This is a genomic window from Microbacterium sp. ZW T2_14, assembly GCF_044987405.1.
Classification (GTDB): Bacteria; Actinomycetota; Actinomycetes; order Actinomycetales; family Microbacteriaceae; genus Microbacterium.
Map to the genome: position 1 here is coordinate 1 of NZ_JBJDRK010000016.1, position 55,102 is coordinate 55,102.

The 55,102-nt window shown below is 70.5% G+C and carries 57 protein-coding genes and 1 riboswitch (1 of these 58 cut by a window edge); of the genes, 26 read left to right on the forward strand and 31 right to left on the reverse strand.

What is annotated here, in order from left to right:
• The 3 genes from ACI3KY_RS07495 to ACI3KY_RS07505 form a co-directional block, all read right to left on the reverse strand.
• A partial coding sequence (locus ACI3KY_RS07495) for a sigma-70 family RNA polymerase sigma factor (protein ID WP_404929555.1) occupies positions 1–912 on the reverse strand: 912 nt, incomplete at its 3' end.
• Between the two features lie 514 nt (positions 913–1,426).
• Complete coding sequence (gene nagA / locus ACI3KY_RS07500; RefSeq protein WP_404929556.1) at positions 1,427–2,563, reverse strand: N-acetylglucosamine-6-phosphate deacetylase; 1,137 nt, start codon at positions 2,561–2,563, stop codon at positions 1,427–1,429.
• Between the two features lie 43 nt (positions 2,564–2,606).
• Complete coding sequence (locus ACI3KY_RS07505; RefSeq protein ID WP_404929616.1) at positions 2,607–4,160, reverse strand: beta-N-acetylhexosaminidase; 1,554 nt, start codon at positions 4,158–4,160, stop codon at positions 2,607–2,609.
• 149 nt (positions 4,161–4,309) lie between these two features.
• Positions 4,310–4,394: riboswitch (ZMP/ZTP riboswitch) on the forward strand.
• A 51-nt stretch (positions 4,395–4,445) separates the two neighbouring features.
• Here ACI3KY_RS07505 and glyA point away from each other — a divergent pair.
• Positions 4,446–5,720: a serine hydroxymethyltransferase gene (glyA, locus tag ACI3KY_RS07510; RefSeq protein ID WP_404929557.1), complete on the forward strand. Its 1,275-nt coding sequence runs from the start codon at positions 4,446–4,448 to the stop codon at positions 5,718–5,720.
• Positions 5,717–6,598 (forward strand): bifunctional methylenetetrahydrofolate dehydrogenase/methenyltetrahydrofolate cyclohydrolase, encoded by an 882-nt coding sequence (locus ACI3KY_RS07515; protein WP_404929558.1) that lies wholly within the window; start codon positions 5,717–5,719, stop codon positions 6,596–6,598. The genes glyA and ACI3KY_RS07515 overlap by 4 nt, the downstream gene beginning before the upstream one ends.
• A gap of 91 nt (positions 6,599–6,689) precedes the next feature.
• On the opposite strand, the gene ACI3KY_RS07520 is transcribed toward ACI3KY_RS07515, so the two are convergent.
• From ACI3KY_RS07520 to ACI3KY_RS07570, 11 genes are all read right to left on the reverse strand, one after another.
• Positions 6,690–7,337: an NAD(P)H-dependent oxidoreductase gene (locus ACI3KY_RS07520; protein WP_404929559.1), complete on the reverse strand. Its 648-nt coding sequence runs from the start codon at positions 7,335–7,337 to the stop codon at positions 6,690–6,692.
• Positions 7,334–7,813, reverse strand: a complete 480-nt coding sequence (locus ACI3KY_RS07525) for a MarR family winged helix-turn-helix transcriptional regulator (RefSeq protein ID WP_404929560.1) — start codon at positions 7,811–7,813, stop codon at positions 7,334–7,336. The genes ACI3KY_RS07520 and ACI3KY_RS07525 overlap by 4 nt, the downstream gene beginning before the upstream one ends.
• A gap of 54 nt (positions 7,814–7,867) precedes the next feature.
• A complete protein-coding gene (locus tag ACI3KY_RS07530) occupies positions 7,868–8,932 on the reverse strand; it encodes an RNA polymerase sigma factor (protein ID WP_404929561.1) in 1,065 nt (354 codons plus the stop codon).
• Entirely contained in the window at positions 8,932–9,312 is a 381-nt protein-coding gene (locus tag ACI3KY_RS07535; RefSeq protein ID WP_404929562.1) for a YciI family protein, read from the reverse strand. Before ACI3KY_RS07535 ends, ACI3KY_RS07530 begins: the two co-directional genes overlap by 1 nt.
• Positions 9,313–9,388: 76 nt before the next feature.
• Entirely contained in the window at positions 9,389–9,979 is a 591-nt protein-coding gene (locus ACI3KY_RS07540) for a hypothetical protein (RefSeq protein WP_404929563.1), read from the reverse strand.
• 148 nt (positions 9,980–10,127) lie between these two features.
• Positions 10,128–10,928, reverse strand: coding sequence for an aldolase/citrate lyase family protein (locus ACI3KY_RS07545; protein WP_404929564.1), 801 nt, complete (start codon positions 10,926–10,928; stop codon positions 10,128–10,130).
• A complete protein-coding gene (locus tag ACI3KY_RS07550; RefSeq protein ID WP_404929565.1) occupies positions 10,913–11,698 on the reverse strand; it encodes a 2-keto-4-pentenoate hydratase in 786 nt (261 codons plus the stop codon). The genes ACI3KY_RS07545 and ACI3KY_RS07550 overlap by 16 nt, the downstream gene beginning before the upstream one ends.
• 112 nt (positions 11,699–11,810) lie before the next feature.
• Entirely contained in the window at positions 11,811–12,977 is a 1,167-nt protein-coding gene (hpaD, locus tag ACI3KY_RS07555; protein ID WP_404929566.1) for a 3,4-dihydroxyphenylacetate 2,3-dioxygenase, read from the reverse strand.
• Between the two features lie 116 nt (positions 12,978–13,093).
• Positions 13,094–14,653 carry a 5-carboxymethyl-2-hydroxymuconate semialdehyde dehydrogenase gene (gene hpaE / locus ACI3KY_RS07560; protein WP_404929567.1) on the reverse strand — a complete coding sequence of 520 codons (1,560 nt, stop codon included), beginning with the start codon at positions 14,651–14,653 and terminating at the stop codon, positions 13,094–13,096.
• Positions 14,654–14,726: 73 nt separating this feature from the next.
• The gene (locus ACI3KY_RS07565; RefSeq protein WP_404929568.1) at positions 14,727–15,416 is read right to left on the reverse strand and encodes a GntR family transcriptional regulator; all 690 of its coding nucleotides are present in this window, start codon (positions 15,414–15,416) and stop codon (positions 14,727–14,729) included.
• Positions 15,413–17,113 (reverse strand): fumarylacetoacetate hydrolase family protein, encoded by a 1,701-nt coding sequence (locus ACI3KY_RS07570; RefSeq protein ID WP_404929617.1) that lies wholly within the window; start codon positions 17,111–17,113, stop codon positions 15,413–15,415. Before ACI3KY_RS07570 ends, ACI3KY_RS07565 begins: the two co-directional genes overlap by 4 nt.
• A 122-nt stretch (positions 17,114–17,235) precedes the next feature.
• On the opposite strand from ACI3KY_RS07570, the gene ACI3KY_RS07575 reads away from it, so the two are divergent.
• Positions 17,236–18,618 carry an MFS transporter gene (locus tag ACI3KY_RS07575; protein ID WP_404929569.1) on the forward strand — a complete coding sequence of 461 codons (1,383 nt, stop codon included), beginning with the start codon at positions 17,236–17,238 and terminating at the stop codon, positions 18,616–18,618.
• A gap of 176 nt (positions 18,619–18,794) precedes the next feature.
• Here ACI3KY_RS07575 and ACI3KY_RS07580 read toward each other — a convergent pair whose 3' ends face one another.
• Positions 18,795–19,403, reverse strand: coding sequence for a TetR/AcrR family transcriptional regulator (locus ACI3KY_RS07580; protein WP_404929570.1), 609 nt, complete (start codon positions 19,401–19,403; stop codon positions 18,795–18,797).
• 111 nt (positions 19,404–19,514) lie between these two features.
• On the opposite strand from ACI3KY_RS07580, the gene ACI3KY_RS07585 reads away from it, so the two are divergent.
• From ACI3KY_RS07585 to ACI3KY_RS07625, 9 genes are all read left to right on the forward strand, one after another.
• Complete coding sequence (locus ACI3KY_RS07585) at positions 19,515–20,258, forward strand: enoyl-CoA hydratase/isomerase family protein (RefSeq protein ID WP_404929571.1); 744 nt, start codon at positions 19,515–19,517, stop codon at positions 20,256–20,258.
• Positions 20,259–20,292: 34 nt separating this feature from the next.
• The gene (paaZ, locus tag ACI3KY_RS07590; RefSeq protein ID WP_404929572.1) at positions 20,293–22,467 is read left to right on the forward strand and encodes a phenylacetic acid degradation bifunctional protein PaaZ; all 2,175 of its coding nucleotides are present in this window, start codon (positions 20,293–20,295) and stop codon (positions 22,465–22,467) included.
• 35 nt (positions 22,468–22,502) lie between these two features.
• Positions 22,503–22,919 (forward strand): hotdog fold thioesterase, encoded by a 417-nt coding sequence (locus ACI3KY_RS07595; protein WP_404929618.1) that lies wholly within the window; start codon positions 22,503–22,505, stop codon positions 22,917–22,919.
• 79 nt (positions 22,920–22,998) lie between these two features.
• Positions 22,999–24,090 (forward strand): 1,2-phenylacetyl-CoA epoxidase subunit PaaA, encoded by a 1,092-nt coding sequence (paaA, locus tag ACI3KY_RS07600; protein ID WP_404929573.1) that lies wholly within the window; start codon positions 22,999–23,001, stop codon positions 24,088–24,090.
• The gene (paaB, locus tag ACI3KY_RS07605) at positions 24,087–24,392 is read left to right on the forward strand and encodes a 1,2-phenylacetyl-CoA epoxidase subunit PaaB (RefSeq protein ID WP_194414233.1); all 306 of its coding nucleotides are present in this window, start codon (positions 24,087–24,089) and stop codon (positions 24,390–24,392) included. Before paaA ends, paaB begins: the two co-directional genes overlap by 4 nt.
• Before the next feature lie 161 nt (positions 24,393–24,553).
• On the forward strand, positions 24,554–25,330 hold the full coding sequence (gene paaC / locus ACI3KY_RS07610; RefSeq protein WP_404929619.1) for a 1,2-phenylacetyl-CoA epoxidase subunit PaaC: 777 nt from the start codon (positions 24,554–24,556) through the stop codon (positions 25,328–25,330).
• Between the two features lie 128 nt (positions 25,331–25,458).
• Positions 25,459–25,989 (forward strand): 1,2-phenylacetyl-CoA epoxidase subunit PaaD, encoded by a 531-nt coding sequence (paaD, locus tag ACI3KY_RS07615; RefSeq protein WP_404929574.1) that lies wholly within the window; start codon positions 25,459–25,461, stop codon positions 25,987–25,989.
• Positions 25,990–26,048: 59 nt separating this feature from the next.
• On the forward strand, positions 26,049–27,230 hold the full coding sequence (gene paaE, locus ACI3KY_RS07620; RefSeq protein WP_404929575.1) for a 1,2-phenylacetyl-CoA epoxidase subunit PaaE: 1,182 nt from the start codon (positions 26,049–26,051) through the stop codon (positions 27,228–27,230).
• 24 nt (positions 27,231–27,254) lie between these two features.
• The gene (locus tag ACI3KY_RS07625) at positions 27,255–28,016 is read left to right on the forward strand and encodes an enoyl-CoA hydratase/isomerase family protein (RefSeq protein ID WP_404929576.1); all 762 of its coding nucleotides are present in this window, start codon (positions 27,255–27,257) and stop codon (positions 28,014–28,016) included.
• 164 nt (positions 28,017–28,180) lie between these two features.
• Here ACI3KY_RS07625 and ACI3KY_RS07630 read toward each other — a convergent pair whose 3' ends face one another.
• Complete coding sequence (locus ACI3KY_RS07630; RefSeq protein ID WP_404929577.1) at positions 28,181–28,903, reverse strand: TetR/AcrR family transcriptional regulator; 723 nt, start codon at positions 28,901–28,903, stop codon at positions 28,181–28,183.
• 86 nt (positions 28,904–28,989) lie between these two features.
• Between ACI3KY_RS07630 and ACI3KY_RS07635 the strand changes: the two genes are divergently transcribed.
• Positions 28,990–30,171 carry an FAD-dependent monooxygenase gene (locus tag ACI3KY_RS07635; RefSeq protein ID WP_404929578.1) on the forward strand — a complete coding sequence of 394 codons (1,182 nt, stop codon included), beginning with the start codon at positions 28,990–28,992 and terminating at the stop codon, positions 30,169–30,171.
• 61 nt (positions 30,172–30,232) lie between these two features.
• On the opposite strand, the gene ACI3KY_RS07640 is transcribed toward ACI3KY_RS07635, so the two are convergent.
• Together ACI3KY_RS07640 and ACI3KY_RS07645 are read right to left on the reverse strand one after the other, a co-directional pair.
• Positions 30,233–31,048, reverse strand: coding sequence for an LLM class flavin-dependent oxidoreductase (locus ACI3KY_RS07640; protein ID WP_404929579.1), 816 nt, complete (start codon positions 31,046–31,048; stop codon positions 30,233–30,235).
• 78 nt (positions 31,049–31,126) lie between these two features.
• Entirely contained in the window at positions 31,127–32,779 is a 1,653-nt protein-coding gene (locus ACI3KY_RS07645) for a thiamine pyrophosphate-binding protein (protein WP_404929620.1), read from the reverse strand.
• Between the two features lie 158 nt (positions 32,780–32,937).
• Here ACI3KY_RS07645 and ACI3KY_RS07650 point away from each other — a divergent pair, with 158 nt between their 5' ends.
• A complete protein-coding gene (locus ACI3KY_RS07650; protein ID WP_404929580.1) occupies positions 32,938–33,237 on the forward strand; it encodes a hypothetical protein in 300 nt (99 codons plus the stop codon).
• A gap of 336 nt (positions 33,238–33,573) precedes the next feature.
• Here ACI3KY_RS07650 and ACI3KY_RS07655 read toward each other — a convergent pair whose 3' ends face one another.
• Complete coding sequence (locus ACI3KY_RS07655) at positions 33,574–34,284, reverse strand: IclR family transcriptional regulator (protein WP_404929581.1); 711 nt, start codon at positions 34,282–34,284, stop codon at positions 33,574–33,576.
• Positions 34,285–34,460: 176 nt separating this feature from the next.
• Here ACI3KY_RS07655 and ACI3KY_RS07660 point away from each other — a divergent pair, with 176 nt between their 5' ends.
• From ACI3KY_RS07660 to ACI3KY_RS07670, 3 genes are all read left to right on the forward strand, one after another.
• A complete protein-coding gene (locus ACI3KY_RS07660) occupies positions 34,461–36,461 on the forward strand; it encodes an FAD-dependent monooxygenase (protein WP_404929582.1) in 2,001 nt (666 codons plus the stop codon).
• A gap of 158 nt (positions 36,462–36,619) precedes the next feature.
• Positions 36,620–38,089 (forward strand): NAD-dependent succinate-semialdehyde dehydrogenase, encoded by a 1,470-nt coding sequence (locus ACI3KY_RS07665; protein WP_404929621.1) that lies wholly within the window; start codon positions 36,620–36,622, stop codon positions 38,087–38,089.
• A gap of 152 nt (positions 38,090–38,241) precedes the next feature.
• Complete coding sequence (locus tag ACI3KY_RS07670; RefSeq protein WP_404929583.1) at positions 38,242–38,415, forward strand: hypothetical protein; 174 nt, start codon at positions 38,242–38,244, stop codon at positions 38,413–38,415.
• 50 nt (positions 38,416–38,465) lie between these two features.
• Here the strand turns inward: ACI3KY_RS07670 and ACI3KY_RS07675 are convergent, their stop codons facing one another.
• Both ACI3KY_RS07675 and ACI3KY_RS07680 read right to left on the reverse strand, forming a co-directional pair.
• On the reverse strand, positions 38,466–38,696 hold the full coding sequence (locus ACI3KY_RS07675) for a hypothetical protein (RefSeq protein WP_404929584.1): 231 nt from the start codon (positions 38,694–38,696) through the stop codon (positions 38,466–38,468).
• A gap of 84 nt (positions 38,697–38,780) precedes the next feature.
• Entirely contained in the window at positions 38,781–38,927 is a 147-nt protein-coding gene (locus ACI3KY_RS07680) for a hypothetical protein (RefSeq protein ID WP_404929585.1), read from the reverse strand.
• An 80-nt stretch (positions 38,928–39,007) separates the two neighbouring features.
• Between ACI3KY_RS07680 and ACI3KY_RS07685 the strand changes: the two genes are divergently transcribed.
• The 4 genes from ACI3KY_RS07685 (at position 39,008) to ACI3KY_RS07700 (ending at position 42,688) form a co-directional block, all read left to right on the forward strand.
• Positions 39,008–41,014, forward strand: a complete 2,007-nt coding sequence (locus ACI3KY_RS07685; protein ID WP_404929586.1) for an ATP-dependent helicase — start codon at positions 39,008–39,010, stop codon at positions 41,012–41,014.
• A gap of 87 nt (positions 41,015–41,101) precedes the next feature.
• Positions 41,102–41,644 (forward strand): dihydrofolate reductase family protein, encoded by a 543-nt coding sequence (locus ACI3KY_RS07690; protein WP_404929587.1) that lies wholly within the window; start codon positions 41,102–41,104, stop codon positions 41,642–41,644.
• Between the two features lie 166 nt (positions 41,645–41,810).
• Positions 41,811–42,236, forward strand: coding sequence for a hypothetical protein (locus ACI3KY_RS07695; RefSeq protein ID WP_404929588.1), 426 nt, complete (start codon positions 41,811–41,813; stop codon positions 42,234–42,236).
• Positions 42,237–42,262: 26 nt separating this feature from the next.
• Entirely contained in the window at positions 42,263–42,688 is a 426-nt protein-coding gene (locus tag ACI3KY_RS07700; RefSeq protein WP_404929589.1) for a VOC family protein, read from the forward strand.
• A gap of 164 nt (positions 42,689–42,852) precedes the next feature.
• Here ACI3KY_RS07700 and ACI3KY_RS07705 read toward each other — a convergent pair whose 3' ends face one another.
• Together ACI3KY_RS07705 and ACI3KY_RS07710 are read right to left on the reverse strand one after the other, a co-directional pair.
• The gene (locus ACI3KY_RS07705; RefSeq protein ID WP_404929590.1) at positions 42,853–43,773 is read right to left on the reverse strand and encodes an NADP-dependent oxidoreductase; all 921 of its coding nucleotides are present in this window, start codon (positions 43,771–43,773) and stop codon (positions 42,853–42,855) included.
• 130 nt (positions 43,774–43,903) lie between these two features.
• Positions 43,904–45,196, reverse strand: a complete 1,293-nt coding sequence (locus tag ACI3KY_RS07710) for a DUF1254 domain-containing protein (protein ID WP_404929591.1) — start codon at positions 45,194–45,196, stop codon at positions 43,904–43,906.
• A 141-nt stretch (positions 45,197–45,337) separates the two neighbouring features.
• Here ACI3KY_RS07710 and ACI3KY_RS07715 point away from each other — a divergent pair, with 141 nt between their 5' ends.
• On the forward strand, positions 45,338–45,940 hold the full coding sequence (locus tag ACI3KY_RS07715) for a DUF998 domain-containing protein (RefSeq protein ID WP_404929592.1): 603 nt from the start codon (positions 45,338–45,340) through the stop codon (positions 45,938–45,940).
• 166 nt (positions 45,941–46,106) lie between these two features.
• The gene (locus ACI3KY_RS07720) at positions 46,107–46,721 is read left to right on the forward strand and encodes a lysophospholipid acyltransferase family protein (RefSeq protein ID WP_404929622.1); all 615 of its coding nucleotides are present in this window, start codon (positions 46,107–46,109) and stop codon (positions 46,719–46,721) included.
• A 95-nt stretch (positions 46,722–46,816) separates the two neighbouring features.
• Here ACI3KY_RS07720 and ACI3KY_RS07725 read toward each other — a convergent pair whose 3' ends face one another.
• From ACI3KY_RS07725 to ACI3KY_RS07750, 6 genes are all read right to left on the reverse strand, one after another.
• Positions 46,817–47,356 carry a putative immunity protein gene (locus ACI3KY_RS07725; RefSeq protein WP_404929593.1) on the reverse strand — a complete coding sequence of 180 codons (540 nt, stop codon included), beginning with the start codon at positions 47,354–47,356 and terminating at the stop codon, positions 46,817–46,819.
• 72 nt (positions 47,357–47,428) lie between these two features.
• A complete protein-coding gene (locus ACI3KY_RS07730) occupies positions 47,429–47,881 on the reverse strand; it encodes a pyridoxamine 5'-phosphate oxidase family protein (RefSeq protein ID WP_404929594.1) in 453 nt (150 codons plus the stop codon).
• 75 nt (positions 47,882–47,956) lie between these two features.
• Positions 47,957–49,570 carry a hypothetical protein gene (locus tag ACI3KY_RS07735; RefSeq protein WP_404929595.1) on the reverse strand — a complete coding sequence of 538 codons (1,614 nt, stop codon included), beginning with the start codon at positions 49,568–49,570 and terminating at the stop codon, positions 47,957–47,959.
• A 257-nt stretch (positions 49,571–49,827) separates the two neighbouring features.
• Positions 49,828–50,304 (reverse strand): SRPBCC domain-containing protein, encoded by a 477-nt coding sequence (locus tag ACI3KY_RS07740; protein ID WP_404929596.1) that lies wholly within the window; start codon positions 50,302–50,304, stop codon positions 49,828–49,830.
• A gap of 8 nt (positions 50,305–50,312) precedes the next feature.
• Positions 50,313–50,960: a dihydrofolate reductase family protein gene (locus tag ACI3KY_RS07745; RefSeq protein WP_404929597.1), complete on the reverse strand. Its 648-nt coding sequence runs from the start codon at positions 50,958–50,960 to the stop codon at positions 50,313–50,315.
• Complete coding sequence (locus ACI3KY_RS07750) at positions 50,957–51,301, reverse strand: ArsR/SmtB family transcription factor (protein ID WP_404929598.1); 345 nt, start codon at positions 51,299–51,301, stop codon at positions 50,957–50,959. The genes ACI3KY_RS07745 and ACI3KY_RS07750 overlap by 4 nt, the downstream gene beginning before the upstream one ends.
• A 98-nt stretch (positions 51,302–51,399) precedes the next feature.
• Here ACI3KY_RS07750 and ACI3KY_RS07755 point away from each other — a divergent pair, with 98 nt between their 5' ends.
• Positions 51,400–52,017, forward strand: a complete 618-nt coding sequence (locus ACI3KY_RS07755) for a GNAT family N-acetyltransferase (RefSeq protein ID WP_404929599.1) — start codon at positions 51,400–51,402, stop codon at positions 52,015–52,017.
• A 39-nt stretch (positions 52,018–52,056) separates the two neighbouring features.
• Here ACI3KY_RS07755 and ACI3KY_RS07760 read toward each other — a convergent pair whose 3' ends face one another.
• Positions 52,057–53,385: an RNA polymerase sigma factor gene (locus tag ACI3KY_RS07760; RefSeq protein ID WP_404929600.1), complete on the reverse strand. Its 1,329-nt coding sequence runs from the start codon at positions 53,383–53,385 to the stop codon at positions 52,057–52,059.
• The gene (locus tag ACI3KY_RS07765) at positions 53,382–53,720 is read right to left on the reverse strand and encodes a YciI family protein (RefSeq protein WP_404929601.1); all 339 of its coding nucleotides are present in this window, start codon (positions 53,718–53,720) and stop codon (positions 53,382–53,384) included. Before ACI3KY_RS07765 ends, ACI3KY_RS07760 begins: the two co-directional genes overlap by 4 nt.
• A 112-nt stretch (positions 53,721–53,832) precedes the next feature.
• On the opposite strand from ACI3KY_RS07765, the gene ACI3KY_RS07770 reads away from it, so the two are divergent.
• Both ACI3KY_RS07770 and ACI3KY_RS07775 read left to right on the forward strand, forming a co-directional pair.
• Complete coding sequence (locus ACI3KY_RS07770) at positions 53,833–54,381, forward strand: dihydrofolate reductase family protein (protein WP_404929602.1); 549 nt, start codon at positions 53,833–53,835, stop codon at positions 54,379–54,381.
• Positions 54,382–54,576: 195 nt separating this feature from the next.
• Positions 54,577–55,102, forward strand: partial view of a winged helix DNA-binding domain-containing protein gene (locus ACI3KY_RS07775; RefSeq protein WP_404929603.1) — the start only. Its footprint extends 584 nt past the window's final position; 526 of the gene's 1,110 nt are visible here — the first part of the coding sequence; it begins with the start codon at positions 54,577–54,579; the stop codon falls past the right edge of the window.

Genomic DNA, 55,102 nt, shown 5'->3' on the forward strand with positions numbered 1-55,102 from the left:
GGCGACGGTTGCCGACCCGGCTGCCCCTGTCGTCGCCACCGGGCTTCCCGTCGCTGCACCCTGCACGACGGCGGACGGCATCGACGCCAGCGCGACCAGCGGCGCGCCGCCGCCCTGCACGCTCGCCAGGTAGCCGGCCGTGCCGGCTGCGCCGAGGGCGAGGGGCAGCAGCACCAGCGCCAGCCGGCTCGACACCTCCTTGGCCTCGCTCGCCACGATGGAACAGCGCACGCAGCCCGCGAGATGGCGTTCGAGCTTCGCGTGGTCACGGCGGCCGAGGTTATGGCGAGCGTAGGCGCCGAGACGCTCGATCGTCCACTGGCACTCCGACCCGTCCGCCACCGACCGAAGGTGCGCCTGGATCCAGGCTTCGCGCAATCCCTCGCGCGCCCGGAAAGTGAGCTGTGCGACAGCCGTGGGCTTCATCCCCAGGAGCGGTGCGATCTCTGCCGGCTTCATCCGCTCGATCTCGGAGTACCAGAGCACCTCCTGCCAGCGGGTGGGCAGGCTTCGGAACGCCTGATGCGTGAGGCTGCGGTCCAGCGCCGCCTCGCTCTCGTGCGCGGCGGCCGACGGGTCCTCGACGCCGTCGAGCTCGTCGTACGGTGTCTCCCGTCGAGCGCGTCCCCAGGCTGCGGCGGTGTTGCGGATGCTGGTGAACAGGTACGCCCGGAACGAGCCGGTCGGGCCGCCGCCGTTGACGATGGAGTGGTAGATGCGCGTGTACGCCTCTTGTACGAGGTCGTCGGCATCCAGGCTCGAGGTGATGTTGCGGGCCACGGTCATGCCGGCGCGGTAGTGGCGTCGCCACAGCTCGCCGAACGCGGCGGTGTCACCCGACCGCGTCCGCACCACCAAGTCGGTGTCTGCGGCGACGTCGGGGTCGTGCTCGCGCACTTCCTCGTGATCCATGCCACCCCCAGCTCCGAGGGCGCGCGCGATCGACGCGCATTCCCGGGTTCGCGGCGCGATTCGCGGCGCGATTCGTTCCATTGTCGTCTTCGCTGCGCGATTTGACCAGTGGTCGGCGATCGCCGGCTGCCGGTGCGCCGAACGCGCCGCGGCAGCGCGGCGGCCTGCCGCGCCCCGTGCTCGGCACCCGGCGCTCGTGCCCGCGAGAGCGCTCACGGAATCCGTCTGAGAAATTCTCGCCGACTCGCGTAATAGACCGGGGTCCCCGCGGTCTCTCTGGTCAGAGTGGCTGGCCGCCCATGTGTGGGGCACACGGCGGCCGCCCGACCGTGAGGCGCTTGGCGCAGTAGCGGGTTTGGCGGGGCTCGAAGGTATCTCGGGGGAGGGACCTTCGGCCCCGCCTTCACTGTGCGCGCACCATGGGCGTTCTGGGAAGGCACGACGAAGGCGGCGCTGTCGCCGCCTCCCTCGTGTGGCGTGGGATCACGCGGACTCCCACGGAGGCGCGAGGCCGTCAGGCGTCGCGTCCTCCGACCCAGACCCGGCGCACCGCGAGGGCGTCGTCGAGGAGCACGGCGTCGGCGAGCGCGCCGACGTCCAGGCTTCCGAGGTCGGGGCGGCCGATCGCACGGGCGGGCTGCGCGCCGAGCGCGTGGACGACGACTCCGAGCGGCACTCCGGCCTCGGCCACGAGCCGCAGCGCGACGTCCTGAGTCAGCGTCGAGCCCGCGATCGCGCCGCCGTCCACGAGCCGTGCGACACCGTCGGTGACGCGCACGGCGAGACCGCCGAGCTCGTAGCGGCCGTCGTCCGCTCCCGCGGCGGCCATCGCATCCGTGATGAGGGCGATGCGGTCGCCGGCGATCGCGAACAGGGTCGCGATCAGCTCGAGGTCGACATGCACGCCGTCGGCGATGACCTCGAGCGTGACCCGGTCGTCGCGCAGAGCCGAGACCACCGGCCCCGGCGCGCGGTGGTGGATGCCGGGCATCGCGTTGAACGCGTGCGTCAGCAGGGTCGCACCGGCGTCGAAGGCCCGGCGCGTCGTCGCGGCGTCCGCGTCGGTGTGACCGACGGCGACGGCGACGCCCGCGTCGGTGAAGCGCCGGATCGCCTCGAACGCGCCCGGTCGTTCCGGCGCCAGGGTGACCTGGCGGATGGTGCCGCGCCCCGCTTCGATCAGGCGATCGACGGATGCCGCATCCGGCGCGCGCAGCAGCGACTCGGTGTGTGCGCCCTTGTGCCCGGGGTCGAGGAACGGGCCCTCGAGGTGCGAGCCCAGGACGGTGGGATCGGCGTCGCAGAGGTCGGCCACCATGGCCACGCGCGCCGCGAGCTCGTCGATCGGCGCGGTGATGAGCGACAGGACGGCGCGCGTGGTCCCGTGCGCCCGGTGAATGGCACGGGCCGCCGCGATGGCGTCCGGACCGTCGTCGAAGCTCGCCCCTCCGCCGCCGTGCCCGTGGATGTCGACGAAGCCCGGGACGAGGCATCCGCCCTCTCCGTCCACCGTCTCGTCAGCCCGGGGGTGGTCGTCGCCGACGCCGGCCGCCACGACCCGATCCCCGTCGAAGAGCGCCCAGGCGTCGTGGCGATCGCCGTCGACCGAGGCGCAGCCGAGCAGACGGACGGCGTGGACGAGCGTGCTCATGCGGTTGCTCCCGGTCAGTGGGCGGCGTGCGTGCGGCTGCGGGTCATTCGGTGGCCCACGGGATCTCCTCGGACGGGTGGAACCCGATGCCCATGCTCCCCCACAGCGGTCCCAGCGCGCCGACGCGCTCGCGGAACGATGCCCACGTGCGCAGGTCGCTCGCGCCGGTCGCCGGCGACCAGGCGGCCTCGGCCGCGGCTGCCGCGCGAGGGAAGGCCATCGCGTCGATATCGGCCGTCGTGCGGATCGTCTCCGTCCACAGCGGCGCCTCGACGCCGAGGATCCCGGAGTCGTCGATGCCCCCGACGATGTCGGAGGGCTCCCACGAGTAGGCGCGCTCGACACTCGTGGGACCGTTGGCCCACGTCAGTCCCAGCTCGGGAACGGCGACGTCGGTGCTCGCCGGCGGATACTTCATGTCGAGGTAGACCGCGTCGGCGGGGGAGAGGATCAGCTGGCCGCCGATGTCGACGAACGCGCGCGCCTTCTCGCCCGCGCCGTCCTGCGGAGTGCGGAAGCCCCAGTACTGTCCGACCGTGGTGTCGGCCAGGCCGCCCGCGGCGGCGCCCGCCTCATGCCACGCGACCGGCGTCTTGCCGAGGTCGGCGATGATGTCGCTCGCCCGCGTGACGAAGGCGGCGAAGTCCTCGCTCGCGGTCGAGAGCGACTCGTCGCCGCCGAAGTGCAGGTACGGCCCGGGTGTCATGGCGGCGAGTTCGCCGAACACGTCGGCGACGAAGTCGTACGTCGCCTCGTCGCGCGTCTTCAGCGACGAGAAGCCGACCGCCGTGCCCTCGTACGGCATGCCGGACCGCGGCTCCTCGGCGCCGTGGTCGCGGATGTTCTCGCGCATCTCGTCACTGATGGTCGGGTCCTCCGCGAGCTCCGGGTAGGCGAGCCCGACCGCGTGGGTGTGGCCCGGCATGTCGAGCTCGGGCACCACGATCATGTGACGGGATGCCGCGTAATCGACGATCTCGCGATAGTCCGCCTTCGAGTAGAAGCCGCCGGGATCACCGCCGACAGCGGTGGCCGAGGCGCGAGCGGTCAGCTCCGGGCGGGAGTCGAGCTGGATGCGCCAGCCCTGGTCGTCGGTGAGGTGGAGGTGCAGGGCGTTGAACTTCAGCGCGGCCGCGCGGTCGATGTACCCCTTGACGGTCTCGACCGGGTGGAAGTGGCGGGCGACGTCGAGCATGACGCCGCGGTACGCGAAGCGCGGAGCGTCTTCGATCGTCACTGCGGGCACGGTCCACTCGCTGCCGTCGCGGGCGATGAGCTGTCCGAGGGTCTGCACGCCGTAGAACAGGCCGGCGGCATCAGCGCCGGTGACGACGACGGATGCCTCGTCCACGCTGATGCGGTACGACTCCGCCGCTCCGCGGCTGCCCGAGCCGGCCGAAGGGTCGATGCGCAGCTCGATGCCGGCCGAGTCGTCGCCCGCTGCCGGCGACAGCCCCGTGCGGGCCGCCACGATCTCTGCCAGGGCGGCGGCGGCATCCCTCTCGCCTGTCACCGTGGTGGCGGCGGAGAGCCGGAACGGCGCGCCGGAGCCGGCCTCGATCGAGGCGGGCGCGGGGACGACGGCAGGAAGCGACACAGTGTCTCCATTCTGTGCGACCGGAGTGCAGCCGGCCAGCAGCGCGGCGGCGAGGATCGCCGTGGTGGCGATGCGTCCTCGTCGACGGTCCATGTAAAGAGTCCTAACAAAAGATCGGACCCAGCCTAGCCGGTCGCGTTCGGTTATGCTCGGGATGTCGCGACTGGCGTTGAGGTGGGACACCACCGGGGAGCGACCGACTACGGCATTCGACCGCACGCCTGGGCCGATGTGATTCCCGGCACCCCGTGCCGCACCCTCGAAAGCCGCAGTCAAGGAGATCGCATGACCGATCAGTTCTTCAACGCCCCTCTGTCCGAGGTCGATCCCGAGATCGCCCAGGTGCTCGAGCGCGAACTCGAGCGCCAGCGCGGCTACCTCGAGATGATCGCCTCCGAGAACTTCGTGCCGGTCTCGGTGCTGCAGTCGCAGGGCTCGGTGCTCACCAACAAGTACGCCGAGGGCTACCCCGGCCGCCGCTACTACGGCGGCTGCGAAGAGGTGGACGTCGCCGAAGAGCTCGCGATCCAGCGTGCCAAGGCGCTGTTCGGCGCCGAGTTCGCCAACGTGCAGCCCCACTCCGGCGCCACCGCCAACGCCGCCGTGCTGCACGCCATCGCGCGCCCCGGCGACACGCTGCTCGGGCTCTCGCTCGACCAGGGCGGTCACCTCACCCACGGCATGAAGATCAACTTCTCGGGGCGCCTGTACAACATCGTCGCCTACGGCGTCGACCCCGAGACCTCGACCATCGACATGGACGAGGTGCGCCGTCTCGCCATCGAGCACCAGCCGAAGGTGATCATCGCGGGGTGGTCGGCCTACCCGCGTCAGCTCGACTTCGCCGCCTTCCGCGCCATCGCCGACGAGGTGGGTGCGCTCCTCTGGGTCGACATGGCGCACTTCGCCGGCCTGGTCGCCGCAGGCCTCCACCCGAGCCCGGTGCCGCACGCCCACGTCGTCTCGTCGACCGTGCACAAGACCATCGGCGGTCCCCGCTCGGGCTTCATCCTGACCAACGACGCCGACCTCGCCAAGAAACTCAACACCGCGGTGTTCCCCGGCCAGCAGGGCGGCCCGCTCATGCACGTGATCGCCGCCAAGGCGACCGCGTTCAAGCTCGCCGCGACGCCCGAGTTCAAGGAGCGCCAGGAGCGCGTGCTGCGCGGCGCTCACATCATCGCCGAGCGGCTGTCGCAGCAGGACGTGAAGGATGCCGGCATCTCCGTGCGCTCGGGCGGCACCGACGTGCACCTGGTGCTGGTCGACCTCCGCAACGCCGTGATCGACGGCAAGCAGGCGGAGGACCTGCTCCACGAGATCCACATCACCGTCAACCGCAACGCGGTGCCGAACGACCCGCGGCCGCCCATGGTCACCTCGGGCCTGCGCATCGGCACGCCGGCTCTCGCCACCCGTGGCTTCGGCGACGCCGAGTTCACCGAGGTGGCCGACGTGATCGCCCTGGCCCTCCTTCCGGGCGCTGACGTCGAGGCGCTGCGCACCCGCGTGGCCGCGCTGACCGCCGCCTTCCCGCTCTACCCGGGGCTCCAGCAGTGACCGCGCAGAAGCTCGACGGCCGCGCGGCCGCGGCCGCCATCAAGGAGGAGCTGCGGGAACGCGTCGCAGCTCTCGCGGAGCGGGGCGTGGTGCCCGGCATCGCGACGGTGCTGGTGGGCGCCGACCCGGCCTCGCAGCTGTATGTCGGCATGAAGCACCGCGAGTCCGAGGCCATCGGCATGAACTCCATCCAGCGCGAGCTGCCGGCCGACGCCACGCAGGCCGAGGTCGAGGCCCTGATCGACGAGCTCAACGCCGACCCCGAGTGCCACGGCTACATCGTGCAGCTGCCGCTGCCGAAGCACATCGACACCGACGCCATCCTCGAGCGCATCGACCCGGCGAAGGACGCCGACGGACTGCATCCGACCAATCTCGGCCGGCTCGTGCTCAACGTCAACGGACCGATCACAACGCCGCTGCCCTGCACGCCGCGCGGCGTGATCGAGCTGCTGCTGCGCAACGACTACGACCTCAAGGGCAAGGATGTCGTGGTCGTGGGCCGCGGCGTCACGATCGGCCGTTCCATCGGGCTGCTGCTGACCCGCCGCGAGATCAACGCGACGGTGACGCTGACCCACACCGGCACGACCGACCTCTCGCATCACCTGCGCCAGGCGGACGTCATCGTGGCGGCCGCGGGCGTCAAGCACATCGTGCGCGCCGAGGACGTCAAGCCGGGCGCCGCCGTGCTCGACGTCGGCGTCACGCGCGAGGAGGACCCCGAGACGGGCAAGTCCAAGGTGTTCGGCGACGTGCATCCCGAGGTGGCCGAGGTCGCCGGCTACCTGTCGCCCAACCCCGGCGGGGTGGGCCCGATGACGGTGGCCCTGCTCATGACGAACGTCGTCGAAGCCGCCGAGCGCGCCGCCGGCTGACGCATCCATCCCTGTCGAGGCGGCAGGTGGCGGGACGCTCCCGAGGGGGATGCCGCGCCACCTGCCGCCTCCGTGCGGGAGGCAGCGAGGATCAGGCCGGGACGAGCTCGTCCCGGGGGCGGGCCACGACGGCTCCGGCATCCGTCGCTCCGAGAGATGCCATGCCGCTGGTCCAGCGCTCGCGGTCGGCGTCGCTGCGGTGGCGCACCTCTGCGAGCCGCGTGACGCCGCGCACGCGGATGCCGCAGAACTCCAGCGTCGCGTTGCGCAGCGAACGGATGGCGGCGTTGCGGTAGGCCCAGGCGTTCCAGATCTTCGGGGAGTCCATCGTCATCACGATGCGCGCGCTGCGGCCGGTGAGCAGCTTGTCCCACAGCCGGCCCGCGGGGCGGTAGCGGTAGGCGAAGCCCGACAGGAAGACCCGGTCGATCCAGGTCTTGAGCGCTGCCGGGTAGGAGCCCCACCACTGCGGGAAGAAGAAGACCAGGTGATCGGCCCAGTCGACGTCGTCGACGTAGGCGGCGACCTCGGGGGCGAGGGGGACGTCCGAGTCGGTGCGGGGGAGGCGGACGTCGTTGCGCTCCGCAGGGTGGCCCGGCACCGCGTCGCGAGCGAGGTCGACGAGGCGCACCTCGGCACCGGCGGCGCGCGCCGCGTCGGCGTACGAGTGGGCGAGCGCGTGATTGAGGCTGCCGGCGAGCGGCGTGCCGATCACCACGAGGATGCGGGGGGCGTTCATGCGACGGTCTCCTCTGAGTGGGCCGGGCGCCCGTGGGGCGACGGCTGATTCTTGATGAAGTCGGTGAGGGTGACGAGCTGGGCGTTCAGCCGGGGCACGTCGATCGGATCGTCGCCGAGTGCCGGGTGGGTGAGCATCGCGGCGAACTCCCGCTCGAGCACAGCGCCGGCGTCGCGCACGAGCTCGGTTCCCCGGGGCGTCAGCGACAGCAGGACGCTGCGGCCCGCCCCCGGCGGCGACTGCGCGGTGATCCACCCGTCGTCGACGAGGGCGGGGACGCGCTTGCTGACGGCGGCCTTGGTGACCCCGAGGCAGTGTGCGAGCGTGGTCATGTCGGCGGGTTCTGCGTCGTACAGCACGGCGAGGAACTGGAAGTGGTTGAAGGTGACGCCGTAGCCGGACCGCAGAGCGGCGTCAGCGAAGGCGTCGAGCTCCGCGAGGAGCTCGTGAAGGGTGAAGGTCAGCCGGTCGGACACGCTCTGAGTTAACCAGTTGACTCAGGCTGAGTCAACTGGTTTACTCATGCGGCGCTACCCCGTCTCCGTTCCACCCCCGGCGCGCGCCTCGGCGGCGGCCAGGGCAGCCCGTGCGCCGTCGGTCGGCGCGATCGCGACGAGGCCGCGGTAGAGCTTCACGAGCGCCTCGACGTCGAGCTCGCCGGTGCGGGCGCGGTCGCAGTGCACCGCCTGGATCGCCGCCTCGAGCTGGAAGCGGCCGAGCGGGCGACCCAGGGCGGAGGCGCGGCGCAGCAGCGCGGCGGCCTCGGCGATGAGCGCGCGGTCCCAGAGCGTCGGGTCCTGCAGATCGAGCGGCGGCCAGGGCGCCTCGGCTCGCGCGGGCGCCCGTGACTGGGCGTACGTGAGAAGCGCCGCCAGTCCCCATGCCTCCGGCTCGTCGTCGAGGAGCGTCGCCGTGAGCACGGCGAGCCAGCGCGCCTCGTCGGCGAGCGACTCCCGTGGCTCGTCACCCTGGTCCAGCCAGCCGATGGCGTACGCGCCGTAGATCGCCTCGAGCACCGCGGGCAGCCGGGCCGGCATGTCGGCGCGGTTCGGGATGCGGAACGGGATGCCGGCATCGCGGATCCTCCGCTTCGCCCGCACCAGCCGCTGCGCCATGGTCGCGGGCTCGACACCGAACGCCTCAGCGATCTCGGCCGCATCGAAGCCGAGCACGGACTGCAGCATCAGCGGCGTGCGTATGGCCGGGTCGATCGCCGGGTGCGCGCAGGCGAACAGCAGCTCCAGCCGCTTGTCGGGGATCGCCTCGCTCTGCACGAGGGCGCTCAGCGCATCGACGGCACGGTCGTCGGCACGCACGGCGGCGATCCCCTCGTCGAGGGGCACACCGCTGCGATGCACGGCGGAGCCCCACGCATCGCGCAGACGGTTGCGTGCCACGGTGACGAACCACCCTTCGGGATTGGCGGGGATGCCGGCATCCGGCCACGTGCGCAGCGCGCGCTCGAACGCGTCGGCGAGCGCGTCCTCGGCGAGGGCGACGTCGCTCGTCTGAGCGGCGACGATCGACAGGAGGCGGCCGTACGACGCCCGCGCGGCGCGTTCTGCCACCGCGCGGGCGTCCTCGGCGGTGGGCATCAGCGGGCGAAGGTCGTCCAGGCCCCGTCGGCGAAGTGCGTCGCGCTCGGACGCACTTCGACGGCGCCCCAGCCGGCCGACGGTGCCTTACCGGCCCATTCGATCGCGGCGTCGAGGTCGGGGACCTCGATGACGAAGGTGCCGCCGAGCTGTTCCTTGGTGTCGGCGAAGGGTCCGTCCTGCACGCGGAGCGAGCCGTCGGCGGCGGTCACGGTGGTGGTGACCGCGGAGGGCTGGAGCACCTCGGCCGAGATCAGCACGCCGGCCTCGTCAAGCGCTTTGGCGTACTCGTCGAACTCGCGCATGCCTTCGGCCAGCGCTTCGGGACCGAGGTCCTCAGGGGTCATCTCGGGGTAGTGCAGGAGCAGTGCGTACCGCATGGCGTCGTCCTTTCTGGTGGGATCACGACACCCCTATGACGATCTCCGCCGTCGCCGATCGACAGCTTCTGCCGAATCAGCCGTTTCCGAGCTCATCGAGCATGCGGCGCTGCTCGTCGGTGAGGCCGTCGTCGCGCTGGCGGCGGCCGGCTGCGGGCGCCGCGGCGCCGGGAGAGGTGTCGCGAGCGCTCGTGGATGCGGGTGCCGAGGTCGCGGCATCCGTCACCGTCTTCGTCCCCGTCGCCCTGTCGTAGAGCGTGCCGGCGTGGCCTTCGACCTTGTCGTCGATCGCGCCGTAGATCGCCCAGCCGATGAGGAGGAAGACCGGGGGCAGCACCCAGCCCCAGAACGCGCCGAAGATGCCGCCGCCGATCGAGACGCCGGTGAACAGCACGGTGGCGATCCACACCAGCAGGGCGACGGCGAAGGCGAGGAAGAACTCCACGAGCTTCTCGCCGGCCCTCGTGCGCTGCCCGGCGGACTTGGCCGCCATCGAGCGGAACCACTTCTCGACGAGCGGCTTGATCCAGATCACGAGCGCCGTCAGCACGATGCCGGCCCAGAGTGCCGCCCAGCCCACGCGCGCGGGCGTGAGCCAGCCGACGACGAGCAGCACCAGGACGTTGAACACGAGCAGCGACGCGAAGCGCACGACCCACTTCTTCATGCGTTCACTGTGCCATGTTCCGTCGACACGAGAGAAACGACCGGATGCCGCGGCCGGCGCCCACCGCAGCCTCGAGCGCTGCTGGTCCCTGCGACCGCGCCCGCCCAGACAGCAGCGCTCGCAGGAATCTGCAGCGGTCGTGCCAGGGTCAGTACGAGGGGCGGTCGTCGTCGGATGCCGCGACCCAGCGCGCCGCGAGGGCTTCGGATCCGCGGGCCAGCAGCGCGACGTCGGCGCCGACGAGGACGAAGGCGGCGCCGGCGTGGAGGTACTGGTCGGCCGTGGCCGGATCGAACGCGTTCACGCCGACCGGCTTGCCCGCGGCGCGCACGGCGTCGAAAGTCTGCAGGACGGCGGCCACGACATCCGGGTGCGTCTGCTGACCGAGGACCCCCATGGATGCCGCCAGGTCCGACGGCCCGACGAAAACGCCGTCCACCCCGTCGACCGCGGCGATGTCCGCCGCCGCGTCGACGCCCGCCGCCGTCTCGATCTGCACGAACAGCGACACGTGCGCGTCGGCGTCGGTGAGGTACCCGTCGACGCGGTTCCACCGCGCCGACCTCGCGAGGGCCGAACCCACGCCCCTCGTGCCCCGCGGCGGATAGCGGACAGCGGCGACGGCGGCCTCGGCATCCGCTCTCGACGACACCATCGGCACGAGCAGGTTCTGGGCTCCGAGATCCAGCACCTGCTTGATCGTCACGACGTCGCCGATCGGCACGCGCACCACCGGCGTCACCGGTAAGGCGGCGACCGCCTGCAGCTGCGCGAGCACCGACTCCAGGCCGTTGGGGGAGTGCTCCATGTCGATGAGCACCCAGTCCAGCCCCGAGCCCGCGCAGATCTCGGCGACAAGTGGCGAGCCGGTGCAGATCCACATTCCCGCGAGGGGACGGGATGCCTCGGACAGCGCGGTGCGGAACGTCGGGGTCAGACGAAGCGGCATTCGATCACTCCCATGGGTCCGTAGTCGCACCTGACGCTATCGCCCCGGGTCATCCACACGGGGCGGGTGAACGAGCCGGCGAGGATGATCTCGCCCGCCTCGAGCCGGGCGCCGTGCTGGTGGAACTTGTTCGCGAGCCACGCGACACCCGTGGCCGGGTGGCCGAGCACCCCCGCCGCGACGCCCGTCTCTTCGATCTCGCCGTTACGGCTCAGCACGCCGGGCACCCAGCGCAGGTCGATCTCGTCCGGACGCCTGTGCACGTCGCCGAGCACCATCGCACCGTACGCCGCGTTGTCGGCGATCGTGTCGACGATGGTGCGGCCCTCGAGCTCGATATGCGAATTGAGCACCTCGAGAGCGGGGACCGCGTAGTCGATCGCCGCGAGGGCGTCTTCGAGTGTGCAGTCGGGGCCCTCCAGCGGCGTCTTGAGTACGAACGCGAGCTCCACCTCGATCCGCACGTTGGAGAACTTCTCGACGGGGATCTCGGCGCCCGACCGATAGACGGTGTCGTCGAACATCACGCCGTAGTCCGGCTCGCTGATGCCGGTCGCCTGCTGCATCGCCTTGGACGTCAGCCCGATCTTGCGCCCGACGAGCCGGCGGCCCGAGGCGAGCATGGTGTCGCGCCACACCCCCTGGATCGCGTACGAGTCCTCGACCGTCGCGTCGGGGTACCGCGCCGTGATGCGCGGGATCACGCCGTGCGTGCGGTCGGCCTCGGCCAGCTCGGCCGCGAGCTGCTCGATGTCGCTGGGTGACAGCATCCCATCTCTCCTGTCGTGTCTTGTGGGCTCGGGGCGTTTCGTCTCGCTCGTTCCTCGCTCGCTCGACGACCGGGTTCTCGGTCGCTGGGTGAGCGAAGAGAGACGAAACGCGTCACAGCTGGTGCCCGAGCTTGTACTCGCCCTGCTTCCAGCTGGGGAGCTCCTCGGCCTTGTCGTCGGGGCGGGTGTACGAGAAGCCGTCGGCGCCGATCGTCACCGCCATCTCGGACGCGTCGGTGCGCGCCACGACGGGCTGCGGGTTGCCGTCGAGATCGAGCACGAGGGATGCCTCGGTGTACCACGACGGCACCACCGGGTTTCCCCACCAGTCGCGGCGCTGGTTGTCGTGGACGTCCCACGTGACGACGGGGTTGTCGGGGTCGCCGGTGTAGTAGTCCTGCGTGTAGATCTCGACGCGGTGGCCGTCGGGGTCGCGCAGGTACAGGTAGAACGCGTTCGAGACGCCGTGGCGCCCGGGACCGCGCTCGATGGCGTCGGAGCGCCGGAGAGCGCCGAGCTTGTCGCAGATCGCGAGGATGTTGTGCTTCTCGTGGGTGGCGAACGCGACGTGGTGCATCCGCGGGCCGTCCCCGCCGGTCATCGCGGTGTCGTGCACCGTGGGCTTGCGGCGCATCCACGCGGCGTAGACCGTGCCCTCCTCGTCCTGGATGTCCTCCGTCACCCGGAAGCCCAGCGACTGCATGAAGTTCACGGCGCGCGGCACATCGGGGGTGACCTGGTTGAAATGGTCCAGTCGCACCAGCTCGCCCGGCGTGTGCAGGTCGTAGCGCCACGACAGCCGCTCGACGTGCTCGGTCTGGTGGAAGAACTCGTACGGGAAGCCGAGCGGATCGGTGACGCGCACGGCGTCGCCGATGCCCTTCACGAAGCCCTCGGCGCGACGCTCCACGCGGCACCCGAGCTCCTCGTAGAACGCGACAGCCTTGTCGAGGTCTTCGGGGGTGCGCACGCGGTACGAGAACGCGGCGACGGCAGCCACCGGGCCCTGGCGCAGCACGAGGTTGTGGTGGATGAACTCCTCCGTCGAACGGAGGTATATCGCGTCGCCGTCCTCCTCGGTGACGTAGAGGCCCAGCACGTCGACGTAGAACGTCCGCGACGCCGCGAGATCGGTCACGACGAGCTCCATGTAGGCGCAGCGCAGGATGTCGGGGGCCGGGCTCGCCGGCGTCGGCACCGGGTTCTCGGTGTGAATGGGGGCCTCCTGGCTCACGAAGAAGCCGGAGGAGGTGAGGGTCATGTCGTCACGGTGGGTCATGTCGCGTCCTTGCGTTGCTCGGATGGTCGGGGCGTTTCGTCTCGCTCGTCCCTCGCTCGCTCAACGACCGAGATCGCGGTCGTTGAGCGAGGGAGCGAAGCGACCGAGACGAAACGTCAGCGCGGGTCGGGATCGTCGAGGTCGTTCGGCTCGTGGGCGGCGGCCTTGCCGAAGGTCGGGTTGTGCGCCGGGCCGAGCGTGATGTGCACGGCCTGCTGGTCGGTGTAGAAGTCGATCGAGCGGTAGCCGCCCTCGTGACCGAGGCCGGACGCCTTGACGCCGCCGAACGGGGTGCGGAGGTCGCGGACGTTGTTCGAGTTCAGCCACACCATCCCCGCCTCGATCGCCTGCGAGAAGTTGTGGGCGCGCTTGAGGTCGTTCGTCCACACGTAGGCGGCGAGGCCGTACTTCACGCCGTTCGCGAGCTGCAGCGCCTCTTCGTCGGAGTCGAACGGCGTGATCGCGACGACGGGGCCGAAGATCTCCTCCTGGAAGATGCGGGCGTCGGGCGCGACGTCGGCGAACACCGTGGGGCGAACGAAGTTGCCCGCGTCGAACCCGTCGGGGCGACCGCCGCCGGCGACGAGGCGCGCCTCGCCCTTGCCGATCTCGATGTAGCTCATCACCTTGTCGTAGTGCTCGGGGTGCACGAGCGCGCCGACCTCCGTACTCGGGTCGTGCGGGTAGCCCACGACCACCCGGTCGGCCTGCGCGGCATACCGCGCGACGAACTCGTCGTAGATCGCCCGCTCGACGAGGATGCGCGAGCCCGCGGTGCAGCGCTCGCCGTTGAGCGAGAAGACGCCGAAGATCGTGGCGTCGATCGCCGCCTCGAGGTCGGCGTCGGCGAAGACGACGGCGGGGGACTTGCCGCCGAGCTCCATCGACAGGCCCTTCAGGAACGGCGCGGCGTTGCCGAAGATGAGCTGGCCGGTGCGGCTCTCGCCCGTGAACGAGATGAGCGGCACATCGGGATGCTTCACCAGAGCGTCGCCGGCATCCTCGCCCAGTCCGTTGACGAGGTTGAACACGCCCTGCGGCAGCCCGGCCTCCTCGAAGATGCCGGCCCACAGCGACGCCGACAGCGGGGTGAACTCGGCGGGCTTGAGCACGACCGTGTTGCCGGTCGCGAGGGCCGGGCCGAGCTTCCAAGACTCCAGCATGAACGGCGTGTTCCACGGCGTGATGAGCCCGGCCACGCCGATCGGCTTGCGGTTGACGTAGTTCATCTGGCGGCCGGGCACCTTGTAGGCGTCGTCGGCCTGCGCGACGATCAGGTCGGCGAAGAACCGGAAGTTCTCGGCGGCGCGGCGCGCCTGCCCGAGGGCCTGCGTGATCGGCAGCCCTGAGTCGAAGGACTCGAGCTCGGCCAGCCGGGCGTCGCGCGACTCGACGATGTCGGCGATGCGGTGCAGCACCCGCGAGCGCTCCCGCGGCAGCATCCGCGGCCACGGGCCCTCGGTGAATGCCCGCCGTGCGGCGGCCACCGCCCGGTCGATGTCGGCCTTCTTGCCGGCCGCAGCCTGGACGTAGGTCTCGTTCGTGACGGGATCGAGCACGTCGAACGTGTCGCCGTCCGCCGAGTCCACGAACTCGCCGTCGATGTAGTGCTGGATGCGCGTGGGCAGCCCGTCGGGCACGTGCCGCGTGGCCAGCGAGGTGTCGGTGTCGGTCATGTGTCGCTCCTTCGTCGGAGGTCTGTGGTGTGAACGTCGGGGGAGTGGATGCCGGCGGCCGCGGCATCCGTCATCAGAAGGCCGGCAGCCCCAAGGACTCGTCGGGGTGCTCGTGGATCAGGTAGGCGTCGAGCGTGGCCGAGCGGTGACGGCGGGCCACCTTCTCGATCTCGCCGAGTGGGGCGCCGACCTCGATCAGCTGCACGATGTTCTCGTGCTCGCGGACCGACTCCGCCGCCCGGCCGGGCACGAAGCTGAACGTCGAGTCGCGCAGATGGCCGAGGCGGCCCCACTCGCCGTTCACGAGTTCGAGCAGCCGCGGGTTCGCGCACTTGGCGTACAGGGTGGAGTGGAACTCGTGGTTGAGCGCGGTGAAGGCGCGCGGATCGAAGTGCTCGAGCGTCTCGATCATGAGCTCGTTGATGCGGCGCGCTGCGCGGAGGTCGTCGGGCGTGAGCCGGCGGGCGGCCAGCGCGGTCGCGGTGCCCTCGAGGACCGAGAGCGCCTGCATGCTGAAGCGATAGGCCGAGTCGTCGACCATCGACACCCGCGCGCCCACGTTGCGCTCGAAGGTCACGAGTCCTTCGGCCTCGAGCTGGCGGATCGCCTCGCGCACCGGCACGACGCTCATGTCGAGCTCGCCCGCGATGCTGCCCAGCACGAGCCGGTAGCCGGGGGTGAACTCCTGATTGGCGATGCGCTCCTTGATCCAGCGGTACGCGAGCTGCGACTTGCTGAACGTCGTGGCCGTCTCGGTGGTCATCGTGCGAGCTCCCCGCCCTCGAGCGCTGCCGTTTCCTGCGACCGCTGCGTCTGCGGCGCCCCGCGCTCGCCGGAATCTGCCGCGCTCGCGGCGTGCTCCGCCTCGAACCGTGCCCGCCATGCGGCGTTCATCGGGAAGAGTCCATCGACGGGATGCCCCTCCGCGACGCGTTCGGCGATCCACGCGTCCTCGTCCTCCTGCGCGAGCGCGGCATCGACGATCTCCTCCACGATCGCGGGCGGGATCACGACGACCCCGTCGGCGTCGCCCACGATGACGTCGCCGGGCTGCACGGTGGTGCCGCCGCACGCGATGGTCAGGTCGGCGTCCCACGGGACGTGCCTGCGGCCGAGGACGGCGGGGTGAGCGCCGGACGAGTACACCGGGATGCCGACGGCGGCGACGGCCGCGGCATCCCGAACCCCTCCGTCGGTGACGATCCCGGCGGCGCCCTGGGCGTGCGCGCGGATCGCGAGGATGTCGCCGAGCGTGCCTGACCCGGCCTCGCCGCGCGCCTCGATCACGACGACCTCGCCCTCGCCGACCGCGTCGAACACGCGCTTCTGGGCGTTGTAACCGCCGCCGTGCGAGGCGAACAGGTCTTCGCGGTTCGGCACGAAGCGCAGCGTGCGCGCCGTGCCGACCAGTTTCGCCGTGCCGGGGAGGGATTCCGGATGCAGCGGCCGCACGCCGTCGATGTGCACGTTGTTCAGCCCGCGCTTTCGCAGCTGCGCCGAGAGCCCCGCGACGGGAACGGCTTCGAGCTTGGCGCGGAGGGCGGGGGACAGCGGTGCGATCGTTGCGTCGGCGTCGGTCCCCGAGCCTGTCGGAGGGCCGTCGGACGCTTCGACAGGCTCAGCGACCGGGTTCGCCGCGGCGACCGGATTCGGCTCGGCAGGTTCCGCATCGGGCAGCCCGGCTGCCTCACGCGAGCCCCAGGCCTCGGTGCGCTGCAGGTCGTCGACGGCGGGGAGCGAACCGAGGTCGCGGTCGAACGAGAGCTCGCCCGGGACGACCGTGGTCACCAGCCGGCCGGAGGAGGGACCACCGGGCACATCCACCTCGACCTCGACCACATCGCCCGGCTGGGCGACCGACGAGCCGGCGGGCGTGCCCGTGAGGATGACGTCGCCCGGCTCGAGCGTGAAGTGCTGCGACAGGTCGGCGACGAGCTGCGACAGCGGGAAGATCATGCCGGCCGACGTGTCGTCCTGGACGAGTTCGCCGTTGAGCCATGTCCGCACGCGCAGCGAGTCGGGGTGCACCGCCCGGGCGTCGATGAGCGCCGGGCCGAGGGGGGTGAAGCCATCGCCGCCCTTCGACCGCACGTTGGAGCCCTTGTCGTTCGCACGGAGGTCGTACAGGCCGAAGTCGTCGGCGGCCGTCACCCATGCGACGTGATCCCACGCGTCAGCGAGCGACACGCGGCGGGCGGCCGCTCCGATCACGAGCGCGATCTCGCCCTCGAATGCCAGCAGCTCGGTGCCGGCGGGCCGCTCGATGGTGCTTCCCGAGGCCGCGACGGAACTCGACGGCTTCAGGAAGTACGACGGATGCTCCGGCCGGCGTCCGCGCTGATCGGCACGTGACGCGTAGCTGAGGTGGACGGCGACGATCTTCCCGGGCCGGCCGGGGAGGGCGGCGAAGCGAGGATCGGCCGGCGATTCCGGTGTACCCGGAGAGGCGGCATCCGTCATCTCATCCATTCGAGCTCCCTCACTCTTGCGTCGTATCCGAAATCGTATATGATCGTCGCACATCCGGCAACCATCCCCCGGTTCGCCGGTGACGACGACGTCACCCGACACAGGAGTCACGAATGAGCACCACACAGCCCCCGCAAGGCTTCACCCCCACCGGCACCATCGCCAGCCCCGTCGATCGCCGGCGCGTCGTCTTCGCGACCGTCGTCGGCACCACCGTCGAGTGGTACGACTTCTTCATCTACGCCACGGCCGTCGGCCTGGTCTTCGGTCAGCTCTTCTTCGCGCCGCTCGGCGAGAACAGTGCGGTCGTGGCCTTCGCCACCGTCGGCGTGAGCTTCCTGTTCCGCCCGCTCGGCGCCTTCCTCGCCGGTCACTTCGGCGACAAGTACGGCCGCAAGGTCGTGCTGATGTGGACGCTGATCCTGATGGGCGTCTCGACCGCCCTCATCGGCGTGCTGCCCACCTACGAAGCCATCGGCGTCTGGGCGCCGATCTTCCTGGTGCTGCTGCGTATCCTGCAGGGGATCTCGGCGGGCGGCGAGTGGGGCGGCGCGGTCCTGATGGCCGTCGAGCACGCCCCTCGCACCCGACGCGGAGCCTTCGGTGCATCGCCGCAGATCGGTGTGCCCCTCGGCCTCCTGCTCGCCTCGGGCGTCATGGCGCTCATGGCGATGATCGCCCCCGGCGACGCGTTCCTCGTGTGGGGCTGGCGTGTGCCGTTCCTGCTCAGCGTCGTGCTCATCCTCGTCGGCTACTACGTGCGCCGTCGCGTCGAAGAGAGCCCGGTGTTCACCGAGCTCGCAGCCCGCAAGGAGAAGGCCAAGACGCCGATCGTCACGCTCTTCCGCAAGCACGCGCTGCTCGTCTTCATCGCCGCGCTGGTGTTCGCGGGCAACAACGCCGTCGGCTACATGACGACCGGCGGCTACATCCAGGGCTACGCCACGAACCCCGAGGGCCCCCTGGTGCTCGAGCGCGGCCCGGTGCTCTGGGCCGTCGCCGGGTCGGCCGTGACGTGGCTGCTGTCGACGCTCGCCGCCGGCTTCGTGTCGGACCGCATCGGCCGCCGCACGACGTACATCATCGGCTGGATCCTGCAGCTCGCCGGCGTCTTCCTGCTCTTCCCCCTCGTGAACACCGGCAACATCTGGCTGCTGTTCCTCGGGCTCGCGATCCTCACGATCGGCCTCGGCTTCACGTACGGACCACAGGCTGCGCTGTACTCCGAGCTGTTCCCGGCATCCATCCGCTTCTCGGGCGTCTCGATCTCTTACGCGATCGGTGCGATCCTCGGCGGCGCCTTCGCGCCGACGATCGCGACCTGGCTCGTGAAGGAGACCGGCTCGACGATGTCGGTCACCTGGTACCTCGCCGGCATGACGCTCATCGGCCTGGTCGCGACGCTGCTGCTGCGCGATCGCTCGGGCATCCCGCTGGGGCCCGACCACGAGGCCGAGCAGAACGTCAGCCCGATCTACGGCATGGCGAAGGCCTGACCTTCAGGTCGACGGATGCCGCGCCCGAGTGCCTGTGCAGGCTCGGCGCGCGGCATCCGTCGTCCTGTGCGGCCAAAAGTCGAGTCGGTGACGGCGACACGCCGATGATGGATGCCTCGCCGCGGCGTGTTGCGTGACGGGCCGGTGTTTTGGCAGCAGGGTAGGGCGCGCCGAGGTCAGCGGGTGCGCATGCCGTCGAGCGCGACGGCGACGACGTCGTGGGCGAGGCGGTCGCGGTCCACCGGGCCGGTGGGGCGGTACCACTCGACGATCGAGTTGACCATGCCGAACAGGAGCCGGGTCGCGACGGCGCCGTCGACGTCGGAACGCACCTGCCCGGCGTGCTGCGCCTCGACGACGAGCGCGGTCACGCGATGGTCGAACGCGCGCCGGCGCTCGAGCGCGGCGCGCTCCACGTCGCTGTTGCCGCGCACGCGGAGGAGCAGCGTGACGTAGGGGAGCTTGTCGACGAGCACCCGCACCGCACCGCGCAGCACGGCGCCGAGCCGCTCGGCCGGGTCGTCGACCGTGGCGTCGGGAGCGTCCAGCACCCCTTCGAGTTCGCCGAGGGCCTCGTCGAGTGCCAGCGCGAGCAGCTGCTCCTTCGAATCGAAGTGATGGTACAGCGCCGACTTCGTCAGCCCGAGACGCGAGGCGAGATCGGCGACGGACGTGGCGTCGTAGCCCTGCTCGTTGAACAGCGTCACGGCCACCGCGAGCACCTGGTCGCGGTCGTAGCCCGGGCGGCCGCGGCGGGCGGGGAGGGGCTCGGCGCTCGCGGACATGCGCCCAGTCTCGCACCCGCCGGCCACCGATCAGGGCAACTCGGGGATATTACTGAACGATCGTTAGGTATCATGGTCGCGACCGCGAAGGCGCGGAGCGAGAGGATGCCCATGTCCGTGTCGAGTGCGCAGCCGCTGCAGATCGAGCGTCGCGCTGACCGCGTCGTAGCGACCCTGTCACGGCCCGACGTGCGCAATGCCATCGACCAGGACACGATCGACCGGCTGCACGAGCTCTGTGGGGAACTCGAACGCGAGCCCAGGACCCTCATCCTGATCGGCTCCGACGGTGTGTTCGCCTCAGGTGCCGACATCGCCGAACTGCGCGAGCGGCGCGCCGCCGACGCCCGGCGGGGCATCAACACGCGCGCGTTCCAGCGCGTGCGGAGCCTGCCGATGCCGGTGATCGCCGCGATCGACGGCTACGCCCTCGGCGGGGGTGCCGAGCTCGCCTACGCCGCCGACATCCGCATCGGCACTCCGGGCCTCCAGATCGGCAACCCCGAGACGGGCCTCGGCATCATCGCCGCCGCCGGCGCGACGTGGCGCCTTCCCGAGATCCTCGGTGAGGCGCGGGCCGCCGAGATGCTGCTCACCGGACGGATCCTGGATGCCGCGACCGCCGTCGCCTGGGGGCTCGTGTCGTCGCTCTACGAGCCGGGCGACCTGCTCGCCGCCGCCCACGCGATCGCCGACCGCATCTCCCGGAACGATCCCCTCGCCACGCGGTACACCAAGACAGCGCTGGGTGCCCCGCGCGCGGCGCATCCCGAGATCGAGCTCGAGCTGCAGGCCAAGCTCTTCGAGAGCCCGGAGAAGGAGCGGCGGATGGCGGCCTTCCTCGAGAGCCGCTAGCGATGAACGAGGGCGAGCCCCACGGCGTGTACGAATGGAGTGGACAGTGACCATCGAGCAGACGCAGACGACCGAGCGGACAGGGCCGATCGAGCAGTCGTCCGGGACCGGCATCCTCCCCAGCTACCTCCGCGATGAATGGTGGATCCCCGACACCGGCGACGACGCGACCCCGGCGCTAGACGCGTCGACGGGCGACGTCGTCACGTACCTGAGCACGCAGGGGGTCGATCTCGCGGCCGCGCTCCGCCACGCCCGCACGGTGGGTCAGGCGAGTCTCGGCACGCTGACGTTCCACCAGCGGGCGCTGCTGCTGAAGCAGTTCGGCATCGCGCTCACCGCGCGCAAGGAGGAGCTCTACGAGCTGTCGAAGCGCGCCGGCGCCACGGTGCGCGACTCGCTCAACGACATCGACGGCGGCATCGGCGTGCTGTTCACGTATTCGTCGAAGGGGCGCCGCGAGCTGCCCAACGCGCAGGTGTACCTCGACGGCCCGGTCGAGTCGCTGTCGAAGGACGGCTCGTTCCTCGGCCGCCACGTCTACACGCGACTGCCGGGCGTCGCGGTGCAGATCAACGCCTTCAACTTCCCGATGTGGGGAGCGCTCGAGAAGTTCGCTCCCGCCTTCCTCGCCGGCGTGCCGACGATCGTGAAGCCCGCCTCGCCGACGGCCTACGTCGCCGAGGCGTGGGTGCGCATCCTCGTCGAGACGGGGCTTCTCCCGGCAGGGTCGCTGCAGCTGGTGAGCGGCGCCGTTCCCGGCCTCTTCGACCACCTCGGGCTCGGTGATCTCGTCGGCTTCACCGGCAGCGCCTCGACGGCCGCGCGACTGCGCGCGCAGGCCGCTCCGGAGCTGCGGTTCACGAGCGAGACCGACTCGATCAATGCATCGGTGCTCGGTCCCGATGCGGTGCCGGGCACGCCCGAGTTCGACGCGTACGTCAAGCAGCTCATGGTCGAGCTCACGACGAAGGCGGGCCAGAAGTGCACCGCGATCCGCCGTGCCATCGTGCCGGCCGATGCGGTCGCCCCGCTCGTCGAGGCGCTGCGGCAGAAGATCGCCGAGCGCGTCGTCGTCGGCGACCCCCGCGCCGAGTCCGTCACCATGGGGCCGCTCGTCTCGCTCGCGCAGCGCGACGAGGTGCTGCGTGCCGTCGGCGCGCTGGAGGCCGCCGGGGGGCGGGTCGTGCTGGGAACGACGGATGCCCCGGCCGTGACGCATGCGGACGGCTCCACGGGTCCCGCACCCGAGGGCGCGTTCGTCGGCCCGATCCTCGTCGGATTCGAAGGCGAAGCCGACGCACTGCCCGACGCGGTCCATGACGTCGAGGCGTTCGGCCCGGTGGCGAGCGTGATCGCCTACCGGACGGTGGAGGAAGCCGCCGACCTCGTCGGCCGCGGTGGCGGTTCGCTCGTGACGAGCGTCGCGACCGCCGACCCCGCCGTCGCCGCGACGCTCCTCGCCCGCACCGCCGCCTACAACGGCCGCCTGCTGTTCCTCGACCGCGACGACGCCCGCACCTCCACGGGTCACGGCGCACCCGTCCCGCACCTCGTCCACGGCGGACCGGGCCGAGCCGGAGGCGGGGAGGAGCTCGGCGGCATCCGTGCGGTGCTGCACCACATGCAGCGCACCGCCGTGCAGGGCTCGCCCGCGATGCTCACGGCTCTGACCGGCGTTTGGCATCAGGGTGCGGCATCCCGCTCCGACCGCCACCCGTTCCGCAAGTCGCTCGCCGAGCTCGCGATCGGCGACCAGCTCGCGTCGGCGTCGCGTGCGGTCACCCTCGACGACATCGAGACGTTCGCGAACTTCACCGGCGACCGCTTCTACGCCCACATGGATGAGGAGGCCGCCGCTGCGAACCCGTTCTTCCCTGGACGTGTGGCGCACGGCTACCTGCTGGTGTCGTGGGCGGCAGGGCTCTTCGTGGATCCGGACCCGGGTCCGGTGCTCGCGAACTACGGGCTCGAGAACCTGCGCTTCGTCACGCCGGTGTCGCCCGACGACGAGATCCGCGTCGTGCTGACCGCGAAGCAGATCACCCCGCGCGAGACCGACGACTACGGCGAGGTGCGGTGGGACGCCGTCATCCTCAACCAGCGCGACGAGATCGTCGCGACGTACGACGTGCTCACGCTCGTCGCCAAGACCGCGGGGCAGGCCGCGGCGGCCGACGCACCCGCGTCGGCAGAGGTCGGGACGTGAGCGATCCCGCGGACCACTTTGCCGGGCAGCGCCGCATGCTGCAGCGCGACCGCGCGTCGGCGGCGATGGGCATGGTCGTCGAGCGCGACGAGCCGGGCGAAGCCGCCGTCTCGATGCGCGTGCGCGACGACATGACGAACGGGTTCGCGATCACGCACGGCGGCATGGTGTTCGCGCTCGCCGACACCGCTTTCGCCATGGCGTGCAACGCCGTCTCGGAAGGAGAAGGGGACGCGGATGCCGAGATCACCGTCGCGGCCGGCGCCGACATCGCGTTCCTCAAGGCGACGCGCGCCGGGCAGACGCTGACCGCCCACGCGCGCCGCCGGGCGGTCGCCGGACGAAGCGGGCTGTACGACGTGACGGTGACCGACGAGACGGGCGACGTCGTGGCGGAGTTCCGCGGACGCTCCTTCACCACGCGCCGCGCCGAGCCCGGCGTGGCGGGGTGACGGTGGCCGCAGCATCCGTCGTGATCTAGACTTACTGAACGAACGGTCTGTAATCCCAGGAGCCGGAACGGAGTCGACGATGACGACCGATGTGCTGATCGACGAGGCGGCCGAGCAGGCGGCCTTCGACGCGATCATCGAGGCCGACTCGCGCGTCGAGCCGCGGGACTGGATGCCGCCGGCCTATCGCAAGACGCTGATCCGGCAGATCTCGCAGCACGCGCACTCCGAGATCATCGGGATGCAGCCCGAGGGCAACTGGATCACGCGGGCGCCGAGCCTCAAACGCAAGGCGATCCTGATGGCGAAGGTGCAGGACGAGGCCGGGCACGGGCTGTACCTGTACTCCGCGGCGCAGACGCTCGGCATCACGCGCGACGAGATGACCGAGCAGCTCATCGAGGGGCGTGCGAAGTACTCCTCGATCTTCAACTACCCGACGCCGACGTGGGCCGACATGGGGGCGATCGGCTGGCTCGTGGACGGCGCCGCGATCTGCAACCAGGTGCCGCTCTGCCGTGCCTCGTACGGTCCGTACGGACGCGCGATGGTGCGCATCTGCAAGGAGGAGTCCTTCCACCAGCGGCAGGGATTCGAGATCCTCCTGACGCTCATGCAGGGAGGTGCCGCGCAGCGCCAGATGGCGCAGGATGCCGTGGACCGCTGGTACTGGCCCTCGCTCATGATGTTCGGGCCCCCGGATGAGGCATCGCCCAACTCGGCGCAGTCGATGGCGTGGAAGATCAAGCGCTTCTCGAACGACGACCTCCGTCAGCGGTTCATCGGGATGCTGGTGCCCCAGGCGGAGGTGCTGGGTGTGACGCTTCCCGACCCCGAGCTGCGCTGGGACGACGAGGCGCAGCGCTGGCACACGAGCGAGATCGACTGGACCGAGCTGCAGGAGGTCATCGCCGGGCGCGGCGCCATGAACGCCGAGCGCATCCGCAACCGGCGCACCGCGCACGAGGACGGCGCCTGGGTGCGCGAGGCGGCCGCCCAGTACGCGCGCAAGCAGGCCGGCATCCGGTCGTTGAGCGAGCGAGGCGCTGCCCAGCCAGACTCCCGGTCGTTGAGCGAGCGAGGCGCTGCCGAGCCAGACTCCCGGTCGTTGAGCGAGCGAGGAACGAGCGAGACGAAACGCCCCGAGCACCCGACGGAGGCTGCATCATGACGACCTCAGGTGCCTCGCCCCGCGAGACCTGGCCGCTCTGGGAGGTGTTCGTGCGCGCCGGACGCGGCCTCAGCCACGTGCACGCGGGCTCCCTGCACGCACCCGATGCCGACTTCGCGCTGCGCAACGCCCGCGACGTCTATACGCGCCGGAGCGAGGGCACCTCGATCTGGGTCGTGCCCGCCGATGCGATCACGACGAGCGACCCCGACTCGAAGGGTGCGTTCTTCGAGAGCCCCGCCGGCAAGAACTACCGCCACGCCACGTACTACACGGCATCGGAGGGGGTGCCGCACCTGTGACTGAAGTTCGCTCGGAAGACGGTGGCGTTTCATCTCCGTCGCTGGCGCTCCCTCGCTCAACGACCGAGGGACAGGTCCGGGTCGTTGAGCGGCCGAGTAATGAGGGGGACGAAACGTCGCGAGCCGACGCGCACGGCGACGTCACCGTCGAGCGTGTCGAGCTGTCGGCCGAGCTCGCCGGCGGCGAGGGCCGTGCGGCGACGGCGGATGTCGCGGAGTACGCGCTCTGGCTGGGCGACGACGCGCTGATCCTCGCGCAGCAGCTCGGCGCGTGGATCGCGCGGGCCCCCGAACTCGAGGAGGACGTCGCGCTCGCCAACATCGCGCTCGACCTGCTCGGACACGCGCGCTCGTTCCTGCGCTACGCGGGCACCTTTGACGAGCGCACCGAGGACGACCTCGCCTACTGGCGCGACGAGCCCGAGTTCCGCTGCGCCTGGCTCTTCCAGCAGCCCAACGGAGACTTCGCGCAGACGATCGCGCGTCAGCTGGCGGCATCCGTCTACCTCTTCGAGCTGTACACGGAACTGCAGGGCTCGTCCGATGCGACGCTGGCCGCGATCGCGGCCAAGGCCGTCAAGGAGGTGGAGTACCACCGCGATCACGCGGTGCAGTGGACGCTGCGGCTCGCCGGCGGCACCGACGAGTCGCGCCGTCGCGTGATCCGCGCGGTGGCGGACGTCTGGCCGTACGTCGGCGAGCTCTTCCGCGACGAGCCGCTCATCGACCGGCTCGACGCCGCCGCCGTACGACCGTCGACGCTGCAGCCGGCGTTCGACGCCGTCATCGCGGCGGTGTTCGCGGAGGCCGAGCTGGAGCTCCCGACGGGGCCCGAGTCGTCGGCCGGCGGGCGCCACGGAGCCCATTTCCCGACGCTGGGCTTCCTGCTCGCCGAGATGCAGGTGCTCGCACGGCAGCATCCGGGGGCGACGTGGTGACCGGCTCCGCAGCTTCCCCCGCCCGCCCCGTACCGTTTGCAGGATCGGCGGGCTCAGCGGCGCGCACCTCCGCGGAATCCCGCGGGTCCGCATCGGCGCCGGAGGAGACGATCCTGCGCACGGTACGCGTGGAGGCCCCGACAGGTGGAGCCGGGGATGCCGCTGGTCTCAGGGCGCGCGCATGGCAGGCGGCGGCATCCGTTCCGGATCCGGAGATCCCGGTGCTCACCATCGAGGATCTCGGGGTGCTGCGCGACGTCAAGGTGGATTCGGACGGCTCCGGCCGCGCACGCGCCACCGTGACGATCACGCCGACGTACTCCGGGTGCCCGGCGATGGACGCGATCCGCGACGACGTCGTGCTCGCCCTGACCGCGGCCGGCTTCGACGACGTCGACGTGCGTCTCGTGCTCGCGCCCGCGTGGACGACGGACTGGATGACGGATGCCGGCAAGCGCAAGCTCGTCGACTACGGCATCGCTCCGCCGAACGGGCGTGCAGCGGTCGCGGGTCCGATCCGAGTGCAGCTGTCGGTGCGGTGCCCCCGCTGCGGGTCGCTCGACACCCGAGAGCTCGCACGGTTCGGGTCGACGTCGTGCAAGGCGCTCTACGAGTGCCGCGCCTGCCTCGAGCCCTTCGACCACTTCAAGGTGCACTGATGGACGGAGACGCTCTTCGACAGGCTCAGGGGCCGGGCATGCCGGCTCAGGGACCGGGAATGCCGGATCAGGAGAACCGGCGCATCGCCGAGACCCTGCTCACCACGGCTGTGGGCGGGCCGCGCGACGGTCGGCACCGGGCGCGATTCCACACCCTGCGGGTCGCGGCCGTGAGGCCGCTCACCGACGCCGCGGTCGAGGTGACCTTCGCGATCCCCGAAGAGGTGCGCGGCGAGTTCGACTACCTGGCGGGTCAGCACGTCGCGCTGCGCACGGTGCTCGACGGGCACGAGCTGCGGCGCTCGTACTCGCTGTGCCGCGCCGAGGACGCGGGAGGCGGCGGCGACGGTCCGCGCACGATCAGCGTCGCGATCAAGCGAGACCAGGGCGGCCGGTTCTCGACCTGGGCACAGACCGAGCTCCACGCCGGCGACCGGATCGACGTGATGAGCCCGCAGGGCACGTTCACCTCGAAGCTCGCCGATCTCGACGGCGCGCACGTCGCCGGCATCGCGGCGGGTTCGGGCATCACGCCGTTGATGGCGCTCGCCGCCACCGTGCTGGCGCGCTCCGACACGTCGCGCTTCACCCTCGTCTACACGAACCGCTCGAGCCTCGACGTGATGTTCCTCGACGAGCTCTCCGACCTCAAGGACCGCTACCCGACGCGGCTCGCGCTGCACCATGTGCTCTCGCGCGAGCAGCGCACCGCGCCGCTGCTGTCGGGCCGCATCGACGAGCCACGGCTGCGGCGCATCCTCGACGAGCTCGTGCTGCCCGACACCGTCGACGAGTGGTTCCTGTGCGGGCCGTTCGAGCTGGTGCAGCTCTGTCGCGACACGCTCGCCGACATCGGCGTGGACCCCACGCACGTGCGGTACGAGCTGTTCACCACGGGCGAGGGCGAGCGGGCCGAGCCTCCGGCGGGGCGGCCGGTCGTCGTCGCGCGCGACGAGCCGGTGCGCCGCATCGAGTTCACCCTCGACGGGCAGTCGCAGGCGGTCGACAGTCCGGTCGCCGCGCACGAGTCCATCCTCAATGCGGCGCTGCGCGTGCGCCCGGACGTCCCCTTCGCCTGCGCCGGCGGAGTCTGCGGTACCTGCCGCGCTCGGCTGGTGCAGGGGTCGGTGACGATGACCGAGAACTACGCGCTCGAGCCCGACGAGATCGAGCGCGGCTACGTGCTCACCTGCCAATCCCACCCGACGACCGACAACGTCGTCGTCGACTACGACGTCTAGCCGTTTCCCACGAGGAGGATCGAGATGATCGAGCTGTCCATCAGGGGCGATGTGGCCGAGGTCGTGCTGAACGCCCCCGAGAAGCTCAACGCTCTGTCACTGCGCGCGCTGGGAGAGATGGATGCCGCCTACCGCAGTGCCGAGGAGTCCGGCGTGCGGGCGCTGCTGCTCCGGGCCGAGGGGCGGGCGTTCTGCGCCGGGCGCGACATCGCCGGCGTCGACCCCGAGACCGACGACGTGCCCCAGTACCTCGCCGGTGTCGAGACCCTCATGCGGAGGATCGCCGCCTTCCCGGCGCCGACGTTCGCGGCCGTGCACGGGGCGTGCCTCGGCGTCGGGCTCGGGCTGGCGATCGCGACCGACGTCGTCTATGTCGCCGACGATGCGAAGATCGGCTCGCCGTTCGCGAGCCTCGGCGCGATGCTCGACTCGGGCGGTCACGCCCTGCTGTATGAGCGGCTCGGCGCTCATCGGGCGCTCGACCTCATCTACACCGGCGACCTGCTGAGCGGCGCCGAGGCGGTCGCGGCCGGCTTGTTCAGCCGCGCCATGCCGGTGGAAGAGGTGTTCGACTTCGCGCTGCAGCGGGCGGCGGTGGCGGCATCCGGCCCCACGGCCGCGTTCCTCGCATCAAAGCGGCTCATCGCGCGCCTGCGTGACGAGAAGCTGTGGGATGCCGTCGCCCAGGAGGCGCGCGGACAGGAGGCGTTGCGCACCACCGCCGACTACCGCGAGGGCTTCGCGGCGTTCCAGCAGAAGCGCAAGCCGGAGTTCCGCGGCGACTGACGCGCGTCTTCACGCCTTCGCGTGCCGCGTCGTGTGGGCTCGCAGGGTGCGATGCCGCGTGCCGTGACACCCGAAGGGAGCGATGGGGGATCGGGGGTCACGTCCTGCGGGTTCGCGGGGTGCGATGCCGCGTGTCATGACACCCGAGCGGCAGGGCTGATAGGTCAGGTGCGGGCGGAATCCGTGCGCTCGGCGATGAGCGCAGCCACCCCGGCGAGGATCCGGTCGATGCCGAAATGCAGCCCTGCGTCGCGGCCGCCATCGCGCGCCGCATCGGCGAAGGCGGCCGACGTGCGCGGATAGTCGGCGGATCGCGCCGCGAGCACCGGCCCCAGCTGGGCGGCGAGATTCTGCTCCGGCTGCGATCCGCCGGCCCGCTGCCGGACCATCGACTGCGCATGGCCCGCCAGCAGCGCGAGCACGTCGAGCTTTTCGCCGCCGCTGAGCGGGAGATCGCTCATCGCGTCCAGCCCCGATTCGTACCACGCGAGCTCTCCCGGACCGGGAACGTGGGGACGCTGGGCCAGCGTGACCGACCACGGATGTGCGAGCGAGCGCTCGTGCAGCGCGAGTGCCCACGCGGCCAGCGCCGATCGCCAGTCGCGCGCCGGTGATCGGGGCGGCCCGCCGAAGGCCCGGTCGAGGAGGACCGCGTCGAGCTCTGCGCGTCCCGGCACATACCGGTACAGCGCCATCTTCGCGGTGCCCAGCCGCTCGGCGACGCGCTGCATCGTGACCGCGTCGAGGCCGTCCTCGTCCGCGATCGCCGTCGCGGCCGCCACGATCGCGTCGACCGTGAACTTCGGCCGGGGTCCCCGCTTTCCGAGCGCGGGTCGGAACCACAGCAGCTCGATGGATGCCGCGACGCTGTCGTGCTCGGATGCCATGCCGACCCTTCCCCGGTATTGCGTCCAGCGTACGCTGATGATTACTGTGTCGGAAGGACGCAGTTACCGGAGAGATCGGAAGACCTTTGACCAACAGGAAAGTGCTCGTCTCGGGCGCGAGCATCGCAGGACCGTCGCTCGCTCGCTGGCTGGGCCGCAACGGCTTCGATGTCACAGTCGTCGAGAAGGCGCAACGCGTGCGTCCGGGCGGCCAAGCCGTCGACTTCAAAGGCCGCACCCACCGGGAGGTGCTGGCCCGCATGGGCGTCCTGAACGCCGTGGAGGCCGAGCAGACGGCGAGGACGGACTGGCGGATGGTGGATGCCGCCGATCGCGTCCGCGCTGTCGTGCCGGGCGAGTTCATCGGCGGCGACCTCGAGATCCTGCGCGGCGACCTGACCGGCATCCTTCATCGGGAGTCAGCGGGCGATGCGCAGTACGTCTTCGGCGACGAGATCGTCGCGATGACCGAGAAGGCCTCGGGAGTGGACGTAGCCTTCGCCGGGCGGCCCACGGAACGCTTCGACCTCGTCATCGGCGCGGATGGCGTGCACTCCGCGGTGCGACGGCTCGCCTTCGGCCCGGAGGCGGATCTCGTGCAGCCCCTCGGCTCCTACTACGCCGTCGCGAGCGGGGAGGTGCCGCTCGACGGCCTCGAGACACGGCTGCCCGATGGTCGCTCCGTGGCGTACGGCTACAGCACTCCCGGGCGGCTGGCTCTGCTCGGCGGGCAGAAGGCGCCGAACCTCTTCGTGTTCCGCGCCGCGCGCGCGGACTACGACCGGCGCGACGTCTCCTCGCAGCGGCGGTTCCTGACGAACGCCTACGCCGGCGTGGGGTGGCGCGTTCCTGCGGTGCTCGAGGCGGTGGCCACGGCATCCGATTTCTATCTCGACGCGCTGACCCGCACGCGCATGTCGACGTTCACTCGCGGGCGCACGGCGCTCGTGGGCGACGCCGGCTACGCGAACACGCTCGGCGGGTTCGGCACGGGGCTCGCCCTCGTCGGCGCCTACATCCTCGCCGGCGAGCTGGTGAGCGCGCGAGGGGATCACGAGACCGCCTTCGCGGCCTACGACCGCCGGATGCGCAGGCCGACGAAGATCGCGCGCACGGGGAACGCAGGCCCGTTCCTCGCGCCGACCTCGGCGTGGCGCATCGGCATGCGGGACTGGTCCTTCCGGAACGCCCTGATGTACCGGACCATGATGTGGATGACCGACAGGTTCGCCACCGATGACAGCGTGCCGATGTACGACATGCGGTGACCTGTGGGGCCCGGGTGCCTGGGAGCCGGCGGCCGGGGAGGGGGAGGCGCGTGCCCGGCGATCAGCGTCCGGCGAGCGCCTGGACCAGCGGGGTCACCTGCTCTGCGAGCTCGTCGGGAACCGTGAGGAACGACACGCCCGTGGTGTCGCGGAGCGCGACGAGGGCCTCGACATCGCGCGTCACGTCGCCGGAGAGATAGCCGACGGCGCCCGCCTCCTGCAGCGAGTCGGGGGTCAGGCCGGCGCTGCGTCGCAGCCAGTCCGGCACCGCGTCCCCGATGCCCGCGACCTGCAGCGACAGTTCGATCGGCGGTCGATCCGCCGGGGTCGCCGTTCGCACCCGGGCAGCGGCCGCCTCGACGGCGGGGAGATCGGCGTGCGGCGGCAGCGGCAGCGCCACGGTGTCGGCGTGGCGACCGGCCAGGCGCGTCATGCGATCGCCGCCGGCGGCGAGGATGACCGGGAGCTCGTCGCCGAATGCGTCGCGCAGCGCGGCCATCGTCGCCTCGACCTGATCGACGCGCTCCCGGCCCGAGCCCCATGCCACGCCGAGGGCCGCGGCGTCCCGCTCCGCCTGCGGGCGTCCGGCGCCCAGTCCGAGCTCGAAGCGACCTCCCGAGAGTTCGACGAGCGTGCGCGCCTCGCGCACCGTCGCCTGGGGGCTGCGCAGCGGTGCCGCGAGCACCCAGGTGCCCACGTGCAGCGACGCGGTGGCGGCGGCAGCGACGGCCAGCGCGAGGAAGGGTGAGGGCGTGAACAGCGTGTCGGGCACGAGGAGCGCCGAATAGCCGCTGCCTTCGAGCCGCCGTGCGCGCTCGCTCCACACGCGGGCATCGCCGTGCGCGCCGCTGACGACGCCGAATCGGAAGGTGCTCATGTGCCCATCGTCGTCGGGCGCGGGACGATGCGCATCCTCCGGCAGGAGGCATCCGCTCTGCTCCCGCGGGAGCAGCGCTCAGGAGTTCACACGGATGATCTCGCGCTGGTAGGGCGCCACGACGGTGCCCGATATGCGGCAATCCAGCACGAGGAACGGACGGGATGCCGCGGGCTCGGCGCTCCACGCGGCAAGCCGGTCGAGATCGCTCAGCGTTCGCACGACCACCCCTTCGGCACCGACGCCCGCTGCGAGCGCGGCGAAGTCGACCTCGGGGATGAGCATGGGCTCCTGCGCGAGACCCTTGAGCCCGTACAGGTTGACCTCCGCGCCGTACGCGGCGTCGTTCCACACGACGGCGAGCCCCCGGCCGGCGGCGACCCGCACCGCCGTCTCGAGGTCGGCGAGCGCCATGAGCCCGCCGCCGTCGCCCGTCGTCAGCACGACCGTGGCGGAGGGCTTCGCCAGAGCGGCACCCGGCACCGAGGGCCAGCCGAGGCCGATCGACTGGAAGGCGGTGCCCACCATGATCATGCGGTCGGGCGAGGCCACCGGCCAGTACATGTTCGCCCAGCCGATGAAGTGCCCGCCGTCCGACACCACGACGCGGTCGTCGGGCAGCAGCTCACCGATGCGCGCGGCGACCGACCTCGGATCGAGGCGTCCATCGGCCGCGACGCCGTCTCCGGCGTCGTATGCCCGCAGGGGCGCCAGGTCGACGGCTTCGCGCCACCCGCTCGAGCCGGCGCCGCGTGCGCGCAGGCCGTCCGCGACCGCGTGCGCCACCGTCGCGGCATCGCCGCGCACATATCCGCCGACCTGGGGGTGCGTGGCGGCCGGCGCCACATCCACTTGGAACACGCGGGTGCCGGGCGCGAAGAGGTCGCCGAACCGCATCGTGAACTGGTTGAGGGATGCCCCGAACACGACGGCCACGTCAGCCTCGCGTACGAGCTCCATGGCGCCCTCGGCGCCGAACCCTCCGGTCACGCCGAGGTCGAACTGGCTGCGCGGGAAGATGCCCCGACCGAGCGCGGTCGATGCGGTGATCGCGCCGACCGCGTCGGCGACGGCGCCGAGCGCGTCGCCCGCCCCCGAGATCCACGCGCCGTGGCCCGCGAGCAGGAACGGTCGCTCGGCCGACGCCAGCGCCTCGACGATCCGCTCGACCGCGCCCTCGGCGAACGGCCCGGCCGGCACCAGCGGTCCCGGCAGGCGCGGCTCGGGAGCCCCGGGCACCGGGCCGGCGTCGCGCGCCGCCACGTCGTACGGGATCGCCAGCACGGTCGGCACGCGGTAGGTGAGCGCATGCTCGATCGCGATGACCGTCGTGGCCGCGGCATCCGCTCGTCCGACCGTGTACGTCCGCGCGCCCACGGCCGACGCGAGGGCGATCTGGTCGACGTCCCAGGGGCGCGGGCCCGACGTCGGCTCGTCGCCGACGACGAGCACGAGCGGCACATGCGCCTGCACCGCCTCAGCGAGAGCGGTGAGCGTGTTGGTGAAGCCGGCGCCGTAGGTCGCGGTCGCCGCCGCGAGCCGGCCGGAGGCGCGGTGGTAGGCGTCGGCCGCCACGACGCCGCCCGCCTCGTGGCGCACGGCGGTGAAGTGCACGTCGGTGGAGCGCTCGAGCGCATCGAGGAAGTAGGCGTTGCCGTTGCCCATCACCCCGAACACGTGATCGATGTGACGCGCGAGGGTCAGGGCGACGTGGGCCGAGACGGTGCTCATGGCGGGGGTGGCGGGCATGGCGATGCCTTTCGAGACGGAACGGATGGTGAGGCCGTATGTGTCTCGCGCGTGCGCGCTGCGTGCCCATTTTTCGAGCACCGGCGGGCGTCGATGCCGCCGGACGTGTCGAGTATAGGTCTTCCGCCAAGATGGGAGTCATGAAGACGATCCAGCTGCGCCGGTACACGCTCGTCGACGGGGAGTACGACGCCTTCGTCGCGTGGTGGACCGAATGGATGCCGAAGGTGCGGCCCGCGGCCGGCTTCGCGATCGAGTTCGCCTACGGCCTGCCCGAGACGAACGAGTTCGTGTGGGCGGTCAGCGCCGAGGGCGACGCCGAGGCGTTCCTCGCCCTCGAGAAGGAGTACATGGCCTCGGAGGGGCGTGCAGAGGCGTTCGTCGGGGTGCCGCAGCGCGTCGCCGAGCACAACATCCGCCTGGTCGACTCGTTCGCCTAGCTCGGGCCGCCCGGATCGCCCTCGTTGCGCTTCGTCTCGCTCGTTCCTCGCTCGCTCAGCGACCGGTACTGGCGTGATCCGAAGGACTGCCCCTTGCGCTCGACGGAACCATCCGGTCGCTGAGCGAGCGCCAGCGAGACGAAGCGTTGCGCCTCGCGCGACGGGACCATCCGGTCGCTGAGCGAGCGCCAGCGAGACGAAGCGTTGCGCCTCGCGCGACGGGACCATCCGGTCGCTGAGCGAGCGCCAGCGAGACGAAGCGTTGCGCCTCGCGCGACGGGACCATCCGGTCGCTGAGCGAGCGCCAGCGAGACGAAGCGTTGCGCGTCGACTTGCTCAGCCGCCGAGCGCGTCGCGGATCGCGGTAGCCGACTGACTCAGCCGCGCTGCGATCTCGGCGTCGCTGTGCGTGCTCGCCACGAACACCACCGCGATCGCCGCCGGCCCGCGTCCCCGGACGACCAGCGGCACGGCGACGGCGCGCAGACTCGGAATGACCTCGTCGTGGCTGGTCGCATAGCCGCGGGCGGCGGCATCCGTCACCTCCTCGGCGAGCGCGCCCGACACATCGGCCGGCCACGAGGCCTCGGGCAGCAGCGACAGGATCGCCTTACCGGGGGCACCCCGCGTGATCGGATGCCGCGTGCCCGGCCGCTGCGCCACGGGGTTCACGGCGTGCCGCGGCTCGATGCTCGAGAGCGTCACGCATTCGTCGTGGTCGAGCACGGCGAGGAAGCAGGTCATGCCCAGGTCACCGGCGACGGCGGTGAGCTCGGGAAGCGCCTCGGCCTGCAGATCGTGCGCCACGCCGGCGGCGAGGGCGGCCATCCGCGCACCCAGCTCGATGCGACCGGCGGCGTCGCGCTCGACCAGCCCGTGGTCCTCGAGCGTGCGCAGCAGCCGGTAGGCGACCGACCGATGCAGTTCCAGGCGTCGTGCGATCTCGTCGATCGACAGCGGACCGCGTGCTTCGGCGAGCACTTCGAGGATCCGGATGCCCCGGCTCAGCGTCTGCGAAGCGGGAGCGGCGGAGGGGCCAGGGGACACGAGGGCTCGCTGTCTCGTCGCACGGCGCTCTTGCCGCCTCGACGCGGGTCGTATACGATCTGTTCAATAGTAGAACGGTGTGTTCGAATATAGAACAGGCCGCACTTCGACACAAGCTCCCAGCCGCAGGCTCTTCGGCGGCGGGCCCTCGACACCGTCGTCCGAGGAGGACACCGATGCAGTTCCACCACCACGGCTACGTCTCCGCGGATCCCCGGGTGCAGGACGCGGCCGGCGCCGGCGTCGATCGCCCCGCCGACCTGCCCGACGAGGTGGACGTGCTGATCGTCGGATCCGGTCCGGCCGGCATGCTGCTGGCCGCTCAGATGTCGCAGTTCCCCGGCGTCGTCACCCGCCTCATCGAGCGCCGCGAGGGACGCCTCGTGCTGGGTCAGGCGGACGGCATCCAGCCGCGCAGCGTCGAGACGTTCCAGGCGTTCGGGTTCGCCGAGCGCATCGTCGCCGAGGCGTACAACATCGCCTACATGAACTTCTGGGGGCCCGACCCCGAGAACCCGCGCAACATCATCCGCACCGCGCGCACCGAGGACTACGCCTTCAAGATCAGCGAGTTCCCGCACCTGATCGTCAACCAGGCGCGTGTGCTCGACTACTTCGCGGAGGCGGCCGCCCACGGCCCCGGCCGCATCGTCCCCGACTACGGCATCGAGTTCGCCGGCCTCACCGTGCAGGAAGGCGCCCAGGACGGCGACGGCATGGGCAACGGCGCTGACGAGTACCCGGTGGAGGCGCGCCTGCGGTACACGGCAGGGAAGCGCGCGGGGGAGGAGCGGATCGTCCGCGCGAAGTACGTCGTCGGGTGCGACGGCGCGCGCAGCGGTGTGCGTGAGGCGATCGGCCGCCAGCACGTCGGTGCGTTCTCGGCGCACGCGTGGGGCGTCATGGACGTGCTCGTCAACACCGACTTCCCGGACTGGCGAACCAAGTGCGCGATCAACTCGGAGGCCGGCAACATCCTGCACATCCCGCGCGAGGGCGGCTACCTCAGCCGCATGTACATCGACCTCGGCGAGGTCGCCGACGACGACGAGCACCGCGTCCGCCGCACACCGATCGAGGAGGTCATCCGCCGCGCCAACGAGATCCTCCACCCCTACACGATCGACGTGAAGCAGGTCGCGTGGCACAGCGTGTACGAGGTGGGGCACCGGGTCACCGACAAGTTCGACGACGTCGACGTCGACCAGGGCCACGACCCCCGGGTCTTCCTCGCCGGTGATGCGTGTCACACCCACAGTGCCAAGGCCGGGCAGGGCATGAACGTCTCGATGCAGGACGGCTTCAACCTCGGCTGGAAGCTGGGGCACGTCCTCACCGGGCTGAGCCCCGCATCGCTCCTCTCCACCTACTCGGCCGAGCGCCAGCCCGTCGCGCAGCAGCTCATCGACTTCGACCGCGAGTGGTCGGCGCTCATGGCGCGCAAGCCCGAGGAGATCTCCGACCCGCAGGAGCTCGCCACCTTCTACCTCGGCACCGCCGAGTTCCCGTCCGGGTTCATGACCCAGTACGGTCCCTCGATGACGGTGATGGATGCCACGCACCAGCAGCTCGCCGAAGGCTTCCCGCTGGGCAAGCGGTTCAAGTCCGTCGAGGTGGTCCGGGTGTGCGACGGGAACGCTGTGCACCTCGGTCACCACGCCCGAGCAGACGGGCGCTGGCGGGTGTACGCCTTCGCCGACACCGCGGCCGACACCGCGGCCGGGGCCGCGGCTGGGGCCGCTGCCGGGCCCGCCGCGCCGACGCCGGGGGAGGCATCCGCCCTCGCCGACTGGGCGGAGTTCATGGCGTCGCCGCAGTCGCCCGTGCGCCGCTACACGCCGGCGGGTGCCGACGTCGACGCCGTCTTCGACGTGAAGGTGGTCTACCAGCAGCGCTTCGACGAGATCGAGATCACCCGGGTGCCCGAGCTGTTCCTGCCACGCACGGGACCGCTCGGACTCATCGACTGGGAGAAGGTCTACGCGGCCGCCCCGAGCGCCTGGACCACCGACGACATCGTCGAGGAGCGCGGGCTGTCGCGCGACGGCGTGGTCGTCGTCGTGCGTCCCGATCAGTACGTCGCCGCGGTGCTGCCACTGACCGCGCACGACGAGCTCGCCGCCTTCTTCGCCCAGGTGTTCCTTCCCCAGCACCAGCCCGCGACCGTCGGCGATTAGGTGGGCCGTGGCGGCGAATCCGCATCCTGAGCTGTACATCACGTATATCGGCCGCTTCGGCGGCGACGGGCAGAATTGGCCCGGTAGACATCGAGAGAACGGATGCCGCGAGCACGCGGCATCCGTGAAACGACAAGGGAGTCCCCGTGAGCACGACGATCACCGAAACCCGTGAGTCCGAGCTGCTGGCGTCCGTGCCCGACGGGCTGTTCATCGGCGGGCAGTGGCGGGCAGCGGCGGGCGACAAGACGCTGAAGGTCTACGACCCGTCCAACGGCGAGGTCGTGAAGGAGATCGCGAACGCGTCGCCCGAGGACGGCAAGGCGGCGCTGGATGCGGCGGTCGAGGCGTTCCCCGCGTGGGCGGCGACGCCAGCGCGCGAGCGTGCCGAGATTCTGCGGCGTGCGTTCGACCTGCTGCAGGAGCGCAAGGAGGACTTCGCGCTGTTGATGACGATCGAGATGGGCAAGCCGCTGGCCGAGGCGCGCGGCGAGGTCGCGTACGGCGGCGAGTTCCTGCGCTGGTTCAGCGAAGAGACGGCCCGCGTGCAGGGTCGCTACGGCGCGAACCCCGAGGGCACCGGCCGCATGATCGTGTCGCAGCATCCCGTCGGTCCGTGCTTCCTGATCACCCCGTGGAACTTCCCGCTGGCGATGGCGACCCGCAAGATCGCGCCGGCGCTGGCTGCCGGCTGCACCGTGGTGATCAAGCCCGCCGAGCTCACTCCGCTGACCACGCTGTACTTTGCGAAGCTGCTCGAGGACGCCGGCCTGCCGAAGGGTGTCGTCAACGTCTTCACCACGTCGACCTCGGGTGCCGTGTCGGAGCCGATCATCCGCGACCCGCGCCTGCGCAAGCTCTCGTTCACCGGCTCGACCCAGGTCGGCCAGCGCCTGCTCGAGCAGGCGGCTCAGGGCGTGCTGCGTACGTCGATGGAGCTCGGCGGCAACGCCCCGTTCGTGGTGTTCGACGACGCCGACCTCGACAAAGCCGTGGACGGCGCGATGCTCGCGAAGTTCCGCAACATCGGCCAGGCGTGCACCGCCGCGAACCGGTTCATCGTGCACCGCTCGGTCGCCGACGAGTTCGCCCGCCGCGTCACCGAGCGCGTCAACGGCTTCACGATCGGCCGCGGCACCGAGGACGGCGTGACCATCGGCCCGCTCATCGACGACCGCGCGGTCGCCAAGGCGTCGCAGCTGGTGCGGGATGCCGTGAACCGCGGCGCGAAGGTCGCCACCGGCGGCAACGAGATCGACGGCCCCGGCACGTTCTACGAGCCGACCGTCGTCACCGACGTGCAGCCGGGCTCCGACATCCTCCGCGAGGAGATCTTCGGACCGGTGCTCGCGATCATCCCGTTCGACACCGAGGACGACGCCGTGCGCCTCGCCAACGACACCGAGTACGGCCTCGTCTCGTACGTCTTCACCGAGAGCCTGGCCCGCGGCCAGCGCATGATCGAGCGCCTCGAGACCGGCATGATGGGCCTGAACATGGGCGTCGTCTCGAACGCGGCCGCCCCGTTCGGCGGCTGGAAGATGTCGGGCCTCGGCCGCGAGGGCGGCGCCGAGGGCATCCACGAATACCTGCAGACCAAGTACACGCTCACCCCGAACCCCTTCTGATTCCCGGCCTGAATCGATGACATGAGAGGAGCGGATGCCGCGGGGAGCGGCATCCGCTCCTCTTCGTCTGTGGGGGGTGGGGAGTGATCTCCGGGTGCGTTCGAGTGACGTGAGCCTAGACGTGTGAAGCCCCGATGAAGGAGGCTGGGGATATGACCGATCGCGATCATTCCCGGGCTCGCCGCGTTGTCGCGGTGATCGGTCTCACGCTCGTGAAGGCGCTCGGCTACTTCCTGTCGGTTCTCAAGCCATCGGAGCAGATGAACGCGCAGACGATGCTGCCGCCCGAGCCGTTCCCGGCTCGCAGAGACGACTACCGGCCCTGACCGCCTCGTCGGCGACGAGGCGAGCGGGCGAGGACCGTGTCTCGGGAGGCTTACCGCCGGCGCGACGTCTGACGACGAGCCAGCTGAGCTTCTCGCGCGAACACCGCCGAGTACGTGACGCCGACCAACAGCATCACGGTCACGATGAGCAGAACGCCGTTGGCTCTGGCGATGGCGGAGCCCGCGATGATCCCGGCGACGAGGAGTACGCCGCCTGCGACCAGCCCGAAGCAGGCCAGGTACCGCGCGGCCGCCCCGACGCGGGCTCCCCTCGAGGTCATGCGGTCAGTCTCGCAGGCGCTCAGTGGGAGCGGAAGGCCGCCGCTCGGGGAGTCTCGCGCTCAGAGGTCGGCGGTGCGGGGGCCTCAGGGGTGACCTGCCTGCCGCTCTCGCTCGTGCGCTCGAAGGGCGCTGAGTACCGCCGCCCGGACGACCGCGTACAAGACCAGGAACGCGATCGCAATCGGCACGACGTACACGAGCAGGATCAGGGGGAGGCTGCTGAAGCTCATGATCGCGAGCTTAATTCTCCGCGCATCCGCCAAGTGGCCGTGCTGGCTGAATGTCGGAGGATCTCGTTACCGTCACCTCCGTGGCAGTAAGTGATGCGCTTGCCGGGCTGGATCCCGCACAGCTGGAGGCCGTCGAGCACGGCGATGGGCCGCTTGTGGTCGCGGCGGGGGCCGGCACGGGCAAGACACGCGTGCTCACCGCCCGGGTCGCGCGGCTGCTCGAGGCGGGGGTCGCACCTGAACGGATCCTGCTGCTGACGTTCACCCGGCGCGCGGCATCCGCGATGCTCTCTCGCGCTGCGGTGATGTGCGGCGACGCGCAGGCTGCGCAGCGCATCGCCGGCGGCACGTTTCATGCCGTGGCGCATCGCGTGGTCGCCGAGCACGCACAGCATCTGGGGCTGGAGGACGTGACGATCATCGATCCCGACGACGTCATCGACCTGATCGACCTGTTGCGCGCCGAGCACGGGCTCGACGGCACCGAGGTGCGACTGCCCACGACACGCGCCATCGCGGACATCGCCTCCCGTGCGATCAACACCGCGACCCCGGCGCGCGCCGTCATCGAAGAGCAGTTTCCCTGGGCACTCGAGCAGGCGGACGCGATCACCGGACTGTTGCGGCATTACCGCGACCGCAAGCGCGAGCGTGGCCTGCTCGACCTGGATGATCTGCTCATCGCCTGGCGGGCGCTGGTCGCTGATCCCGATGTCGGCGCGCGACTGCGGGCGCGCTGGGACTGGGTGCTGGTCGACGAGTACCAGGACGTCAACCAGCTTCAGGTCGACATCGTGCGTGGGCTCAGTCCCGACGGCCACGGGCTCACGGTCGTCGGCGACGACGCACAGGCGATCTACGCGTTCCGAGGGGCGAACGCCGGGCACCTGCTCGAGCTCATCGACGTATACCCCGACGCCACTCTGGTGCGCCTCGAACGCAACTTCCGCTCCACGCAGCAGATCCTCGACCTTGCGAACCAGGTGCGCCCGGGCGAACTGAGGCTGCGTCTGGTCGCCGACCGCCCGCAGCCGGGCGCCCGGCCGACCCTGATCACCTGCCGCAACGCCGACGACGAAGCCCGCACGATCGCGGACCGCATCCTCGCTGCGCACATCGATGGCACGCCCCTGCGTTCGCAGGCCGTGCTGATGCGCACCGGATCGCACAGCGCGCAGCTCGAGGTCGAGCTCAAGGTGCGGGGCATCCCGTTCCACAAGTTCGGCGGGATCGGCTACCTGGAGACGTCGCATGTGCGCGACCTGCTGGCGGCCTTCCGCGTGGTGCTCAATCCGGCAGATGAGGTGTCGTGGTACCGCCTGCTCACCCGGCACCGCGCGATCGGCAAAGCGAGCGCGCGCGGACTCGCCGGGATCCTCGCGGACGGAGGCGTCGACCGTATGGCCGACGCGGTGGCTACAGCTCCGGCGAAGGCGCGCACCGGGCTCGCGTCGACCCTGTCATTGCTCGGCGCCGTCGACTCCACGACCGCAGTACCGGACCTGGTCGAGGCATGCCGAGGCGCGGTGGACCCACTGCTGCGCGCGCACTACCCGGATTGGCACCGTCGGGTGACGGAAGTCGACGGCATCGCGCAGGCCGCCGCCGGGCAGAGCGATCTCCGCACGTTCGTGAGCGAGCAGGCGATCGACCCGGTGAACGTCGCGGGCGACTGGGCGAAGCAGCCCCATCTCGACGAGGATTGGCTGACCCTGTCCACGATCCATTCCGCCAAAGGCCTGGAATGGGACTCCGTTCACCTCCTTCGTGCGAACGACGGCGCGATGCCCTCGGACATGGCACTCACCTCCCGTATCGGGCTCGCCGAGGAGGAGCGCTTGTTCTACGTCGCGCTCACGCGCGCACGCGACGCCCTCGACGTGTACGTGCCCGCGCAGCTGCCCACGCATCCCACCGCGTTCCTGGCCAGGCACGTCGCCGCCAAGCCCAGCAGATTCCTGACCGACTCCGCACGCGCACTCATGGAGTCAGTCAGCACCGCCGCCGCCACTCCCGAGCCCACGATCAAGCGCGCCGCCCCGGCGCCGCGTGTACGCACCGACGCGTTCGACGAACTCTTCGCCTGACTCCCAGCGGCCGGTCTCGCCGCGAGCGTGCGGACCCGCGCACTGGACGCCAATGTTCACACCGTATACATTGTCCTCATGACTCAGGTGGTGCTGTACGCCTCGATGTCTCTCGACGGATACGCCACGGGCCCGAATGACGACCTGTCGGTGCTTCACGGGTGGGCGTTCGGAGACCCGACGATGGAGATGCATCCGGTGGTCGGCGGAGAGTTCTTCAACGCCGGCGCAGTGATCCTCGGTGCCCGCACGCTGCGAGCAGGCGACAGAGCGTGGGGCGACGAGGATATCTTCCCGATGCCAGTATTCGTCCCCACACACGAGGCGCGCGAGCCCGTGACCAGGAATGGAACGCTCTTCACGTTCGTCGATTCCGCGGAGGAGGCACTCGACTGCGCCGTGCGGGTAGCGGGTGACCGCGACGTCTACATCATGGGCAGCCCCAATGTGGCACAACAGCTTCTCTCCGCCAACCTGGTCGACGCGGTGGAGCTCGCGATCACGGGAGTCCTCCTCGGCTCGGGTGTCAAACTGTTCGATCGGCTTGCGCGTACACCCATGCGAATGCAGCCGACACGTGTGATCGAGTCCAAGGGAATCACCCACGTCAGGTACGACGTGCAGCACTGACGCACGCGCACACGCGGGCAGCCGTGCAACGACACGGGCCGTGGCCAGTCATGCTCGCTGAGGCGTCTCCGAGCATGTCGGAGATGGCCGGTAGTTTGTCCGTGTGAGTCTGAGCCGGAGTCTCCTGGCGGATGGTCCAGCGCGGGAGGTGGCGTCCGAGCTTGCGATGTTCGGGCGCTTCGTGGGCGACTGGCGTGTCCGCAACTCGTTGTACAGCGAAGCAGCCGGCACGTGGTCCGAGAGCGAGCTGCGGTGGACGTTCGACTGGATCATCGCCGGCCGGGGAATGCAGGACGTGCTCGTCGATGAGACAGGGACGGCCCTGGGTACCACCGTGCGCACGTGGGATGAGCGTGCCGGCTGGCGGGTGGTGTGGTTCTGCCCTCGCGCGGCGGAGCATGTCGTGCTGACCGCGGAAGGTCGGGATGACCAGATCGAGCTCACCGGCGTGCAGGCCGATGGCCGCCGTGTCAGATGGATGTTCAGTGCCATCACCGCAGACGCGTTCACCTGGGACGGCTGGTGTTCCAACGATCAGGGCGACACGTGGTGGCATGAACAGCACATGGAGGCACAACGCCTGATTGGCTGAACGATGGGGCTGGGCTCAACGGACTCGTGATCGCCACGGGCTCCATCCTGTTCATCGTCCTGATGATCGGCGAGCATGGCCGCATGGAAGTCATTCGCATTCTCGCCGATCTGCATGTCGCCGACATCCCTGCCGCACGGTCCTTCTACACGGAGTTTCTCGGGCTCAGCGAAGAGGACTTCAATCTGGGCTGGGTCGCGCGATTCTCCGCCTCCGAATCCAGTGCCTACGACCAGACCGTTCGTATCCAACTCGTCACACACGACGCGTCCGCTCCGCTCGATCCCGTCGCGTCGATCTTGACGCCGAACATCACCGCAGCCTATGAAGAGGCCCAGCAGCGTGGATACGAGATCGTCCATCCCCTGACTCACGAACCGTGGGGCGTGCATCGGTTCTTCGTCCGTGCTCCGGACGGCAACGTCTTCAACATCGTGCACCACGTCACGTAGGCATGCCGACGAGCGCCAGGCGGCAAGCTCTTGCTGAGGGACTCGCCGCGATGGATATCCGCCCGTGGGGGCATCTTCGGATCGCCGGTTTGGTGTGGGGTGCGTCGCAAAGTGGCTTAGCGATTGCCGCATCAATGCCCGATGGCACGCGCGGGGCTGGCGTTCTACATCCGCACGTTGATCACTGTCTTGCCTGGGCGACGTGTGGCGGGGTTGAGCGCCGCGATGGCGTCGTCGAGGGCGGCGATGGTGCCGATGTGCGGGCGGAGGCGGCCGTCGCGCGCGCGTTGGGCGACCTGGACCAGCTGCTCGGGGATGGATTCGACGACGAAGTCGACGGCGCGGCCGTCGATCGGCCGTGTCTGCACCGGGCCGACGACGGATACCAGCGTCCCGCCCGGGCGGATGATGCCGGCGGACTCTTTCTGGATGCTGCCACCGATGACGTCGAACACGAGATCGACGCCCCCGCCGATGTCGGCGAGGCTCTCGTTGTCGAGGTCGAGAAACTCGTTGGCGCCGTAGCCGAGCACGGCCTGCCGGTCCTTGGCCCGGCCCGTGCCGATGACGTAGGCGCCGAACTCGTGCGCCAGCTGTGTCACCAGCGATCCGACGGCCCCGGCGGCGCCATGGGCGAGCACCGTCTGACCCGACTGCAAGCGCCCGTGGTCGAAGAGGCCCTGCCAGGCGGTCAGTCCAGAGATCGGCAGGCTGGCGCCGATGGTGAATGAGACGTCTCCGCGCAACGGCGCCAGGTTGCGGGACTCCACGGCCACGGACTCGGCAAGCGTGCCATCACGATGCCAGTCCGTGATTCCGAACACCCGTTGTCCCATGGAGAGGCCGGTGGTGCCATAGCCGAGTGCGGTGACCACCCCGGCGAACTCATGACCGATGACGGGCCGGGTCCGCTCGTGACCCGACCGATCAGCCCAGGTCGATGGCCATTCCCACTCCGCAGGCACGAATCCGGAGGCGTGCACCTCGACGATCACGTCGTTGATCGCCGGTGTCGGCTCCGGCACGTCCATAAGCGTGATGCCGGCCGCGTCAGCGGAGCGGTCGGTCGCGACGACTGCTTTCATGGGGGCCTCCGAGTTGTCGCCCGATGCAGTGGACCCAACCGCCCACTGCCAAGAGTCAACCGCCTACGAGCGAGACCTGTTCCGCAAAGACCTCGAGAACGCGAACAGTCAATCACCTGCCGTTGTGGCGTCAGCGTGGCGTGATGGCGGGAAGTCGGTAGGTGCCTTCGGCGATCGCGGTGTCGCCCCCGTAGGCGCGGATGATGACGGTGAACGGGCCATCGGGTGCGGGCAGCCAGTTCGCGGTCTCGAGCGGATCGGTCGGCGGGCGGTGCTGAACGTAGAGGGTCAGCGATCCGTCGGCGCCGTAGTGGACGCCCGGCGTGCGGTCGCCGATCGAGTACCGGTCGATCTCGTTGGCGCTGAGCAGCCGCTGCGGCAGGGTGTAGAGGGTCGCGGACCAGAAGAACCGTACTTTGGGGAGCTGGTCGGCGGTGAACGTGATCGTGTAGTCGGTGGCGCCGGTGATGCGGTTGCCGGCGGAGTCGACGAGCCAGCCGCCGTACCAGGCGATCGCGGGGGGAAGCCCATAGAGCCCCTTCTTCGCACCGACGTTGCGGCTGTCGTACGCGCCCGCCATCTCACCCCGAGTGCCGAACATCCCCGTCGAACTGGAAGCCCGGGATGCGACGTCATCCAGGTGGGCGATGCCGTCGGCGAGCCCCTGGTCGAATGCCGCGCGGTCGTCGGCATCGAGATCGCTGGTGCGGAACGTGCCGCGACCATCAAGGCCGACCGAGGCGAGGCGATCCCTGATGTCACGGTCCTCCTCCAGCACCGGCGCGAACCGGAGGAGGTGGTCCAGGTAGTCATAGAAGCGGATGTCGGTGGCCGCGGCCTCGTCCCAGGTCGGCCACGACACCGGCTCGGCGGTGGGTGCGGGGACACCCAGGTACTCCGACAGCGGGGCTGCCGCATAGGACTGTTGGATGCGCCGCAGTTCATCGACGTCGCCATCGGTGAACGCGGTGCGCCCGAGGCAGCCGACGAAGTCCGTGGAGGCGGTGATCACCCCGTCGAATCCTTCTGGAGCGTCGCCCGTCCATGTCGGGCCGGCAAGGAGATAGCGGCCGGGACCGGCGCCGGTGGTGGCCGCGCTGACGTAGCCGGCGTACACCGTGTAGAGGTCGTGGAACGGGAGGATGTAGAACCGGTCGATCGCGGGCACGGTGATCACCCACGGCTCGGCCCGCAGATCGAACCAACCCCATGAGTACGGCGTGTCGTTGTTGGGCGTCACGATGTCGGTGTTCGCCGGAGTGAACGGCTCGGAATAGTGCCGATAGTGCCCGAACCCGCCGGTGAAACGCGGATCCTGGGTGTCGACGGCCTGCTCGTACAGCGTGCGGTAGTTCTCGATCATCGCGTACCCGAAGGTGTACGCATCGCGGGCGATGGACCGGAGAGCTTGCGCATCAGTCATGGCTCCGACGCTATCCGACCGCCCCCCAGCGTGTTGGTTCCCCCCGATCAGCGCGCCGCCTCCCGAACCCCCGGAGTATCACCGGGATAGAGTGCCGCTCAGGAGGATGCCCGTGATCGCTGCTGGTATGGCTGTCGGATATTGAGCGTCGCTGCCATCGCCGCCGTGACGGCGATCGTCGCCGGCGGCGTCACGGCAGGGCTGGTCGCGATCCTCCATGTCCTCGAGCCCGAGTATGACCCGTCCTGGCGGATGATCAGCGAGTACTCCGTCGGGCGATACGGGTGGGTCATGCGGCTTGCCTTCGTCACGATGGCCATCAGCCCGGCCGCGACGTTCGTCGCCTTGTGGCCGTTCGGCGGAGCGTGGACCATCGGCCTTGCGGCTGTCGCGCTGGGCGCCCTCGGTGCCGCCCTCATCGACGCGGATCCCATCATGACTCCGCGTGCTCAGGCAACGCGCGTAGGGAGGGCGCACACGGTGCTGGGCACGATGTTGCTCGCCGGCTTTCCCCCTGCAGCACTGGTGGCGGGGGTGGGCGTGGCGATCTCGCTCGGGTGGATGCTGGCGATCGCAGCCGTAGTTCCGTTCGCCGCCCTGGTGTGGTTCCTCGTCGCTGCTGCCCCCGCTCACGGGCAGGGCGGCTCGCCGGAGATCCGAATCGGATGGCCGGACAGGTTCTGCCTCCTCGCGTACCTGTCATGGGTGGTGCTCGCCGCCATCACCGTTCTGTCGGTCGTGTGAGGCCGCTGCCTCCAGCGGAGGCTCCTGAACGCAGGGGAGTGGAGCGGACGATGACGGATAGGGTGGCGAGGTGACAGCGCCTGCTCCGCCGAGCCCCGATCCCGTACCGCGGCCCGGTGCCATCTATTTCCTCGGGCGAGTGGTCCTGCGGCCGTTGTTCTGGCTGATGTACCGCCCGCGCATAGTGGGTCGGGGGAACGTGCCCGAGCATGGGCCGGTGCTGTTGGCGAGCAACCACCTTGCGTCGCTCGACACGGTCATCATCCCGACGTCCGCGGCGCGTCCGGTGCAGTTCCTCATCAAGTCGTCGTACTTCACAGGGGCCGGGTTCCTCGGTCGCGTCAAGCGCTGGTTCTTCCGATCGATCGGCGGTGTGCCGGTGTACCGCGCGACCGGTCGCGACGCCCGCGCCGCACTCGACGCGGGCGCCAGCATCCTGCGGGCTGGGAGCGTCTTCGCGGTGTTCCCCGAGGGAACGCGCTCACGCGACGGGAAGCTGCATGAGGGTCACGGTGGCGCGGCGTGGATGGCGCGCGACACGGGCGCCGCGGTCGTGCCCGTCGGGTTGATCGGGACAGGCACCGTCAAGCCGCTCAGCCATCTACTGCCGGGGAAGCCACGCCTCGAGGTGCACTTCGGCGAGCCGCTCGACCTCGCCGACCTTGAGGGCGTGCCCGATGGCAAGGCTCGTCGGGAGATCACCGAGCGCATGATGTCCGCCATCGCACGTCTGAGCGGACAGGAACGCTCCGGCAGTGTGAACGCCACGTCGCGCGACTGAGCCGCTCCCAAACGAGGGCACCCGGCACGCGCCGATCGAGCCGCCCACACTCCGACGCACGCCGGCCGCTCCGTGCGACCACCCCCGGATGGCGCTCAACGAGCGCTGTCGTGCAGGCGCACCTGGATCCGTGTGATGTTGCTCCCCAGGTCTCCCGAGGCGAGGAGCCCGGGGCCGAGCGGACCGGCCGAGTCTTCGCCCAGGCGGGGGAGTCGGCGGAGCGCGCGGGCCACATCGGTGCTCATGTGCCCGAGTTGCCAATCGAGCTCGGCGGTGACGGCATCGACATCACCCGCCGCCAACCCGGCGGCCCGCGCGGCGTACGCCGCAGCACCCAGTGCGTGCGCGCCCATGTGCGCAACCCCGGCGGCCTGAGCTGCAGCCCGCGCAGCCGCGACAGCGGCCGGTGAGGTCGCTGAGTGGGTCGCGCGACCCGCGACGAAACGCCGCTTGATCTCACCCGCCGCGCTCAGATCGCCGCGAGAGAAGGCCCTCGCACGCGCGATCGCATCGCGCGGCCGTCCATCATCGGGCACCTCCGACTCGAACAGCGCCAGCACCCGGTCGGCGCAGTCGGCCGCCCACGCCGCGACCAACCGTCGGTCGGACTCGCTGAGCGACTGCGGTGACGGCATCCCCGCACTCTCGCACACACCGCCACGGGCCCTCAACGATCCCGCGCGCGCCAGTGCGCCGGGGCGCCCCGGCTACAGCACGGGCACGCGGTTCTCGTGCTCGTCGATCACCCACACCTGCGACGCGGTCGCCAGGTACAGCCGGTGGGGAGCGTCTGCCGAGACCTTGGAGATGTCCCACGTCGGGAGCCCGGATGCCTCGCATTTCGCGTTGAACACCGCAAGCGCGGCCGCGAGCGCGTCGTCCGTCACCTGCGCTGCGGCCGCCTCGACGTACACCGCGTTCGCCGAACCCACCTCGACCGTCGAGTCGAAGACCACGAGCGCGATCTCGGCGCGCTGTGCGACGTTCTGCGAGTGCCGACGCGTCGTTCGGGACACCCAGACGTACTCACGCAGGGCGCGCTCGGCGAACCAGACCGGTGTCGCCCAGGGGCGCCCATCCGCGTCGGCAGTGGCGAGCGTCGCGTAGGAGTTCTCGTCGATGATGCGGCGCGCGACACCTGCCGGCCACTCGTCGGTCATGGAAGCCATCCTCATGACTACCAGACAGATGGCCGCCCTGAGAAGGACAAGAGGGCCGGTGAAGGCACAGTGGGCCTAGCCGCAGTTCGGTCGGCAGCCGCGCTGGGTGACCGCGTCGACCAGCACCGTGCCGATATCGGTCGGTTGCAGCGCCTGGTAGGCCGCACCGTCGGTGGCGGCGGCGATCTGCTCGAGCGCCGCCTGGTCGGTGTCGGGCCCGTAGCCGATCGCGATCACGGCGACGGGCTTCGCCGGATCCCGCAGGGCCTCGAGCTGTGCGAGCAGTCCCGGCAGATCGAGGCCGTCGTCGTCCTCGTTGTACCCGTCGGTGTTGAGCAGCACCAGGTTGATCTGCCCGGGGACATACGTCTCACGCATGTACTGGACGGCCGCGAGGACGCTGTCGTAAAGGCCGGTTCCGCCGCCGACGAGGCTGTCGAGGTTGTTCGCCGTGTCGATCGTGAGCTGCTTGTGCGCGGGATCGCCGAGCGGCCCGAAGGGGACGATCTCCTGCCAGTCCTGTCCGCCGATCCGCCGGCTCGAGAACACCCACGTGGCCAGCGACGAGTCCGCTGAGAGCGAGTTGACGGCGCGGACGGCGGCCTGCTCGAACAGGTCGATGCGTCGCATGTCGGCGGTCGCCGGCTGCAGCATCGAACCCGAGACGTCGTTGAGCGACAGCATCCGTGACGGCGCCGTGAGCACCTGCCACGTACGCAGCACCTCGGCCTGGTTCACACTGTCGGCGGGATCGGATGCCGCCCCGACGTCCTGCGCATCCTCGCCGGCCGCGTCGGTCGCGGTGCCCGCCGCGTCACGGAGGCCGTATTCGGCGAGCCGGTCGCCGGCGTCCGCGACAGCGGCGGCGAGAGCATCCACGGACATGAGCGTGTCGCCCGACGCGTCGCCGAGCGTGACAAGAGGGATGCTCACCGCGGGCTTCACATCGGCGGGGTAGACGGGCACGAGGGGCGTCGTCGCTTCGTCGGCGTACTGCAGCACCGCCTGCTCGGTGGTCACGGCGATCGTCGGCGACGTCGCGGCGGCCACTGCTCCGAGTGCGTCGGCGGCGGTGGGCACGACGCCGGTGTCGAGCGCGAGCGAGAGCGCGGTGAAGGTGCGCGCGTCGCCGCCGACAGCGGTCTGCAGCGCGAGCAGCGCTGCGGAGCTCGCGGCGACCGCCGACGGGTCGGGCAGCACAGCGGCGACGGAGCGCCCCGCCAGGCTCGAGAAGCCGGCGCTCTCTCCCTCGAGGGCCGTCGCGGTGGGCTCGGTCGCTGCGAACACGACGGGCGTGCTGGCGATGGTGTCACCGACGACCAGGTCCGCAGCATCCACCCCGGTGAGCTCCGCCTGACCGGTGACGCGTGCGGGCCACATCGCGGAATCCGGCACCCAGACGTCGAAGTCCGGCGCCGAGCCGGCGGCCAGCGCCGCGGCCGTGACCGAGCTGTCCTCCGCACGGATCGCCACGTCCGCGCAGTCGGCACCGGATGCCGTCAGGTCGGCGACGATGGCCTCGAGCGCTTCCGACACCGCCGGGTCCGCGGTGATGCGAAGTCCTGACACCGGGCACTCCGCCGCGGCCGCCGGCTGCTGCTCGGGTTCGTCAGCAGCTCCCCGCGCGAAGAAGACGCCGAGCGCGACGACGAGTGCGACGACGAGGACGATGACGACGCCCAGGAGCATCAGCGAGCGCCTCCGCTGCTGTGCCGCGCGCGCGGCCGCCCGGGTCGGGGCGTTGCTGCTCGCGGGCGTGTTCGGCTGCACTCGGACCACATGCACTCCGATGGACGGCGGGCGGGGGCCCGCTGGCGGGATACGACGTCGTATCTGGGGGGAATACGGCATCGTACGTGGGGGGATACTCCAGTGGAGTATAGGTGGGGACCGTCCGACCGCGCGAGTCGCGGTCGAGCGTGCGGGGTGGTCGCGCCGACGGGTCCCTACAACTGCCGACCAGCGTCCAGATGGCGCCCCAGCGCGTCGAGGAGGCCCCGCGTGCCCTCTTCGCGGTTCGGCCCGTCCGCCCAGAACCGATCGAAGAAGACGCCGTGCTCGGCGTGCGTGAGCCGCGTGCCGTCCGGCATCTGCTCGAATTCGTACGCCGCGACCGAGGTCGACATGTGGGTGCCGTCGAGCCACATGTCGTAGGTCGTGACGATGCGGACGCGTTCGACGATGTCGGTGTACACGGCCTCATACCGGGTCAGCGGTCCGTCGTGGAACTTCGCTTCGTCGATGTCGCGCCCGCCGACGCGGAAGTCGAACGCCCACTCGCGCGGCTCGAACGCTTCATCGCCGCCGAACCAGTTCCGCTTCTGGTCCTCCTCGGCGAACGCGCGCCAGACATCCTCGACGGGTACGGGGTAGTCGCGCGTCAGCGTGAACCCGGCGTGGGCCAGTCGATGCTCGATCGTCATCGCCGCCCCTATCGGGTGAAGGTGACGTGGATGGTGCCGCTCTCGGCGACCTCTGTCTTCACCTCGTGGGTGTGCTCGAGGCCCCGCAGGTCGTCCCACACCCGGTTGCCCCGGGCGAGCACGATGGGGGCGATCGCGACGTGCAGGTCGTCCACGAGGCCGGCGCGCAGGAACTCCTGCGCGGTCCGGACGCCGCCGCCGACGCGGATGTCGAGTCCGCCCGCCGCCGCGGTGGCCTCCGCCAGCACGTCCTCGATCGCGCCGGTGCGGAAGTGGAAGGTCGTGCCACCGGCCATCGGGATCGACGGCCGCGGCGCGGAGTGGGTCAGCACGTAGACGGGGCCGCCGAACGGCGGCTCGTCGCCCCACCACCCCTTCCAGTCAGGGTCGTCAGGATTCGCGTGCAGGCCGAACATGGCTGCGCCCATGATCTCGGCACCCACTCCGGTGAAGAATGCGGCGGCATAGGACTCGTCGACGCCGGTCGTTCCGGCGCCGCTCGTGTCGCCGAAGACCTTCTGGCGGAACGTGCGGGTGGCGGCGTACGCCGCGGTGAGGGGGCCCCAATCCTCGCCCATCGGGTTGTCTGCCGCCGGATCGGGGGCGGCGGTGTATCCGTCGAGCGATGAGAACAGGTCGATGCGGACGCGGGTCATTGCGAGATCTCCTCGGTGATGGTGCGGGTCAGATGGATGCCGAGCCGGTCGGCCTGACGTTCGGCGGACGTGCGCTGTTCGCCGAGCCAGAGATGAAGGACGTCGAGTGCCCCCGGTCGCAGGCTGACCGTTCTCACACGGCCCTGCTTGTGGGAGGTGACCACCGTCGCCTCCTCGAGGATCCGCAGATGCTGCAGCAGTGACGGCAGCGTCATCGAGAACAGGGCCAGGAGGTCCGACACCACCGCCGGGGATTTCGCGAGTCGTTCGACGACCATCCGCCGAGTCGGATCCGCGAGGGCACGAAGCACCGCGTCCAGCTCGGAGGAATAGTTAGGCACATGCCTAACTATTGCTCATGGGATGCGGTGTGTCAACGAGATCTTGCCGAGAGCCCGAGGTCGTCGCAGACTGTCAGCACCGACGCAAGGAGCCCGTCATGGCCGATGAGGACGTCAGGGCCGAGGTGGGCGCCGTGACTTCGCACGTCATCAGACCGCTCACTCCGGAGACCTTCCCGGCGTGGCTGGCGCTGGCCGAGAAGCACAACGGGGTGTGGGGCGGGTGCTACTGCCACTACTTCCACGGCGACACGGAGCACACCGTCAAGAGCGACTACCACGGGCCGACGTTCAAGCAGCGTCTCGTGGCGGAGGGGGTCGCGCACGCAGCCCTCGTCTTCGACGGCGACGATGCGATCGCATGGTGCGAGTACGGCAGTCCGCTCGAACTGCCGAACATCTACCACCGCAAGCAGTACGACGCCGGCGAGACGAACCCGGCACCCTGGCGCATCACGTGCTTCTTCGTCGATCGCGACCACCGGCGTTCGGGAGTTGCGAGGGAGGCGCTGGATGGTGCGCTCGAGCTCATCGCGCAGGCGGGCGGAGGCGAGGTCGTCTCGTTCCCCAACGAGCTGGCCCCCGGCACGCGCACGTCATCCTCCTTCCTCCACAACGGCACGAGGGCGATGTTCGAGAAGGCGGGATTCACGTTCGAGCGTCACATCGGCAAGAGCAAGACAGTCATGCGGAAGACGATTCCGGCCCGCGGCTGACACCCGGCCCGAGGGCGACTGTGCGCCCCACCGCGGGCCTCAGCCGGACGCGCCGTCGTCCTCGCCCGTGCCGTCGACCCCCGACGCTTCGGTGGCCGCTGCGTCGGCGCGCAAGCGAAGGAACCGCTGCTCGCGCGGATTGGGCGCAAGGTCCGCCGCGCGCTGCAGCTCGACGGCGGCGGCCCAGGCATCCCCGATGTCCAGGAGGAGCTCGGCACGTACGGCAGCGAGCAGATGGTGCTCTGCCAGTTCGGGCGCCCCGGAGAGGCCGTCGAGCAGCCGTAGGCCTTCCGCCGCGTCTCCGGCGCGTGCGACGGCGACCGCGCGGTTCATCGTGACGACCGGTGAGGGCGCCACGAGTGCCAGCAGACCGTACAGCTCGGCGATCGTCGCCCACTCCGTGTCGGATGCCGTCCGGGCGCGGGCGTGTGCGGCGGCGATCGCGGCCTGGATCGCGTAAGGGCCGGGGGTTGCGCTCAGTTCCCGGGCGCGCAGCAACGAACGGAAGCCACGCGCGATGAGCAGCCGGTCCCAGCGGCCGCGATCCTGGTCGGCGAGCCGTACCGGCGCACCGTCGGCATCAGCGCGGGCCGGAAGGCGCGACGCCTGCAGCTCGAGGAGCGCTGTCAGGGCATGGGTCTCGGCGTCGTCCGGCACCAGTTCCGCCAGCGTGCGGGCGAGCCGGAGCGCCTCGAGGCAGAGATCCGGGCGCACCCAGTCGTCGCCGATCGTGGCGGCGTGCCCCTCGGTGAAGATCAGGTAGATCACCTCGTGGACGGCGCCCAGCCGGGCACGTCTCTCGGACTCGACGGGGACCGTCGCGTCGAAACCCTCCTCAGCCAGCCGTCGTCGACCGCGCACGATGCGCTGACCGATCGTCTTCTCGGGCACGAGGTACGCGCGGGCGATCTCGCGCGTGGTCAAGCCGCCGAGCAGCCTGAGTGTGAGCGCAACCTGGGACTCACGCGTCAAGGCGGGGTGGCACGTGGCGAAGAGCAGACGGAGCACGTCGTCGGCGATGCCCTCGTGCTCGACGATGAGATCGAAATCGTGACCACCGTCGTCGATATCGAGCCGCGTCCGCTGTCGCTGGTCGTCCGCGACGGCTCCGAGTTTGCCGCCCAGATTCGACGCCCGGCGGATGCGGTCGATCGCGCGGTGCTTGGCCTCCAGCGTCAGCCACGCGGCCGGGTTCGCCGGCACGCCGGTCATCGGCCACTTCTCGATCGCCGCGACGATCGCGTCCTGCAGGCTGTCCTCGGCCAGGCCGACGTCGTGCACGGTGCGCGCGAGGCCGGCGATGATCCGGCCGCCCTCGAGGCGATAGACCGCATCGACCGTGCTGCGGGCATCGCGGGTCGAGGTCACTCCGGCGGCCCGAACACCGGTCGCACGTCGCCCTCGCCATCGCCCACGACCGACCAGAAGCGACGCGCCATCACCAGCGCCTCCTCCTCGGAGCGCACCTCGATGAGTGCGAAGCTCACGACGGTCTCCTTCGCCTCGGCATAGGGACCGTCCGTGATCGAGAGCTCGCCTCCCCGCGACGAGATATGTAGGCCCTGGCCGAGTCCGCCGGTCGCCAGCAGCACGCCCGTGCTCGCCATCTCGTGGATGAGCTCGCCCATCTCGGCGAAGAGCGCCTCATCGGGTGCCGGACCGCCGCCGTTCGTCGTCATGAGATAGCGCATGGGCAACAGCATCCCACCGCCGATGAATATTCGACCATGCCCCGTGTCGAAATCGGGTCGCCCCGATCGGTGCATATGTAGGAGGGCGGTCGAAGGGATCGTCCGCAGCAGATGGGACAAGAAAATGCGCAAGATCATCGTCGGAGAATTCATCTCGCTCGACGGCGTCGTGGAGGCTCCCGAGCAGTGGCACATGACGTACGCCAGCCCGGAGATGTTCAATGTCATGTGGGATCTGAGTGACGCGTGCGACACGACGCTGCTCGGCCGCGTCACCTATGAAGGATTCGCGGCGGCTTTCGCCGACGCACCTGCCGACAACCCCGTGGCGGCGAAGATGAACAAGAACGCACGGGTCGTCGTGAGCCGCACGCTCCGCGACCTCGACTGGGGGAACTCGACGGTCCTCGAGGGCGAGCTCGAGCCGGGCGTCACGGCGCTCAAGGCCACAACCGGCGGCGACATCCTGACGACCGGCAGCACCACTCTCGTGCAGTCGCTCCTGCGCGCGGGCCTCGTCGACGAGCTGCATCTGCTGATCCACCCGGTGGTCGTCGGCGAGGGGCGGCGCCTGTTCGAAGAGGACGTTCCGCTCAGCTTCACGCTGGACGAATCGGCCGCACTCCCGAACGGCGTCGTCCACGCGGTGTACCGGCCGGTGTCGGCCAACTGAACGGGTGGGCGACGGCTGGAGCGGGAGAACTGAGATGAGCGGATGCCGCGGGCCGCGGCATCCGCTCTCTTTCTCCGTCGTCGGCGGGGTGGCCCGTTCTCATGGCCGACCGGGAGTCAGCGCACGGCCAGGAAGCCGAGCACGGCGCTCGCCGAGATGCTCCGCGATGTCGGCGCTCCGCGCCATGATGGGCGAGTGGACGCTTCGTCTCGTGGCTCGCTCAGCGCACCTGTGACGGCTGTGCGCGCCGAGCGGCTCCGGTCGCACCGGTTGAGCGCCCCGGCGCGCACGATCGCCGATGCCGCGCGGCACATGCTCGCGACGCAGGCGCAGGAGTTCTGGGGCGGCCGCTGGGCGGTCGCCGCTCGCGCGCGCGGCGCGATGACGGTGAGCGATGTGGATGCGGCGTTCGACCGCGGTCAGATCGTCCGGTCGTGGACGATGCGCGGCACCATCCACCTCATCCCTGCGGAAGACCTGGCCTGGGTGCTGTCGATCACGGCGGAGCGGCAGCGACGTCAGGCGGCGGCGGTGCACCGCGGTGAGGGCATCGACGGGCCGGAGCTCGAACGGGCCGAGACCGCGGTGCGCGCCGCGCTCGGCGGCGGCAATCGGCTCACTCGCAAAGAGCTCTTCGAGGTGCTCGAGCTCGCCGGTGTGTCCACCGCGAAGCAGCGCGGCTACCACCTGCTGGTCGCGCTGTCGCTGCGCGCCGTCGTGT

Bases quoted from the DNA above. Each gene is read 5' to 3' on its own strand.
- nagA (WP_404929556.1), bottom strand. From the start codon at position 2,563: ATGAGCACGCTCGTCCACGCCGTCCGTCTGCTCGGCTGCGCCTCGGTC.
- glyA (WP_404929557.1), top strand. From the start codon at position 4,446: ATGACCGATCAGTTCTTCAACGCCCCTCTGTCCGAGGTCGATCCCGAG.
- ACI3KY_RS07520 (WP_404929559.1), bottom strand. From the start codon at position 7,337: ATGAACGCCCCCCGCATCCTCGTGGTGATCGGCACGCCGCTCGCCGGC.
- ACI3KY_RS07530 (WP_404929561.1), bottom strand. From the start codon at position 8,932: ATGCCCACCGCCGAGGACGCCCGCGCGGTGGCAGAACGCGCCGCGCGG.
- ACI3KY_RS07535 (WP_404929562.1), bottom strand. From the start codon at position 9,312: ATGCGGTACGCACTGCTCCTGCACTACCCCGAGATGACCCCTGAGGAC.
- ACI3KY_RS07540 (WP_404929563.1), bottom strand. From the start codon at position 9,979: ATGAAGAAGTGGGTCGTGCGCTTCGCGTCGCTGCTCGTGTTCAACGTC.
- ACI3KY_RS07545 (WP_404929564.1), bottom strand. From the start codon at position 10,928: ATGCCGCTTCGTCTGACCCCGACGTTCCGCACCGCGCTGTCCGAGGCA.
- ACI3KY_RS07550 (WP_404929565.1), bottom strand. From the start codon at position 11,698: ATGCTGTCACCCAGCGACATCGAGCAGCTCGCGGCCGAGCTGGCCGAG.
- hpaD (WP_404929566.1), bottom strand. From the start codon at position 12,977: ATGACCCACCGTGACGACATGACCCTCACCTCCTCCGGCTTCTTCGTG.
- hpaE (WP_404929567.1), bottom strand. From the start codon at position 14,653: ATGACCGACACCGACACCTCGCTGGCCACGCGGCACGTGCCCGACGGG.
- ACI3KY_RS07565 (WP_404929568.1), bottom strand. From the start codon at position 15,416: ATGACCACCGAGACGGCCACGACGTTCAGCAAGTCGCAGCTCGCGTAC.
- ACI3KY_RS07570 (WP_404929617.1), bottom strand. From the start codon at position 17,113: ATGACGGATGCCGCCTCTCCGGGTACACCGGAATCGCCGGCCGATCCT.
- ACI3KY_RS07575 (WP_404929569.1), top strand. From the start codon at position 17,236: ATGAGCACCACACAGCCCCCGCAAGGCTTCACCCCCACCGGCACCATC.
- ACI3KY_RS07580 (WP_404929570.1), bottom strand. From the start codon at position 19,403: ATGTCCGCGAGCGCCGAGCCCCTCCCCGCCCGCCGCGGCCGCCCGGGC.
- ACI3KY_RS07585 (WP_404929571.1), top strand. From the start codon at position 19,515: ATGTCCGTGTCGAGTGCGCAGCCGCTGCAGATCGAGCGTCGCGCTGAC.
- paaZ (WP_404929572.1), top strand. From the start codon at position 20,293: ATGGAGTGGACAGTGACCATCGAGCAGACGCAGACGACCGAGCGGACA.
- ACI3KY_RS07595 (WP_404929618.1), top strand. From the start codon at position 22,503: ATGCTGCAGCGCGACCGCGCGTCGGCGGCGATGGGCATGGTCGTCGAG.
- paaA (WP_404929573.1), top strand. From the start codon at position 22,999: ATGACGACCGATGTGCTGATCGACGAGGCGGCCGAGCAGGCGGCCTTC.
- paaB (WP_194414233.1), top strand. From the start codon at position 24,087: ATGACGACCTCAGGTGCCTCGCCCCGCGAGACCTGGCCGCTCTGGGAG.
- paaE (WP_404929575.1), top strand. From the start codon at position 26,049: ATGCCGGATCAGGAGAACCGGCGCATCGCCGAGACCCTGCTCACCACG.
- ACI3KY_RS07625 (WP_404929576.1), top strand. From the start codon at position 27,255: ATGATCGAGCTGTCCATCAGGGGCGATGTGGCCGAGGTCGTGCTGAAC.
- ACI3KY_RS07630 (WP_404929577.1), bottom strand. From the start codon at position 28,903: ATGGCATCCGAGCACGACAGCGTCGCGGCATCCATCGAGCTGCTGTGG.
- ACI3KY_RS07640 (WP_404929579.1), bottom strand. From the start codon at position 31,048: ATGAGCACCTTCCGATTCGGCGTCGTCAGCGGCGCGCACGGCGATGCC.
- ACI3KY_RS07645 (WP_404929620.1), bottom strand. From the start codon at position 32,779: ATGAGCACCGTCTCGGCCCACGTCGCCCTGACCCTCGCGCGTCACATC.
- ACI3KY_RS07650 (WP_404929580.1), top strand. From the start codon at position 32,938: ATGAAGACGATCCAGCTGCGCCGGTACACGCTCGTCGACGGGGAGTAC.
- ACI3KY_RS07660 (WP_404929582.1), top strand. From the start codon at position 34,461: ATGCAGTTCCACCACCACGGCTACGTCTCCGCGGATCCCCGGGTGCAG.
- ACI3KY_RS07670 (WP_404929583.1), top strand. From the start codon at position 38,242: ATGACCGATCGCGATCATTCCCGGGCTCGCCGCGTTGTCGCGGTGATC.
- ACI3KY_RS07675 (WP_404929584.1), bottom strand. From the start codon at position 38,696: ATGACCTCGAGGGGAGCCCGCGTCGGGGCGGCCGCGCGGTACCTGGCC.
- ACI3KY_RS07680 (WP_404929585.1), bottom strand. From the start codon at position 38,927: ATGAGCTTCAGCAGCCTCCCCCTGATCCTGCTCGTGTACGTCGTGCCG.
- ACI3KY_RS07695 (WP_404929588.1), top strand. From the start codon at position 41,811: ATGTTCGGGCGCTTCGTGGGCGACTGGCGTGTCCGCAACTCGTTGTAC.
- ACI3KY_RS07705 (WP_404929590.1), bottom strand. From the start codon at position 43,773: ATGAAAGCAGTCGTCGCGACCGACCGCTCCGCTGACGCGGCCGGCATC.
- ACI3KY_RS07710 (WP_404929591.1), bottom strand. From the start codon at position 45,196: ATGACTGATGCGCAAGCTCTCCGGTCCATCGCCCGCGATGCGTACACC.
- ACI3KY_RS07720 (WP_404929622.1), top strand. From the start codon at position 46,107: ATGTACCGCCCGCGCATAGTGGGTCGGGGGAACGTGCCCGAGCATGGG.
- ACI3KY_RS07725 (WP_404929593.1), bottom strand. From the start codon at position 47,356: ATGCCGTCACCGCAGTCGCTCAGCGAGTCCGACCGACGGTTGGTCGCG.
- ACI3KY_RS07730 (WP_404929594.1), bottom strand. From the start codon at position 47,881: ATGACCGACGAGTGGCCGGCAGGTGTCGCGCGCCGCATCATCGACGAG.
- ACI3KY_RS07735 (WP_404929595.1), bottom strand. From the start codon at position 49,570: ATGCTCCTGGGCGTCGTCATCGTCCTCGTCGTCGCACTCGTCGTCGCG.
- ACI3KY_RS07740 (WP_404929596.1), bottom strand. From the start codon at position 50,304: ATGACGATCGAGCATCGACTGGCCCACGCCGGGTTCACGCTGACGCGC.
- ACI3KY_RS07745 (WP_404929597.1), bottom strand. From the start codon at position 50,960: ATGACCCGCGTCCGCATCGACCTGTTCTCATCGCTCGACGGATACACC.
- ACI3KY_RS07755 (WP_404929599.1), top strand. From the start codon at position 51,400: ATGGCCGATGAGGACGTCAGGGCCGAGGTGGGCGCCGTGACTTCGCAC.
- ACI3KY_RS07765 (WP_404929601.1), bottom strand. From the start codon at position 53,720: ATGCTGTTGCCCATGCGCTATCTCATGACGACGAACGGCGGCGGTCCG.
- ACI3KY_RS07770 (WP_404929602.1), top strand. From the start codon at position 53,833: ATGCGCAAGATCATCGTCGGAGAATTCATCTCGCTCGACGGCGTCGTG.